The sequence below is a fragment of the Bradyrhizobium sp. USDA 4486 genome, from assembly GCF_054057995.1.
This window is the reverse complement of the sequence record NZ_JBSRZV010000001.1, coordinates 5764778-5822448: the sequence shown is the minus strand read 5'-3', so window position 1 is coordinate 5822448 and position 57671 is coordinate 5764778. Positions and strand designations below refer to the sequence as shown.

The following is a 57671-nucleotide window of genomic DNA, read 5'->3' as shown; positions in this document are numbered from 1 at the left end:
CAGGCCCACCATCTTCAGGAGATCGCGGGCGCGGTCGAACGCCACCTTGGGGTCGATGCCGGCTGCGATCGGTCCGTCGGCGATGATGTGGCCGATCTTGCGCCGCGGGTTGAGCGAGGCGAACGGATCCTGAAAGATCATCTGGATGCGATGGCGCTCGGCGCGCAACGCCTTGCCCGAAAGCTGCGTGAGATCGGTGTCGCCGATCCGCACCGTGCCGCGATCGGCCTCGATCAGCCGCATCACCAGCCGCGCCACCGACGATTTGCCGGAGCCGGATTCGCCGACGAGGCCGAGCGTCTCGCCCTTGAGGATGTTGAAATTGACCGCGCGGGCGGCATCGACGCGGCGGTCCTCGCGAAAACAGCCGCCCGACGTGACGTAGGTCTTGTCCAGCCCGATCACCTCGACGGCCCTGGCCTGATCGTCCAGGGCGCTGCGCGCCGGCGGGTCCATCGACGGCACGGCAGCGAGCAGGGCCTTGGTGTACTCGTGCTGCGGCTCGTTGAAGACCGTCGCGGCGGGGCCTTCCTCGACGACCTTGCCGTGGCGGAGCACCACGACCTGGTCGGCAATGTCGGCGACCACGCCGAAATCATGGGTGATGAACATCACCGCCATGTCGCGGTTGCGCTGCAGGTTGCGGATCAGCTTGAGGATCTGCGCCTGCGTGGTGACGTCGAGCGCGGTGGTCGGCTCGTCTGCGACCAGCACGGCCGGTTCGAGCGCCAGCGCCATCGCGATCATGGCGCGCTGGCGCTGGCCGCCGGAGAGCTGGTGCGGATAGGCACGCACGATACGCTCGGGGTCGGGCAGGCCGACCTCGCGCGCCAGCGCCAGCGCTCTCGCGCGCCGCTCCCTCGGCGTCAGCAGGCCATGGGCTTCGAACATCTCCGCCATCTGGTCGCCGATCCGCATCAACGGATTGAGCGCGGTCATCGGCTCCTGGAAGATCATTGCGAGGCGGCGGCCGCGCAGATCCCGCCAGCCGCTGTCGTCGAGCTTCAGCAGGTCGCGGCCTTCGAACTGGATCTCGCCTGATGTGACGGACACTGTATCAGGCAGAAGTCCCATCAACGCATGCGCGCACATCGACTTGCCGGAGCCGGACTCGCCGACCACGCAGACGATCCTGCCGGGCCGCAGGTCGAGCGAGACGCCGTCGACCGCGAACGGACGCTCGGCGCCCTTGGGCAGCGCGATCCGCAGGTTCTTGATGGAGACGGCGGGCGGGGCGGTCGTCATCAGCGGCCCTCCCGCGACAGGCGCGGATTGAGGGCGTCGTTGAGACCTTCGCCGATCAGGTTGAGGCCGAGCACCGAGATCAGGATCGCGACGCCGGGAAACACGGTGATCCACCAGGCCTGGCGGATCACGGTGCGGCCCGCGCCGACCATGTAGCCCCAGGAGATCAGATTGGGATCGCCAAGACCGAGGAACGCCAGCGAGGATTCCAAGAGGATCGCGGTCGCCACCATCAGCGAGGCCAGCACGATCACCGGCGACAGTGCGTTGGGCAGGATCTCGCGCAGGATGATCCAGCTGTTGCTCTGGCCGCTGACGATTGCGGCCTGGACATATTCGCGCGTTCGCAGCGACAGCACCTCGCCGCGCACGAGGCGGGCGACCGGTGGCCAGCTGACCACCGCGATCGAGGCGACGATCGAATACATAGAGGGCTGCAGGATCGCGACCAGCACGATCGCGAGCGCGAAGCTCGGAATGGTCTGGAAGAACTCGGTGAAGCGCATCAGGGCGTCATCGACCTTGCCGCCAAAATAGCCGGCCATCGCGCCAATGGGCACTCCGACGACCAGTGCGGCCAGCGTCGAGACGAGGCCCACCAGCAGCGAGACGCGGGCGCCAAAGATCATGCCGGCGAACACGTCGCGGCCCAGCGCGTCGGTGCCGAGCGGCACGGTGGAGAGCGTGAAGGGCGGCAGGAACGGCCGCTGCACCATGCGCCAGGGCGAGTTCGGGAACAGCATCGGCCCGATCACCGCGACCGAGATCGCGAAGAGGAGGATGACGAGCCCGATGACGCCGCTGGGGCTCTTCAGCATCGTTGTCCAGAACTGTTTCATGAGGCGAATTCGATGCGCGGGTCGACCAGGCGATAGACGAGGTCGGTAATGAGATTGAAGATGAGAACCATGGCGGAGCAGATCACGAACACGCCGAGCAGGAGGTTGTAGTCGCGCTGCAGAAGCGCGTCGTACATCAGGCGCCCGATGCCGGGCCAGGCGAACACGGTCTCGGTGATGACGGCGCCGCCGATCAGCGTGCCGGAGTGCACGCCGGCCAGCGTCACGACCGGCAGCAGCGCGTTGCGCAGCACATGGCGGCGCTGGATCACGGCATCGGAGAGGCCTTTCGCGCGCGCGGTCTTGACGAAGTCGAGCCGCTTCACCTCGAGCATCGAGGCGCGCGTCATGCGGGTGTAGGTCGCCATGAAGAACAGCCCGAGCGTCATGGCGGGCATGATCAGGTGCTTTGCGACGTCGACCGTATGGGCAAGTCCAGTGTAGTTGGCGCCGACCGTCTCGTAGCCGAAGCTCGGCAGCCAATCCACGGTGACCGAGAACAACAGGATGCCCATCAGCGCCACCCAGAAGATCGGCATGGCGTAGAAGATCAACGCGAACACGGTGATGGCGGTGTCGAGGAACGTTCCGGCGAAGCGTGCGGCGAAGGTGCCGAAGAGAACGCCGAGCGCGAGCGAGATCGCGAATGCCGTCAGCGTCAGCAGCAGCGTCGCCGGCAGCCGCTCGCCGATCAGCTTTGCGACCGGTGCCTGCTGGCGGAAGGAGAAGCCGAGGTCGAGGGCGGCGACGCCCTTGACGTAGATGAAGAGCTGCTCGGGCAGCGGCTTGTCGAGGCCGAACTTCTCCCGGAGCTGTTTGACGAAAACCTGGTCACTGGCCCCCGCTTCGCCCGCCATGACGACCGCGGGATCGCCGGGCGCAAGGCGGATCAGGAAGAAATTGAGCACGACGATCGCGAGCAGGACGATCACGCCCTTGAGGACACGCTGGGCAACGAAGGAGAGCATCTTAGAAAGTCATCTTGGTGAGGTGACCTGGAGCCACTGGGGCAGTGCGCTCCCTCGCCCCGCTCTTGCGGGGAGAGGGTTGGGGTGAGGGGCCTCTCTCCACGGCAGGACGTTGCCGAGGAACCTGCACCCCCTCGCCCGCCGCGCGCGAGACGATGCTTCGCACGCTCGGGGCGCGTCGACCTCTCCCCGCAAGCGGGGATGAGGTAAGAGGCTCACTTGTCGAGCCATGCGTCTTTGAAGCCGTCATTGACGCCGATGCCGGTGGTGATCAGGTTCTTGATCTTGCAGCGCGTGATGGTCGGGAATTGCAGCTCCAGCATCCAGGCTACCGGCACATCCTCTACCAGGATCTTCTGTGCCTTCTCGTAGATTTCCTTGCGCTTGGAATCCGGGGTCGCAGTGGCGCCGTCGGCGAACAGCTTGTCGATCTCGGGGTTGGAGTATCCCTCGACATTGTTGAACACCTGGCCCTTCGCGATGTTGCTGGAGATGTAGTTGCGGCCGACGCCGAGCGCGGGATCGCCATACTGGTAGAGATAGGTGAACGCGATGTCGTAGTCCCAATCGCCGATCTTCTGGTTGCCGCCGGCAACGTCGGTGGCGATCGTCTCGATGTTCATGCCGACGTCCTGGAGGTTCTGCTTCACCGCTTCACCCCAGCGCTGCCAGGTCTCGCCATAGGCGAGCGGCAGCAGGCGGATCTTCTCGCCCTTGTAGCCGGCTTCCTTCAGCAGCGCCTTGGCTTTGGCCGGATCGTAAGGGTATTTCGGCACGTCGTCGGTGTAGAACCTGATGGTCGAGGCCGACGGGCCTGTCGCCACCTTGCCGAGCCCGTTCCAGATCACGTCCTTAGCAAAATCGCGATCGATCGCGTACATGACCGCCTGCCGCACCCGCTTGTCGGCGAGCGGGCCCTGACGGTTGTTCAGCCAGAGCCAGGCGAGCGGCGAGAAGAACTCCCAGCCGGCGCCGGTGACGCAGGTGTCCTTCAGCTTGGAGAGCCGCGGCACGTCGAAATTCTCGACCGAGCCGCCGGGCAGAACGTCGACCTTGCCGGTCTCAAACGCCACCGAGCGCGCGGCCGCATCGGGGATGATCTGCCAGTAGATCTCGTCGAGATAGGGCTTGCCCTTTTCGTGGTAGTTCGGGTTCTTGACCAGGCGGATGAACGAGCCCTTCTGCCACTCCTTGAACATGAAAGGGCCGGTGCCAACAGGTGCGTTGTTGTAGGGGTTGGTCTTCCAGTCGGTGCCTTCGTAGAGATGTTTCGGCACCATCGGCATCGAGCCGACCTCGAAGATGCCGAGGAACGGGCCGAACGGCTGCTTCAGCGTGAAGACCACCGTATAGTCGTCCGGCGTCTCGATCTTGTCGACCTGCACCAAATTGGTGCGGGCACGCGCATGGGTCTGCTTCAGCATCTCTATCGAGAACAGGACGTCGGCGGCGGTGAAGGGCTTGCCGTCGTGCCAGGTCACGCCCTTCTTGAGCTTGAAGGTGTAGGTCTTGGCGTCGTCGCTGACGCTCCAGCTTTCGGCGAGTTCCGGCAGCGGTTCGAGCTTCGGGCTGTAGCGCAGCAGTCCCTCGAAGATGTTGCCGGAGACCATCTGGACCGGGCCGTTCTGGACCATCGCCAGCATCAGGCCGGGCGGCTCGGGCTGGATCACGGCATTGATCACGCCCCCCATTTTTGGCTCTTGCGCCAGCGCCGGGGCCGTGAGGCCGCAAGCGAGGAGGAGACCAAGCAACACTCGTTTTGGCATATCGTATCTTTCTCAAGCGCGGCCGGCCGCAAACGCTTCGCGACGTCCTCGCGCGCGAAGCGACGGCCGGCCCATCTCAGTCCCCATCCGATATCGAAGCTCACACAGTCCCATTCGGCGCCGCAAGATGAAAGTCTCGACAGCGTTCGCACAAAAAATGTACAGCGCGTCCGTTTTTACTTGTCTTGTCAGGGAGACAAGTCGGCCATGGACAACGCCACGAGGGTGTCTCACCGCAACCCCGCCCGCCGGAATCCTTCCAGATAATGCTCGCGGTCGGCCTCGTTGGCCCAGGGCAGCTGCGTCGCGATCCAGTGCAGCGAGATGCCGGGCTGGGTGCGGCGCAGCTCGCCCAGCGCGATCCGTGCCAGCGTGTTGTCGCCGGTCATTCCGGCGGACACCGCGAGCACACGGTAGGCGCCGGTGAGATCGCCGCGGTGGCGGATCGCCTCGCGCGCAAGCGCGATGGCCTCGTCATAGTGTCGCTCGGTGAAGCGGGCATAGCCGGCGATGCCGTGATAGATCGCGAGCGATGGATCGCGCGGCGAGAGCCGGATCGCCCGCTGCGCCGCGTCGAACGAGTCCCGTGAGCGTCCGGCATAGGACAGCGCCAGCGCGTAATACCCCTGCGCCAGCGAGAAGTTCGGATTGAGCGCGAGCGCCTGCTCGAACTCGGACAGCGCATTCGAAAGCCGGCGCGTCGAGAAGAACACGCTGCCGAGTGCGGCATGCGCCCAGGCATCCTCATGGTCGCAGCGCACCGCCGCGAGCGCGGCGGCCTCCGCGGCCGGCGCCACGCTGGCGAGCTCGGCCCAGCCGAGATGCACGCCGAACATGTGGTTCGCCGCCAGCACCGACAATGCCTGTCCGTAGTTCGGATCGATCCCGATCGCGCGCTCGAGCAGCGCCTGCGCAGCCTCGTGATCCTGCCGCGTCACGCGCCAGTAATGCGACAGCGCCCGCATCAGGAGGTCCCAGGCGTCCAGGCTCGCCGGCGGCTTGCGCCGGCTGCGGAAATTCTCCGCCGCGTGGATCTGCGGCTCGATCGCCGCGGCGATCGCGTTGGTGATCTCGTCCTGCACGGCGAAGACGTCGACCAGCTCGCGGTCGTAACGCTCGGCCCAGAGATGGCTGCCTGAGGTGGCGTCGTTGAGCTGCGCGGTGATGCGCACGCGACTGTCGGCTTTGCGCACGCTGCCTTCGACGATGTAGCGGACGCCGAGCTCCTCGGCGATCTGCCGGATATGGACCGCGCGTCCCTTATAGGTGAAGGACGAGTTGCGGGCGATCACCATGAACCAGCGCTGCTTCGACAGCGCGGTGAGGATGTCCTCGCTGATCCCGTCGCCGAAATAGTCCTGCGCGGGATCGCCGCTCATGTTCTCGAAGGCCAGCACCGCGATCGCCGGCCGGTCCGCAGCAGTGCGCGGCCGGGCAGGGGCGGGCTCGGCTGGCGCCAGCGGCGCTGCCGATTCTTCCCGGACCTCGCCGATGAAACGGAAGCCCTTGCGCGGGATGGTCTTGATCAGCCGCTGCGCCGCACCGTCATCGCCGATTGCCTTGCGCGCGGCGTTGATCCGGCTGTTCAGCGCGGAATCCGAGACGATGCGGTCGCTCCAGATCGCGCTGATCAGGTCATCCTTGGTGACGACGCGGGCGCGCTGCGCGACGAGGTACAGCAGCAGATCGAACACCTGCGGCTGCAGCGGCACAGCAGCGCCGTCACAGGTCAGTTCCCGCAGGTCGCCGTCGAGCACGTTGTTTTCAAAGAGAAATCGCACGTTTCCGTCGTCTCAAGCAAAAATCAAAGTCGTCTCAGGCGAAAATCAACCGCCCGCAAAAGCCTGGGGGCCTCCGATCCGGCATGGTGCGAACACCAAATTGCCGATGCCTCGGCGCAACGGAGCGTTCTATGACCCAAATGGATCACCAGGTTCATTCGATCAGCCCGGACATTGCGGGCTCACGCCTTTTCAGGTTCATCGCCTTTCTGTACGGAATTGCGGCATATCTCGTGTTTTTGGTCACCATTCTCTACGCTATCGGCTTCGTGATGGGGCTGGTGGTGCCGAAGACGATCGACACCGGAACCGACACGCCGACGGCTGAAGCCGTCATCATCAATCTGCTGCTGATGACCCTGTTTGCCGTTCAACACAGCGTGATGGCGCGCCAGCGCTTCAAGGCATGGTGGACGCAATTCGTCCCCAAGCCGGTCGAGCGCTCGACCTACGTCCTGTTCGCGAGCCTGTCATTGCTGTTCCTGTTCTGGCAGTGGCGTCCACTGCCGACGGTCGTATGGGATGTCGGCAATCCGGATCTCGCCGTGACGCTGGTCACGCTGTCGTTCGCCGGCTGGGTGCTGGTGTTCATGAGCACCTACATGATCAACCATTTCGAATTGTTCGGCCTCAGTCAGGTCACCAACCATCTCGTCGGCAAGGAGGAGGCACTGGTGCGCTTCAAGACGCCGATGCTGTACAAGTTCGTCCGTCATCCGATCTATCTCGGCTTCATCATCGCGTTCTGGGCGGCGCCGGTCATGACCTTCGGCCACCTGCTGTTCGCGGCCGTGACCACGATCTACATTTTTGTCGGCATCGCGCTTGAGGAGCACGATCTCGTCGGTCTCTTCGGCGACGAATACCGGCAGTACAAACAACGGGTGTCGATGCTTATTCCCTGGCGCCGGTCAGTATAGCCATCGCGTCCGACCGCGCGCGTCCTTCGAAAGGAAGGCGCGCGGCGTCTCTTCGCCCCTTCTTCGACGAACCAGGCGAGCAGGAACAGGCAGCCTGCTCGCCTCACCAATCTCATTCTCAATGGAGACGACCCAATGAAACATGTCGGAAACTGCTTCTGTGGCGCGGTCACGATCGAGGTCACGGGAGAACCGGCGGCGATGGGCTATTGCCATTGCCGATCGTGCCGCTCGTGGTCGGGCGGACCGGTGAACGCCTTCAGCCTGTGGAAGCCCGAAGCGGTGCGCATCACCGAAGGCGCCCAGCACGTCGAGACTTTTGCCAAGACGCCGCTCAGCCAGCGCAAATATTGCAGGAAGTGCGGCGGCCATCTCATGACCAACCATCCGCCGCTCGACCTGATCGACGTCTTCACCGCGACCATCCCGACGCTCGCGTTCACGCCGGGCGTTCACGTCAACTATGCAGAGACGGTGCTGCCGATGCGCGACGGCCTGCCCAAGCTGAAGGACTTTCCCGCCGAGTTCGGCGGAAGCGGCGAGATGATGCAGGAGTAGCGTAGCTGCGCGCACTGCTCTTCGCCTCCCCGCTGTGGACCGCTTGCGTCGAAGATGCAATCCGGATGAGGGGGACTCTCCGCGAGTCTGACTGCTAGCTGCCTTGCGGAAACTCCCCCTCACCCTCTCACCGCAAGCGGGAGAGGGAGAAAGCGTCACCTCATCCCGGCGCGCCGCAATCCTTCCAGATAATGCTCTCGGTCCTCGGCCCGCAGCATCGGCAGCTCGCGCGTGATCCAGGCGAGCGAAATGCCGGGCTGGGCGCGGTTCAGGCCTTGCAGCGCCGAGGCCGCGAGCTCGGGATCGCCCGACATGCCGGCGGCGGCCGTCAGCACGCGATGGGCGCCGACGAAATCGGCGCGCTGCCGCATCGATTCCCGCGCCATCTGCATGGATGCCTCATAGTTGCGGCCGATGAACTGGGCATAGGCGACCACGCCGCAATAGATCGCGGCGAGCGGATCGCGCGGGCTGAGCCGCAGCGCGCGGCGGGCAGCCGCATCGCCGTCCTGCCATCGCCCTGCGTAGCACAGCGTCACGCCATGGAAGGCGTGCGCCATCGCGAAATTCGGATTGAGCTGCAAGGCCAGCTCGAACGCCGCCAGCGCATCGTCGAAGCGGCGGCGGAAGAGATACGTGTAGGCGAGGCCGTGATGGGCCCAGGCATCCTCGCGATCGGCCGCCACCGCCGCGACCGCGGCGCGCTCGGCGACCGGCACGGTCATGGCCATGTCAGCCCAGCCCATATGCGCGCCGAAAATATGGCTGGTTGCGAACAGGCCGAGCGCCTTGCCATAGGCGGGATCGATCGCGACAGCCTTCTCCAGCAGGCCTTGCGCCGCGGCGTTGTCCTCGCGCGTGATGCGCCAGTAATGCGACAGCGCGCGCATCACGAGGTCCCAGGCATCGAGACTGCCCGGCGGCTTCTGCTGGGCGCGAAAGCTCTCGGCGGCATAGAGCTGCGGCTCGATCGCGGCGACGATTGCCTCGGTGATCTCGTCCTGCACGGCGAACACGTCGGCGAGCTCGCGGTCGTAGCGCTCGGCCCAGAGATGGCTGCCGGTCGAGACGTCGTTGAGCTGCGCCGAAATGCGCAGGCGCTCGCCGCTACGCCGCACGCTGCCTTCGAGCACGTAGCGCACGCCGAGCTCACGCGCGACCTCCTGGATGTGCACGGCGCGGCCCTTGTAGACGAAGGAGGAGTTGCGCGCGACGACGAAGAAGCAGCGCAGCTTCGACAGCGCAGTGATGATATCCTCGCTGATGCCGTCGGAGAAATAATCCTGCTCGCGGTCGCCGCTCATGTTGGTGAAGGGCAGCACCGCGATCGCGGGCCGTTCGGGCAGCGCGAGCGTGAGCTGCTGCGCCGGGGCGACACGGCCGGACTCGGCCGCGCCGAACTGGATCTGGACGTCGCCGACGAAGCGGAAGCCCTTGCGCGCGATGGTGCGGATCAGGGCCTGGTTTGCGCCGCTGTCGCCGATCGCCTTCCGTGCCGCGTTGATCCGGCTGGTCAGGGTGGATTCGGACACGCTGCGCCCGTGCCAGATCCTGTCGATCAGCTCGTCCTTGCTCACGACGCGATCGCGGTTTTCCATGAGGTGAACGACGAGATCGAAAACCTGCGGCTCCACGGCCACGGGAACCTGCTCGCGGCTCAGCTCGCGCCGGTCGGTGTCGAGAAGGTGATCCCGGAACAGAAACTGCACGTCGAAAACTCAATCCTCACGGCAACATCTGGCAATGATGAAATCAAAATGGATTTCGACTTGAAGTCTGTGAGTCCGCCGAAGGGTCGACGGGGTTCAGCACGATTGCGTGATGGCTGCCATGCGGATTTCAGGGGGAATACCACTCTCGACGAGACTGCGGCGATTGAGCTGGGCTGCCGCGAGGCACTCTTCCCGTCATGTTGAGGCGACGGAGCGCAGTTGCCGAACAGCGCACCCTGCGTAAGCTGTCCTCCACCCAAAACACCAACCGTGAAGAAACGCCGATGCCCGCATTTCCCGCTTCCACCACCGTGCTCGACTCCATGCTGTTCCGCGACGCCTTCGGCACACCTGAGATGCGCGAGATTTTCTCCGACGTCGCGCTGGTCGGCCGCTACGCCGAGGTTGAGGTGGCGCTGGCGCGGGCGGAGGCGCGATGCGGCGTGATCCCGCGAGAGGCGGCCGACCAGATCGCGGCGCGGACCGACGTCACCGCGCTCGATTTCGATCTGCTGCGGCAGGAGACCGACATCGTCGGCTATCCGATCCTCCCCTTGGTGCATCAGATGGTGAAGCAGTGCGGCGAGGCTGGCCGTTACGTGCATTGGGGCGCGACCACGCAGGACATCATGGACACCGCGGTGGTGCTGCAGCTGCGCGCCGCGCTCGACATCATCGAGCGCGACATTGCCGAGCTCCGAAAAGTCCTTGCGGAGCTCTCAAAGCGCTATCGCGACACGCCGATGGCGGGCCGCACCCATCTCCAGCAGGCGCTGCCGGTGACCTTCGGCTACAAGACCGCGATCTGGCTCGCGATGTTCGACCGCCACGCCGAGCGCCTCAACCAACTGAAGCCGCGCGTCCTGGTCGGCCAGTTCGCCGGCGCTGCAGGCACGCTCGCCTCGCTCGGCGACAAGGGCCTTGAGGTGCAGGAGGCGCTCTGCGCCGAACTCAAGCTCGGCGTGCCCGCCTCGACCTGGCATGTCGCGCGCGACGGCTTTGCGGAAGCCGTGAATTTCCTCGCGCTCGTCACCGGCTCGCTCGGCAAGATCGCGCTTGACATCATGATCATGGCCTCGACCGAGTTCGCCGAGGTCTATGAGCCCTTCGTCAAGGGCCGCGGCGCCTCCTCGACCATGCCGCAGAAACGCAATCCGATCTCTTCGGAACTGATGCTCGCGGCAAGCAAGGCGGTGCGCCAGCATGCCGGCCTGATGCTGGACGCCATGGTGCAGGATTTCGAACGCGCCACCGGTCCCTGGCACGCCGAGTGGATGGCGATCCCCGAAAGCTTCGTGCTGACCGCGGGCGCCCTGCACCAGGCAAAATTTGCGCTCGCCGGCCTCATCGTGGATGAGGCGAGGATGAACGACAATCTCGCCATCAGCCGCGGCCTGATCGTGGCCGAAGCGGTCATGATGGGGCTCGCGCCGCAGATCGGCCGGCAGGAGGCGCATGACGTCGTCTACGACGCCTGCCGGCTTGCCAACGAGAAGGGCCTGACGCTGGCGGACGCGCTCTCGTCCGACACCCGCGTCGCAAGCCGCATCGACCGCGCCACAATCGAGGCGCTCACCTCACCGAAAAATTACCTCGGTCTTGCGCCTGCCATGGTGGACCGGGTGCTGAAATCCGCAACGCGTTGAAAACCAAGATGGGTGAAATTGCGTATCTTTCATGTGTCGCAAGGCGCTCGCGCACTTGTGTCTCGCGATGCTAGGCTTAGATTGAACAACAGACTTTCGGCAGAGGATTACGCATGACTGATCACCGCAATTCCGCCACTCCCATCGATCCCGCGAAGCTCGACCGGCTGGCCGAGGTGGCGGTGAAGGTGGGCCTGGGCTTGCGGCCGGGACAGGATCTGCTCTTGACGGCGCCCGCGATCGCGCTGCCGCTGGTGCGGCGGATCGCCGTGCATGCCTACAAGGCCGGCGCCGGCATCGTGACGCCGATCCTGTCGGACGAGGAGATGACGCTGGCGCGCTACCGCCACGGTCACGACGAGAGTTTCGACCGCGCCGCCGGCTGGCTCTACGAGGGCATGGCCAAGGCGTTCTCAGAGAACACCGCGCGGCTCGCCATCGTCGGCGACAATCCGATGCTGCTGTCGGGCGAGGATCCGTCCAAGGTCGCGCGCGCCAGCAAGGCCAATTCGATGGCCTATCAGCCGGCGCTGGAGAAGATCGTCAATTTCGACACCAACTGGAACATCATCGCCTATCCGAGCCCGTCCTGGGCCAAGCAGGTGTTTCCGAACGATCCGGAAGACGTTGCGATCGGCAAGCTCGCGGATGCGATCTTCGCGGCGTCGCGTGTCGACCGCGAGGACGCGATCGGCAACTGGGCGAGCCACAATGCGGTGCTGCGCGAGCGCACCAACTGGCTCAATGGCCAGCGTTTCCGCGCGTTGCAATATTCGGGACCGGGCACCGACCTCACCATTGGGCTGGCCGACGGCCATGAATGGGAAGGCGGCGCCTCGCTCTCCAAGAACGGCATCAGCTGCAATGCCAACATCCCGACCGAAGAGGTCTTCACCACGCCGCATTGCCGGCGCGTCTACGGGCATGTCGTGAGCTCGAAGCCGCTGTCCTATCAGGGCACGCTGATCGACAACATCGCGGTGCGCTTCGAGGACGGCAAGATCGTCGACGCCAAGGCCTCGCGCGGCGCGGAGGTGCTGAACAAGGTGCTCGACACCGACGAGGGCGCGCGCCGTCTCGGCGAGGTCGCGCTGGTGCCGCATTCCTCGCCGATCTCGCAGAGCGGGCTGTTGTTCTACAACACGCTGTTCGACGAGAACGCGGCCTCGCACATCGCGCTCGGCCAGTGCTACTCGAAGTGCTTCGTCAACGGCGCGCAGCTGACGCCGCAGCAGATCGCAGCGCAAGGCGGCAACCAGAGCCTGATCCACATCGACTGGATGATCGGCTCGGCCGAGACCGACATCGACGGCATCCTGGCCGACGGCAGCAAGGTCCCGGTGTTCCGCAAGGGCGAGTGGGCGAAGTAGCGTCGCTGCTCGTCATGGCCGGGCTTGTCCGGGCTTGTCCCGGGCATCCACGTTCTTTGTGCCGCAAGGCGTGGATGGCCGGAAGCCCGGCCATGACGGTGGTGAGCACCAGAGGCCCACCTGCCGGCGTCGAGCGCGTTCACGCCGCCGCGTCGCGTGTCGAGCCAGTACGGGCGAGCGATCAGGAGCTGGACGATCGCCTCGAAGTTCTCCGCGATGATCCCGGCGCGGCCTTCCGATGAGACGTAAAGCACAGTCCGCGACAGCAGCAGGACAAATGCTCCGCCGGCGCCGTCACTGCCGATCTGCCGGGGGCTCTCGATGCCGTCGATCGTGAACCAACTCTCTTGGTCCGGCGCAAAGGAGACATCGAGGCTGCCGAGCCAGGCGACGACCTCGTCGTTGGCTGTGAGGACCTTGGGCGTCAGCGGCATCGGCATGGGCTCCTTGGCTGCTTCGCGCATTTTGTCGCACCCTGGAAAAGATGGGTTCATGTGCGCGGATTTGCAGAGAAATCGGCGCGCTAGCTGCTTTGCACATGCAACTTGCGGCTGATTTGCGGGGCCTGCGTAAGAAAGAATTAAAAGCCGGCCACTAGCGTCCCAACATCTTTGGAAACGATCCGGGCCGAGACCCGGCACACATATTATTTATTCCCTGGGGAAGCAGATGTCGCGCGCATTGATTGAAGTCGGTAATTGCAATGTGGACCTCGAGCTGCGGCCGATCGAGCCGTCCTGGATCATCGAGGGCAACCCGGTATCGCGCTCGCATATCCTGTCGACCAGCGCCGATGGCACCGCCTCGACCATCATCTGGCACTGCACCGAAGGCCGCTTCAACTGGTACTACGACGTCGACGAGACGATCATGATCATGGAAGGATCGATCGTGCTCGAAAGCGACGGCATGCCGCCGAAGCGCTACGGTCCCGGCGACGTCATCTACTTCCGCGACGGCGCCCATGCCAAATGGCACGTCGAGGGCTACGTCAAGAAGATTGCGTTCTGCCGCAAGACCAATCCGGTGATGATCGGTTTCCTGATCCGCGTCGTCAACAAGCTCAAGAAGATATTCGTCTCCACCGGCGAGCGTCGTCCGGCTTCGCTGATGGGCGCCGGTTAACAGCACGGTTTCAAGGACGCTTCCCAGCGGCCACGACGAAGAGGGGGCGGGATCACATCCCGGCCCCTCTTTTCGTCATGACGGCAGATCGAGCCGGTAGAAATCGGCCGCGGTCTGCGAGAACAGCGCCGTCTTCTCGGCTTACTGACGATGCCGGCGCAGATCGCGGCTTTGCCGTAACCGCCGCGTCGCCCTCACATCGACCACAAGCCGCCACTCGGCTGCCGTGGCAGGCTTGGCCTCGCCGAGCCAATGGAAGGAGTCCTCGGTGATCTCGGTGAAACTCCAGCGCATCAGCTCACCCGCTTCGGTCACGCCTTCCTGCACGATGTCGGCTCCGCGTGCGCGGCCGATCTGCTGGCGGAAAACGCAGCGCGCCGGATCGAACCAGGAAATCCGCCACGCGGAAATGCTGGGGTCGTAGACCCGCAGCGTCGTGCCGTACCAATTGCCCGCGACCGGAAAGGCCGGGCTGCCCGCGGGCCGCGGGATGATCCAGACGTCCTGCACGGCGCGCCCCTCCAGCACCCAGCCGAAATGGATCTCGCCCGGTGCGATATGTTTCGCTCCATCGGTGCCATGGGCCGTGATCTCGGCACGCCAGTCGCCGACGAAGCGGCCATAGAGCTGGAGCGCTGCGGCATGCTCCGGATTTGGTCCGTCGGCGTGCAACAATCTCGCAAATTCGGTCATGTCGATCTCCTGTTGTCGGCAGATCAGCACGACCGGATCGCGGATGACTTGGAGAAAATTGCCGCCCGCGAAGATCAGGTCTTACGCAGGGCAAGATGTTTGATGCCCCGATCGGCCTCATCTATCGTCCGTCCGCTCCCTGAGCGTTCGGCGCGCCAGATCACGATGACAGAGACGATGACGAGGCCCGCGCCGAGCAGCATCATGGGCGAGAACGGCTCGCCCAGCACGACAGTGCCGAGCAGCACCGCGATCACCGGATTGACGAAAGTATAGGTCGACACCAGCGAGGTCGAGACGTTCTCCAGCAGCCAGTTGTAGGCGACGAATCCGATCACGCTGCCCGAGATGATCAGCCATAACGCCGCTGCAAGCGACGTCGACGAGACGTCGCCCGGCCTGAAGCTTTCGATCTCGCCCGTCAGCCAGCTGATCGCGAACAGCACCGCACCGCCAATCGATAGCTGCATGCCTGATAGCAGGATCGCGGACGTCTGGCTGGACATGCGCCGGGACAGCACGGTCCCCGCTGACCACGACAAGGCTGCAGCCAGCAGGAGGACGACGGGAAGAATGCTGATGCCGGCCTGCTCGACGTTCTGCCATGCCACGAGTCCCACGCCCAGGAAGCCCGGCGCGAGTGCGAGCAGGGCCACGGGCCTCGGTCGCTGATCGCCAGGGACCACGAGGTCGATCAGCAGGATCCAGAACGGGATCGTGGCGAGCACGATTGCTGCCACGCCCGACGGAACCGATTGCTGTGCGAAGGCAAGCACACCGTGGCAGCCGACGAAGAACAGCAGTCCGCACAGGCTCGCCAAGGCCCATGCCTGCCACGACACGCTCGCGACCTGTCCCCCGCTCATCGCCAGCAACACAACGCCGCCGCAGAACGAGCGAAGCGCCATCAACAGGAATGGCGGGATGGACTTCAGGCCCAGCGTGATGGCGAAGTAGGTGGAACCCCATAGCAAATAGATGGCTGCGAATGAGCCGATGATCAGGAACCTTCTTCTCATGATTGCTCCGACCGAGGACGATCTCGAGCAACCAAGTCGGAGGCGGTTCATGCGTTCCCGCCTTTGCGGGTCAGACTCCGTCGAGGATGATCACCGTCGGCTTCGACGGCAGCGCATCGCGTGACATTCGGAACGAGCGCGCATCGCGCCGGTCGATCTCGAACTGCTGGCCGATGCGGTCCATGAACTCGTCGAGCGGGGTGGCGAAGCGATGCATCGGCAGCACCACGGACGCGCGCAGGCGTTTGGTGATGTCGGAGATGCCGCTCAACGACATGGTGTAGGTGCCGTCGATCGGCACCATCACGATGTCCAGCCGTCCGATCTGGGCAAAGTGACTGTCGTCGAGCTTGTGATGGAGATGGCCGAGATGGCCGATGCAAAGGCCGGCGACCTCGAAGATGAAGATCGAATTGCCGTCGCGGATCATATCGACGCCGGCATCGTCGCCGAAATAGCGGCGGATGTCGGTCGTGACGTTGCGGATGAAAGTGTCGCCGATGCGTTCCGAGATGATGGCCGGCTTGCCGTCGTCGCCCCAGCCGTGCAGCACATGGGCAATGCGCTTGTCGGGAAAGAGACTATAGTGGGTGCTGTGGGCCCGGTTCATGGTGACGACGTCGGGCAGCCGGCCCACCTGATAGGCGCCGCTATAGTCGGTGGCAATCCGCAAGCCGCCGGGCGTGTCGATGAAATAGGTGGAGTGGCCGGCATAGGTGATCTCGACCTCCGCGGCGGCCGCCGCCGGCCTGAATGCGACCGACACGACCCGAGGCGCGGCATTGGCCATCGCCAGGCACTCGCTGCGCTGTGGTGGCTGCTGGGCGAGGGCAGGCGAGGAGTATGCGCCGAACAGCGCCAGAGCTGCTGAGACCAGTCGCCACATGAAACCGTCCCCGATGACTTCAGTGGAAAGTCTAGCGTGCAATGCAACGCGTGGCCAATAGGGTGCGATCAACAGCGCGTCAGTGCCGCAGATCGACTGCTCACCTGCCCATGACGCAGCCATAAGGCAGAATGCTCCAGCCGCAAAGGAGCGGGTGAGTACTTCCCTGTCACTCCCGCCGCGGGCTGAACTTCCAGGTGATGGCGACGAGGCCGGCAGTGATCAATCCGCTGATCAGCCCTGCGATCGGCAAGGCGAGCAGCAGCGCGGCGCTGGCGGCCCAGCCGATCGACGAGAAGGCTTCGGCGAAGGTCGCAAGGCGCGACGAGGTCTGGCGGCGGCGGAACTGGCTGCGCTTGGCCTGCACCCGGAACCAGAGCTGGATCGCGGTCGCCGAGGCCGCGCTGATGACGATCGCACCGGCGCTGACCGCGGCCTGATACGGCGAGGCGAGGGCGAGCGCGGCGACCAGCGGGCAGAAGATGGCGGCGATGGCGATCAGCACCACCTCGATCTTGGCGCGAATGATGCTGGACGGCGTCAGCGGCGCGGTCGCGACCAGATCGGGCGCATCTTCACCGGAAATGGTCAGCCAGGCGAGTCCACCGGCAAGCTGACCGGCCGCCATGACGATGACGGGCGTGATCAGCGTCACCGCTGCGGAGCTGTCGGCAAAGCTGCGCCAGAGCAAGAGCGCCGGCGGCACCAGATAGAGCAGTTGCATCAGGGTCTGCGAGATCAGCCAGGGATCGCGCCAGAGCAGCATGAATTCCTTGCGCCGCAGCGCCTGCTGCCGCGATCCGCCGCGGAACGGACGCTCCCTCGCGCGCCTGCGGCCGGAGCTGCCGTAAGCCGCGGCATCGATCGCGGTGTCGGCGAAGCGGCCGGAGAAGATCGCCATCACGCCGCCGAGCAGCACGAGCCCGAGCGCCAGAAGCAGCAGCAGCGCCTCGCTGTCGCCCATCGTCGCCCGCGCCGGCCACCACCAGATGCTGTCGACACCGGGGGCGTAGGCGGCAAGGCTCCCAGAGGTCAGGATGGCGAAGCGCGATAGCGTGCCGTAGGACATGATCGCGGCGACCTGGAGCGCGATCACGAAGCCGGCGCCGATGATCGCCGCCAGGATCTGGGCCGCAAAGCGCGTCCGCGCCGGGCCGATCAGGCGGAACAACAGGATGGTGACGGCAATCGCGATCGCCGCTGCCGACAGGCCCATCGCGATGACGACGCCGAACGCCGCGACCCAGCGCGGTCCGCCGCCGATCACCAGCACGTCGATGAACGGCGTCGAGAACAGCAGCGCCAGCACCGTGACGGTGAGCGCGATCGCGGCAATGCGCACCGAGAACAGATTGGCCAGCGTCGCGGGCGAGGACAGGATCAGGTCGAGATCGGCGCGGGCGTAAAACACCCGCGTCACCGATTCGATCGCCTGCGACAGCATCAAGGTCCAGGCGAGGAGGATCGTCGCCGAGATCACGATCAGCGAGGATTTGTCGAGCGGCAATTGCAGGTCGGCGAAGCGGCCGATCACGGCCCAGGCCGGCACGTGCAGCAACGCTGCGAAGAAGAGAAGGCCGATCATTGCGGCGCGCGCCCGCTTGCGCCGTCCGCCGGTCATCATCGCGAACCATTCGCGCCAGGCGAGGCGGAGCTCGTGGCGGGCGAACCAGGACAGTGCGGTCGCCGAGCTCATGCGGCTTCCTGGAGCGTCACAAGCGCGATGAAGAGATCTTCGAGGCTGGTATCGGCGTGGCCGTTCTGCTGGCGTAGCTCGGTCAGCGTGCCCTCGGCGAGGAGCCGGCCCGAGGCGATCACGCCGATGCGGTCGGCCATCCGCTCGGCCACTTCGAGGATGTGCGTCGTCATGATGACGGTGCAGCCGGCGCGGACGCGCTCGCTCAGCAAGCCCTTGACGTGGCGGGCCGAGACGGCATCGAGGCCCGTCAACGGCTCGTCGAGGATGATCAGGCGGGGATCGTGCACCAGCGCGCCGGCCAGCGCTACCTTCTGGCGCATGCCCTTCGAAAAACCCTCGCAGCGTTCGTGCCGGTGCGGCGCGAGGCCGAGCGAGGCGAGCAGCTCCTGCGCGACCGGTCCGGAGACCGATGGTGCGATGCCCCAGAGACCGGCGACGAATTCGAGATATTCCAGGGGCGTCAGCTTGTCATAAATCATCGGCTCGTCGGAGACCCAGGCCATCACCTGCTTGGCCGCCACCGGACTTTGAAGCGCATCGATGCCGAAGATCGAGACCGCGCCGGCATCGGGCCTAAGCAGGCCCGCAACCATGCGCAAAGTGGTGGTCTTGCCGGCGCCGTTGGGGCCGACCAGCGCATAGAATTCGCCGGCATGGATGGTGAGATCGAGGCTGTCGACCGCCAACCGGTCAAAACGCTTCGTTAACCCTTGGACTTCGAGTGCCGACTTGTCCGGCTTCATGACGGCCACACCATCCGGTTTTACATCGCCCGCAACCATGACCCGAAGATGTTTCGGCACCGTGAATCTACGGCCCATAAATTCCACCATCCGGTTTTGACCAAAGGCAAGTCACCGTTTGTTGACAGCGCTTGGTGGTTCAGGCTGAATTGGCCCGGGACGAATGCGCGAACGCGGCGAAACGACTGCGTAGCGACTGGACACAAGATGCGGCGAGGCGGCCAAAAAACCGCCGGTTGCATCGGGAGGAAGCGCGGCGATGCTGGATTTCGTTCAGCAGCTGGTCAGCGGTGTTGCGCTCGGCTGCGTCTACGGCCTGATCGCGCTTGGCTTCGTGCTGGTCTACAAGGCCACCGAGGTCGTCAATTTCGCCCAGGGCGATCTGATGATGCTGGGCGGCTTCTTCGCCTTCACCTTCATCGGCATGATGGGGCTGAACTACTGGGTCGGCTTTGCCGGTGCGGTGGCGGCGATGGCGTTGTTCGGCATGCTGGCCGAGCGCGTGGTGGTGCGGCCGATCCTCGGCTATCCGCAATTTTCCATCATCATGGCCACGATCGGCCTCGGCTATTTCCTGCGCTCGGTGGCCGGCATGGTCTGGGGCACCGATGATTTCAAGATCGACACGCCGTTCAGCCAGGGCGTCCTGCGCATCGGCTCGCTGGTGCTGGCCTATGACAAGCTCTCGGTGATCGCGGCGACGATCATCCTCTGCACGCTGCTCTATTTGTTCTTCAACAAGACCACGCTCGGCACTGCGATGCGTGCCAGCTCCGAGAACATGCTGGCGGCCTATTACATGGGCATTCCGGTCAAGCGGGTGGTATCGGTGGTCTGGGCGATCAGCGCGGCGGTCGCGACCTGCGCCGGCGTGCTGCTGGCACCGATCACCTTCATCCACTCCAATGTCGGCCTCGTGCTTGGCCTCAAGGCGTTTCCGGCCGCCGTGCTCGGCGGCTTCGGCTCGATTCCCGGCGCGGTGGTCGGCGGCGTCCTGATCGGCGTGATCGAGAGCATGGCCGGGTTCTATCTCGCGGAAGGATGGAAGGACGTCGCGCCCTACATCGTGCTGCTCGCGGTGCTCTTGCTCAAGCCCGAAGGCCTGTTCGGCCTTCACGTCCGCAAGAAGGTCTGAACGCATGCGCTTCCTGTTCAAGACCGACTATGAGGACGACATCAGGCTGTTTCCGCATTCGGGCTATGTCGTCTCCTACGGCATCCTGCTCGCGCTGCTGCTGATCGCGCCCTATGTGCTCTCCAGCTATTTGATGAGCCAGCTCGTCTTCGTCTGCATCTATGCGACGGTCGGCGTGGCGCTGATGATCCTGACGGGGTTCACCGGTCAGGCTTCGCTCGGCCACGCGGCGTTCCTCGCGATCGGCGCCTACACGGCGGCTTACCTGCAGAAATACAATGTGCCGTTCCCGGTCTATTTCCTCGCCGCGGGCGTGCTGACCGGCTGCATCGGCGCGCTGGTCGGCTTTCCCGCGCTGCGGCTCCAGGGCATCTATCTCGTCATCGCCACCATCTCCTTCGCCTTCATAGTCGAGGAGATCCTGGCGCGCTGGGAGAGCGTCACCAACGGCAATGAGGGCATGCGGGTCAAGACGCTGTCCCTGCTCGGCGTCACCGTGCCGCGCGACAGCCCGACCTTCTATTTCCTCTGCCTTGCCGTGCTGGTGCTGACCATCATCGGCACGCTCAATCTGTTGCGCTCGCCGACGGGGCGCGCTTTCGTCGCGATCCGGGACTCCGAGACGGCTGCGCGCAGCATGGGCATCAATGTCGCGCTCTACAAGGTCAAGTCCTTTGCGATCTCGGCGGCGATCACCGGCCTTGCCGGTGTGCTGTTCGCGCACAAGCTCTCCTTCATCTCGCCGGAAATGTTTACGCTGCAGCTCTCCATCGAGTTCATCATCGTGATCCTGATCGGCGGCAGCTTCAGCCTGCACGGCGCGGTGTTAGGGGCGATCTTCATCGTGATGATCGATCCGTTCCTGACTTATCTCAAAGACGACATGCCCGGCATCATCGCCGGCATCGCCGCGACGTTCGGGGCTGGCCCCGCGACCGCGGCCAATATCCAGTCGAAAGCCGCGGCCTTCGCCTCGCTCAACGGCCTGAAGGGCGCGATCTACGGCATCATCATCGTGTTGTTCGTGCTGTTCGAGCCGCTCGGGCTCTACGGCCGTTGGCTGAAGGTCAAACTCTTCTTCCAGCTGTTCCCGCTCTACAAGCGCGCCACCTTCAAGCGGCAGAAGATCTATGTGAAATCGGAGCGGAACCGATGAGCTATTTCCGCGCCGAGAACCTGTCGCTGCATTTCGGAGGTCTCAAGGCGGTCGATGCGGTGTCGTTCGCGGTGGAGAAGGGCGAGATTCTCTCGATCATCGGTCCCAACGGCGCCGGCAAGAGCTCGATCTTCAATTTGATCTCGCGGATTTACCGGCCGACCTCGGGCCGCATCTTCTTCGAGGACCAGGACATCACCGAGCAGCCGCCCTACGACATCGCAAGGCTCGGCATCGCCCGCACGTTTCAGAACATCGAGCTGTTCGAGAACGCGACGGTGCTGTCGAATTTGCTGGTCGGCCGTCACCGCCATTCGACCACGCAGCTCTGGCAGGAGCTGCTGTTCCTGCCGAGCGTGCGCGCCAACGAGAAGGTGCATCGGCGCCGGGTCGAGCAGGTGATCGAGTTCCTCGATCTCGAGCCCTATCGCGACAAGCTGATCTCGGGGCTGCCTTACGGCGTGCGCAAGGTGATCGAGCTCGCCCGCGCGCTGTGCTCGGAGCCGAAACTGATCCTGCTCGATGAACCGTCATCCGGCCTCAATGTGGAGGAGACCGACGACATGTCGTTCTGGATCCGCGACATGAAGAGCGAACTCGGCATCACCGTGCTGATGGTGGAGCACGACATGTCGCTGGTCAACCGCGTCTCCGACCGCGTCATCGCGCTGAACTACGGCCGCGTGCTCGCGATGGGCTCGCCCGCCGAGGTGCAGCAGCATCCCGACGTGGTCGCCGCGTATCTCGGAGCATGACGTATGGATACGACCGTGGCGGCCGACATCATCCTGAAGCTCTCCAACATCGAGAGCTATTACGGGCCGATCATGGCGATCCGCGGCATCTCGCTGGAGGTGCCGCGTGGCCGCATCGTTACGCTGCTCGGCGCCAACGGCGCCGGCAAGACCACGGTGCTGAAGACCATCTCCGGCATTCTCGATCCGCAGAAGGGCGCGATCGAGTTCATGGGCACGCCGATCCAGCGCATGGAGGCCGACCGCATCGTGCGGCTCGGCCTCAGCCATGTGCCTGAGGGGCGCGAGGTGTTTCCGTTCCTGTCGGTGCGCGAGAACCTGATGATGGGCGCCTATCCGCGCCGGGATCGCGACGGCGTCGCGGAGGATCTGGAGCGCGTCTACGGTTACTTCCCGCGGCTGAAGGAGCGCATCAACCAGCCGGCCGGCCAGCTCTCCGGCGGTGAGCAGCAGATGCTCGCGATCGGGCGCGCGCTGATGAACCGGCCGACGCTGCTGCTGCTCGACGAGCCTTCGCTCGGCCTCTCGCCACTGCTGGTGAAGGAGATCTTCACGATCATCCGCCGCGTCAACGAGGAGCAGGGCATGTCGATCCTGCTGGTCGAGCAGAATGCCAAGGTGGCGCTGGAGACCGCGCATTACGGCTATGTGCTGGAGATTGGCCGCATCGTCATGAACGACACCTGCGACCGCTTGATGCATTCCCGGGACATCCAGGAATTCTACCTTGGCGCCAAGGAACAGGGCGCGCGGGGCGAGCGGCGCTGGAAAAAGAAGAAGACTTGGCGCTAGAAGACTTGGCGCTAAAGGAAGAGACTTGGCGCTAAAGGAAGATTCGGCGTTAAATGGAATGGCCCATCCGCCAACATAGACCGCCGGCAAGGCAGGCAGCGGAGGGCAAGGCGACGAGGAGGAGACGTGCATGGCCCGACCGGCGGTGCTGACGGTCGCTGATACGATCGCGAAGAGCTTCCAGCTCGCCGCCGAGACGCGCGGCGAGCGGCCGGCGATCCGTGAGAAGAAGTTCGGCATCTGGCAGCCGACGAGCTGGCGCGAATGGCTCGCGATCTCCAGGGAGATCGCCTACGCGCTCCGTGCCACCGGCTTCATGCCCGGCGACGTCGCCTCCATCATCGCCAATGCCGTGCCGGAATGGGTCCATGCCGATATGGGCATATTGTGCGCCGGCGGCGTCTCCTCCGGAATCTATCCCACCGATTCGTCGTCTCAGGTCGAGTATCTCCTCAACGATTCCGCCACCCGGGTCATCTTCGCCGAGGACGAGGAGCAGCTCGACAAGATTCTCGCCTGTCGCGCGCGCTGCCCTAGCCTGCAACGCATCATCGTGTTCGACATGGAGGGCCTCAGCGGATTCTCCGACGACATGGTGATGTCGCTCGACGAGTTTCGCGCGCTCGGCCGCAACCACATGGTCGGACGCGAGGCGCTGTGGCAGGAGATGATCGACAGCCGCAGCGCCGGCGATCTCGCCGTGCTCGTCTACACCTCCGGCACCACGGGGCCGCCCAAGGGCGCGATGCACGCCAACCGCAGCGTCACGCATCAGATGCGGCACGCCAACGATTTCATCCCGGCACGGGAGGACGAGGACCGACTGATCTTCCTGCCGCTCTGCCACGTCGCCGAGCGCGTCGGCGGCTACTACATCTCGGTCGCGCTCGGCTCGGTGATCAATTTTGCCGAGAGCCCGGAGACCGTGCCGGACAACTTGCGCGAGGTGCAGCCGACCGTCTTCCTGGCGGTGCCGCGGATCTGGGAAAAGTTCTATTCCGCGATCACGATCGCGCTGAAGGACGCGACGCCGCTGCAGCAATGGGTCTATCGCCGCGCGATCGATGTCGGCTACCGCATGGTCGATTGCCGGCTCGAGGGCAGGGCGCCGCCGCTGTCGCTGCGCCTCGCCAACCGCCTCGCCTATCAGGTCGTGTTCCGCAACATCCGCCGCATGATCGGCCTCGACCGCTGCCGCATCGCCTTCACGGGCGCAGCGCCGATCGCGCCGGAATTGATCCGCTGGTATCTCGCGCTCGGCATCGACATGCACGAGGTCTATGGCCAAACCGAGAATTGCGGCGTCGCGACCATGATGCCGGCGGAGCGCATCAAACTCGGCTCGGTCGGCAAGGCGGTGTCGTGGGGCGAGGTCGCGCTGTCTCCTGATGGCGAGATCCTGATCAAGGGCGACTTCCTGTTCATGGGCTATCTGAACCAGCCGGAGAAGACCGCGGAAACCATCGATGCGCACGGCTGGCTGCACACCGGCGACGTCGGCACCATCGATAACGAAGGTTTCGTCCGCATCACCGACCGGATGAAGGACATCATCATTACCTCCGGCGGCAAGAACATCACGCCATCCGAGATCGAGAACCAGCTCAAATTCTCGCCCTACATTTCCGATGCGGTGGTGATCGGCGACAAGCGGCCGTATCTGACCTGCCTCGTGATGATCGATCAGGAGAACGTCGAAAAGTTCGCCCAGGATCACGACATCCCCTTCACCAATTATGCCAGCCTGTGCCGGGCGACGGAAATTCAAGACCTGATCTGGCGCGAGATCGAACGGGTCAATGCCAATTTCGCCCGCGTCGAGACCATCAAGCGGTTCTACCTGATCGAGCGTCAGCTCTCGCCGGAGGACGAGGAGCTGACGCCGACCATGAAGCTGAAGCGCGGCTTCGTGAACAAGCGCTATGCCGCCGAGATCGACGCAATGTATCGCGAGCGCGCGGTGGCGTGAGACGCATGCTCCGCGCCTTTGGATCGCGGCATGTGCGGACAAGAAGCGAATGGGCGATGGCCCCCGCCCTTCGCGCAACACGGGCCCAAAGGAGAGGAGACGTCCATGTCGAAATCGTTCAGCGCATTCGGCCTTGCTGTGAGCGCCGTGGTGCTCGCCAGTCTGCCGGCCGTGGCGCAAACCAAGGTCACCAATCAAGGCATCTCGGCATCCGAGATCGTCATCGGCACCCATCAGGACCTGTCGGGTCCGATCAAGGGATGGGGCGTGCCGGTCTCCAACGGCATGAAGATGGCGGTCGAGGAGATCAACGCGGCCGGCGGCGTCCAGGGGCGCAAGATCCGCCTGGTGGTCGAGGACAGCGGCTACGACCCCAAGAAGGCCGTGCTGGCCTCGCAGAAGCTGATCGAGCGCGACAAGATCTTCGCGATGGTGGGCGCGATGGGATCGCCGACCGTTCTCGCCGCGCAGGATATCCTGCTCGACGCCGGCGTGCTCCAGCTGTTCCCGCTGACGGCGGCCGAGTTCACCTTCAAGTTCGACCCGGCCAAGCCGCAGGAGCGGCTGAAGTTCAACAATTTGCTGCCCTATGTCGAGAGCACGCGCGCCGCGCTCAAATACATGATGGAGTGGAAGAACTTCCAGAAGCCCTGCATCATGTATCAGGACGACGAGTACGGAAAGAACGTGCTCGACGGTTTCAACCAGCAGCTCACCGCGATGAAGGTGCAGCCGGCCTCGGTCACCAGCTACAAGCGCGGCGCCTCCGATTTCAGCGCGCAGATTGCCAAGATGAAGTCCGACGGCTGCGATCTCGTGGTGCTCGGCGCGGTCCTGCGCGAGCCGATCGGGGCCATGGGCGAGGCCAAGAAGCTGGGCTGGGACGTCACGTTCCTTGGCGCAACACCGACCAACGTGATGGAGGTGCCGATGCTCGGCAAGGACGCGGTCGAAGGGCTCTACGCGGCGAGCGGCTTCGAGATTCCCTATGAGGACACCGCCAAGGGCAAGGTCCACGACTGGCTGATCAACTACAAGAAGATGTTTGGCACCGATGCCAACACGCAGGCGATCATCGGCTACAATGCGGTGATGACGTTTGCGTTCTACGCCGACAAGGCGGGCAAGGATCTGACCGGTCAGAAGATGCTTGATTCGCTCGAGTCCGGCGAAAAATTCCTCGACATCTTCAACTCGCCGCCGACCAAGTTCTCCAAGACCGACCACCTCGCCAACACCATCACCCAGGTGCAGCAGGTCAAGGGCGGCCGCTGGGTGCTGGTGAAGGACAATCTGATGTTTTGATCTCGCTTGCCTTCCCCTGGAAGGGAATCGCGTACGAACATTCACGAGAGGACGTCATGCCCGGCCTTGTCCCGGGCATCCACGTTCTGTGTGCCACTCGGCGCGGCGTGGATGGCCGGGACAAGCCCGGCCATGACGTTGTGGAAGCTTCAGTGCCCCAAGTTCTTGGGCATATGCGATGGCCCTGCCCTCCACGGGAGGGTAAGAGCTACGATCCCCCGCCTGCCGTCCCCGAATTCACCGGGGCCAGCTCGTCTTCCCGGCAACGCCAGCCGTCGGCGGCTTTGACGAACGCAAAGGTCCGCTGGATTCTCAGCCGGCGCGTGACGTTGAAGGCTTCGCCGGAGCGCTCCTTGTTGTCGGCCCCCGCCTGCGGCTGGCCCGTCCTGGGATTCCAGCAAGTGCCGGTGCAGGTCGAGGCGACCTTGCTGCAGGTGGTGAAGGGCGCCAGCACCGCCATCTCGATCTCGCCGGTGATTTGCGCCTCCTGCTCGGTGACCTGGCTGTCGATCGCATAGACGCGGTTGATGCGAAGGAAGTTTCCGCAGGAATTGGCGGCGTGAATCCGCGCGGCGCAGAAATCGACCGCGTCGGTGTCGGGCGAGCGCGCCGCGATCTGCCGGCCGAACACCTTCTTCGGATCGCCTTTCGCCGCGCGGATCTCCTCGCTCTTGTGCTTCAGATAGTCGGCGAGGCAGCCTTCCGCCGTTTCGAGCTCGGCCAGCGGCACGTTCTCCTTGCCGACAAGATTGCACTTGCGATCGCGCTCGCGCGTCCAGCGGCCGTATTCGGCGTAGGCAAAGCGCGCCGCGGTCGGGTCGAGCTTGCCGATCAGGCCGAGCACCTGGCTGTTCAGCTCGGTCTCGGTGAGCGCCAGCGCCGGGTCCGCGCAGATCAGCGCGCCCGCCGCGGTGTTGGCCGCAAGACAGTCGAAATCCGGGTCGCGTACGATCGCGGCGCGCTCCTCGGTCACCTTGAGCAGGCACGCTTTCACCCGGTCGAACTCGTCGGAGCGGATCGCGGTCTGGCCGACGATGCCGCAGCCGAGATTGCGCTGGCGGATCCAGATCGCGTTCTCCTCGATCGCGGGCAGACGATCGGGCAGGCGCGCGAGCCGCGCCTCGATCGCAATGCTCAGCTTCTCGGCGGCGGCAGCGAGCTCGGGATCGCCGCAGAACAATTGGTTGCCGGGATCGCGAATCGACTGGCAGTTGTTTCGGGCAAATAGCGGCAGCCGATCGGCGACGGAGCGGTCGGATGGGCCGGATTGCGCCAAGGCTGGTGCCGCCGGCAACGCCAGCAACGCAAGCACAGACAGCACGATGAACCGCATTCCACTCGCCCCCCGCATAGAAGGCACCATGCTAGCGCCCCCGAACCGGCGACGAAACCGGTTTGTGGCGGGACGAGGTCCGGGCTACAGGGCCAGTAGTCCGTGTGTAACTCATATCCGCGATGTCCGCTTATCCTGAACAGCGGCCCAGAAGCAGACGTTGCACGAGGTCCAAGAAGGGCGAGCAGCTGACACGCAGCGCGAACGGATGAGATGGCCGCTGTACGAATTAAGTAATCCCGAGACGCGTCGCTGCTCCGCTAGGAGACATGCGAGGGCTCACAACCGTCCTGCGCGGCGTATTCTATCACCTCGTTCGCGCGGGCATATATCATCGGGGGAATTTCCAAGCCGACTTGCTTGGCTGTCTTCGCATTGATCACAAGCTCATATCGAGTCGGCTGTTCGACCGGTAAATCTCGCGGATCGGCCCCTTGAGAATTTTGGACACGAAGTCAGCACCGCGCGCGTAGTGATCCAGATAAGGAAGTCCATACGAGACCAGTCCGCCAGCAGCCACGTAGTCCTTTGTCTCAAACGACGTGAGAAGTCTCCGTTCAGCGGCTAGCTTTCCAATTAGCGCGCGGTTTGCAAGCGAAAACGAGTCGACTAGCACCATGATAGCCTGCGGCCGCTCTTCGCCAAGCGCTTCGAATGCTTTTTCGATGTCTCCCCGGCGGCTGATTGGCACTCCCTTTCACGGTAATGGCCAATGAAGCTCCGATAGTCTTAATTGTTTCTAAGATTTGTGCCTGAACGGGCGCATCTGGATTCCATAAGACAGCTATACTGTTCAACGTCGGAAGGATTCTTTGAGAATCTCGTATTGCTTTGCGACGACTTCGCCGGTCGGTGCCAGCGTAACGCCAGTTGCATTTCCGAACCATCACGGCAGCGCGCCGGCAATGTGCCAGTCACAGGGAGCGGCACTGGGACAGCGTGACTGTCGGATTACATCGCTTGCGCCAATGGAAGTTTGAGCATTCAATTCAGCGATGACGCGTCACTACCGCAAGTAGTTTTTTAGCGATGGAGAGACCGTGAGGCAAGTGTGATGGCTTCATACGTAGCTGAAAAGGGAGGGTACGACTAGTCGGTGCAACTAAGTGATCGGGAGTGGCCAACCGCGCAGCCTCATGCGCGCGCTGACCAGCACTGTCGATGGCCAAAAGGGAGGAGAACAATGGGTACCTGGCTCAGTGAGCGAGAACAGCGTCTCGTCGCGGGCGCGGAGGCGGCATCGGCGGCAACGCCGATTCCCACTCAGATTGTTTCTAACGGCGAGTATCTGCCGCCCCCGCAAAGCGCTACGCAAAGGAAGGTCGAGGCGCGGATCAACGAGCTTGCCGACGTGAACGGCAAGCACCTCGGCTTGAGCCGCAGGCAGTTCCTGCATACGAGCTGCGGCATGGCGGCGGCATTCCTCGCCATGAACGACATCTATGGCAATGTCTTCCAGGTCGCGCCCGCAGAGGCCCGCGAGCCCGAGCTGATGCTGGCGCGCGCGCAAGCCCTCGCCGGCCAGTTCATCTTCGACGTCCAGACCCATTTCGTGCGCGACGACTTCGATCACAAGGAGCTCTTGGGGCTGGCGGACTTTGCGAGCCAGCACTGGAATCCGAAGATGAAGGAGGAAGGCGTCTCCTCGCTCGCCCGCTACAAGTTTCAGAACTACGTGAAAGAGATCTACTACGACAGCGACACCAACATGGCACTCTTGAGCGGCGCGCCGTTCGACGATCCAAGCTGGTGGCTTCTGTCCAACGAGCAGATCGTCAAGGCGCGCGAACTCATCAACGACTTCGCCGGATCGCGCCGCCTGCTGGCGCACAGTGTCATCACCCCCAAGCAGCCCGGCTGGATGGAGGAGGTCGACAAGGCGATCGACGTCTACAAGCCGGACTCCTGGAAGTCCTACACAATCGGCGATCCGCTGGCGCCCTCCAAGTTCCCATGGCGGCTCGACGACGAGCTGCTGATGTATCCATTCTACGAAAAAGCGGTGAAGGCCGGCATCAATACGCTCTGTATCCACAAGGGGCTGCTGCCGCCCGATTACGAGAAGTCGTTCGCCGGCGTGTGGGAATACGCAACCGCGTGGGACATCGGAAAGGCTGCCAAGGATTGGCCGCAGATGAACTTCGTGATTTATCACTCGGCGCTACGGCCATTCCTCGAGCTGCCGGACAAGGCGTGGGCGGAGTTCGAGCAGACCGGCCGCATCCAGTGGGCCTCGGATCTCGCGGAAATTCCGCAGAAATTCGGCGTCACCAACGTCTATGCCGAGCTCGGCACGTCCTTTGCCAACTCGGCCGTGGCGCATCCGAAATTCTGTGCGGCCCTGGTCGGAACGCTGATCAAGGGCATGGGGGTCGACCACGTCATGTGGGGCACAGACTCGGTCTGGTACGGCTCGCCGCAGTGGCAGATCGAGGCGCTGCGCCGGCTCGAAATCCCTGAGGACATGCAGAAGAAGTACGGCTTTGCGCCACTCGGCGACGCTAACAGCGGCACCAAGCAGCTGATCTTCGCGGGCAACGCGACCAGGTTTTACAAGATTAAACTGAAGGCGGCCGATAACACCAGGATGCCGGCCTTTTCCGAGGACCGCCTCGCAGCGCTCAAGATTGAGTACACCCAAGCTGCGAAGCAACCCTCGAACCTTCGCTACGGCTACGTTCGCGCCGGCTAAGTGCCAATGGTTGCGGCGGCGGAGCGGGCATGCTTCGCCGGCGCAACGAACGCCCGGCTGCCGGGACAGGGATATCGATCGACAAAATCCAACTTCGGCTCGGGTTAAGCTGCGACTTCGTCCCCGCCTAGGACTATTTCCGGCCTAACCTACTAACCAGACACGAGGGTCGCTCATACGAGGGTCAGCAGCGGGCCAAAAGGCGACATAAGTGCATGGGCAATCCTTGCAACCCGTTGTAGGATAGGAATGGGTTGGATTGCGAGTGATGGTGCAGGAGCGGCCAGTCCGGGTTGAGCGCAGGTTAGCGGCTATATTGGCCGCCGACGTGGCGGGTTATTCGAAGCTCATGCATCATGACGAAGAGGCGACACACATCAGACTGACAGCACTCTTGGCTAAGGCTGTTGATCCAGCAATCACCGGACACAGCGGCCGGATCGTCAAGAACACTGGCGACGGGTTCTTGGCAGAGTTTCCGAGCGCCGTCGAAGCGGTTCGAGCAGCGGTGCAGTTCCAGAGCCGCGTCAACGAGCTGACCGCTCATGAAGTTGACGAATGGCGCATTGCCTTTCGGGTCGGCATCAACATTAGTGATGTGATCGTTGAGCCGCATGACATCTTCGGAGATGGCGTCAACATCGCAGCACGGCTTGAGAGCTTGGCGCAGCCTGGCGGTATCTGTATTTCGTCTTCGGCGTATGATCATGTCCGCGGCAAGGCTGAGGTTGAGTTCATCGATCTCGGCGAGCAAATTCTCAAGAACATTGATCGCGCCGTGCGATCTTACGCTATAATCTGGGACGGTCTGAGCACATCGCAGCGGGCGCCGCTGCCGTCATGCTCTCCACCTCGTCTCTCCATCGTTGTGCTGCCTTTTGCCAATCTCGGTGGCGGCCCAGAGCAAGAGTATTTCGTGGACGGCGTCACGGAGGCCCTGACCACCGACATGTCGCGCATATCGGGTGCACTTGTAATCGGTCGGCATACCGCATTCACATACAAAGGTGCAGCGATCGACTTAAAGAGGATTGGGCGCGAATTGAACGTGCGCTACGTGCTTGAAGGATCTGTTCAGCGAAGTGGCGATCGCCTTCGGGTGAACGCTCAGCTTGTCGACAGCGAAAGCGGCAGTCACCTTTGGGCCGAACGGTTCGACAAGCCTCTCGCTGATCTGTTCGATATGCAGGACGAGATCGTCGCTCGGCTGGCTAGTGCCCTAAATGCCGAGCTCATTGCGGCAGAGGCGCGGCGAGCCCAACGCTCGGTAGATCCGGATGCGATGGATCTTTATTTCCAGGGCGTCGCTATCGCGAACAGAGGGACTACGCCAGAGCACCTAACGCAGGCGCGGGGCTTTTTCGAACGAGCCCTGGTGCTAGACCCGGGCTGCATCGACGCGCTGGTCGGTCGCGCAGGCCTGGATGAAGCAGCGGTAGCCGCATTGTTAACCGACGAGCCATCTCCTCTCCTTCGGACCGCTGAGGCGACCGTAAATAAGGTTTTGTCGTTGGCTCCTCAGCATGCGTTGGCGCACTTGCGATTGGGCGTCGTCTATGTTCTTACGAACCGCGTGCCTGAGGGTATTGCTGAATGCGAACGGGCTCTGGCGTTGGATCGCAATCTGGCCCATGCCCACGCTTGGATCGGTCTCGCCAAGGTGTACATTGGCCGCGCGGGCGAGGCCGAAGCCGATGTGCAGGAGGCTCTTCGATTGTCTCCTCGCGATACCCGTTCTTATATTTGGCTGATGATCGTCGGAATGGCCAAGTTTCACCTTGGCGCATATGGAGAGGCGGTCGTTTGCTTACGCCGGAGCATTGAGGCCAATCGAAATCACCCGCTCGCGCACTTTTGGCTGGCCGCTGCGTTAGCGAAGATGGGTGCGATCGAGGAGGCCAAGCGTGCCGCGCGGGCAGCACTTGCCCTTAATCCAAGTTTCACCATCCGCCGCGTGCGCTCCCACCTGCCAAGCGACAATCCGATCTACCTCGCCGGACGCGCGCAATTGTATGAGGGGCTGAGCTTGGCCGGGGTGCCGGAGCATTGATGTCGTCTTCGGGTCAATCGCGACGGTTTGGCCCGGCTTACGTTAGGTCCGGTCTACCCCTGACGGCCGACATATCCTTGGCCGTGGGACGTGGTAGCGATGGGCCAAGGCACAAAGTCGCTGCGCTCCAGCCCGCTGCGCGGGAGCAAGAGCCGAGAGGCCGGTAGCCAGTTGAGAGGATAGTGGTAGCACTGGAGAGCCCCCGTCCTGAGAATCGAGGTGTTGCAACCCTCACTCAGGAAGGAGCTCTCCATGAGCGATACCAACACAGTCAGTCCGCTGCGTCAGCGTATGATCGAAGACATGGCTGCGCGCAAGCTCAACCCGCACACGCGGCGTGGCCACATTTACAGTTGCAAGCGGTTCGCCGCCTGGCTCAAACGTTCGCCCGATACGGCAACCCCCGACGAGGTGCGCCAATTTCAGCTGCACCTGATCGAGAGCGGGATGAGCATCTGCAACCGCAATCGGATCATGACCGGGGTGCGGTTCCTGTTCCGCGTCACGCTACGTCGTCACGATCTGGCGGCCGAGGTCTGGCACATCAAGGAGCCCGAGAGGTTGCCGCCGGTGCTAAGCCCTGAGGAGATCAAGCGTGTCCTGACCATGGCGACGAGCCTGAAAGCGCGAGCGATGCTAACGCTGGCCTATGGTTGCGGATTGCGCGCCGGCGAGGTGGTGCGGCTGCGGGCGGGCGACATCGATAGCGAGCAGAAGATCATCCGCGTTGTGCAGTCGAAGGGCCGCAAGGACCGGCACGTGATGCTGCCGCCGGAGGTCCTGAAGCTGTTACGGCAATGGTGGAAGGCGGGGCCGACCGCGTCCAACAACGGCGTCGCGCCCGAACAGCGCTGGCTGTTTCCCGGTCGCAATCAACGTCAGCCACTGACCACGCGTCAGTTCAGCCGGTTGTTCAAGGAGGCCGCCAAAGCCGCGGGGCTGCGCAAGACGGTCCCGCTGCATTCGCTTCGCCACAGCTTCGCGACCCACCTGCTCGAGCGCGGCAGGGACATTCGCGTGATCCAGGCGTTGCTCGGACATTCCAAGCTTGAGACGACAGCCCGCTACAGTCGCGTCGCGATCGGACTGATTGCCAAGATCGAGAGCCCGCTCGAGGGCCTAAGCGCCTCGCGCCGCCGCCGGCGACAGCGAGACAGTGAGGAGCCGCCAGCGCCCTAGCGCCGCCGGCGGTGGCTCGGCCAGTTCTGGAGGTCGCGGACATCCTCCGCGATCACGGCTCTGCTTGGCGTGACGCCAATCAGGGGCATGTGAGCCTCGGGCAATTGAAGGTGATGAGTGCGATCGAGCGCTGTCGTACGGCAGCACTCGGCGGCCACGTCGCACGCTGCGAGAACACAGCGTGCGGCTATACCGAGATCGCGTACAACTCCTGCGGCAACCGGCATTGTCCGAAGTGCCAGGGTGCGGCGTCACGCCGATGGCTGGCCGACCGCGAAGCGGAGCTATTGCCGGTGCCGTATTTTCACGTCGTCTACACGCTGCCGAGCGAGTTGCGTGACATCGCCTACCAGAACAAACGCGTGATCTATAACCTGCTGATGAAGGCAGCGGCCGAGACGACGCTCGCCATCGCAAGCGATCCCAAGCGCCTCGGTGCGCGGATCGGTATCACGGCCGTGCTGCACACCTGGGGCTCGGCGCTCACCCACCATCCGCACGTGCATATGATCGTGCCGGGTGGAGGGCTCTCGCTCGATACCACGCGATGGATCGCCGCGCGCTCCAACTTCCTCGTCCATGTCAACGTGCTGGCGCGCCTGTTCCGGGGCAAGATACTGGCGATGCTCATGGATGCGCATGACGCCGGCGAGTTGAAGTTCTTCAACACCCATGCCGGACTTGCCGACAAGACAACGTTCAAGCGCTTCATCGCCCCGCTGCGCAGCATCAAGTGGGTGGTCTACTGCAAGGCCCCGTTCGCGGGGCCCGCGCAGGTGCTGCGCTATCTCTCCCGTTACACCCATCGTGTCGCCATCTCCAACCGCCGCCTCGTTGCAGCCGACGAGGAGGCGATTGCGTTCCGCTGGAAGGACTATCGCGTCAGCGGCCCCGACCGTTGGAAGACCATGCGGCTTCACCCGCACGAGTTCATCAGGCGCTTCCTGCTGCACGTGCTGCCCAAGGGTTTCCACCGCATCCGCCACTACGGGCTCTTTGCCTCAACCAACCGTGCCGAGAGCATCGCAACCGCCCGCGCACTCCTCAATGTCGTCCCGTCTGCCGCCGATCCCCAACAAGAGCCGGATGGTGCGCCGGATCCACCGCGGGTGCTGCCGTGCCCATGTCCCCGCTGTGGCGCGCGCATGATCGTCATCGAGACCTTCGCACCCGGCTGCGCGCCGAGCTGGCGACCAACACCGATCAGGATCGACACGTCATGACCAACACCGCGTGTAAGCCTTGCAGTTTTCCTGGCCCGATATGCCGGCTCCACGCCGGTAGCGCTCTCGCTCAACCCAATGGCATCCAGCAGTGCCCGGATCCTGCGTTGATGCACTCCGAGCAGCCGCCGAGATGCCCATTGCATGCTCCCAATCTCGCCCGCGACCCTATCCGCAGGTCACATCCTGCCTCCGTCGCGTCCACCATCGAGGTCGGCGCCGCCGTCAAATCCGCATAGCACTCGCTGCCCGGCCAGTGCCCAACTTCCCGCGACTTCGTGCCTTGGCGCTTTTTGGACGCCGGCTAGTTGAGCGTGCGGAGCGTCTCTCGTTGCCGGCGTCCAAAAACCTGCACAAAAACGGCAATACTCCGCTTAAGCAGAACATTTCTGCTTAGACCCCAAGAGACGACATCTGCGCCTCTATGAGTATACACTCTGGATCACCGCGCCTCGGCGGCGACCATCGAGAACCGCACCGGCTCGTCGACATATTTCATCACCGCCGCCTGGTAGAGCACGAACAGCGGCTGGTAGCTCCGTGCGGCGTCGTCCTCGACCATCGCCATGCGGCGGTTGTCGAGCATCAGCCAGTGGCCGTCGAGCTTTGCGGCGACCACCGCGTGCTCCTCGCCGGCCCTGACGTCGCGCACCACGACGATGCGGAGATCGTCGGCGGCAACGCCGGCAAGGCGCAGCGCGGCGAGCTTGGCGATGGCATAGTCTTCGCAATCCCCGGCGCCGCGCGCGAAGGTCGCAAGCGGCGAGCTCCAGACGTCGTCAGCGCCATCATCGGCGGGATGGATGGCAAGATTGATGGCGCGGTTGGTCTCACCTAGCCGGGCGCGGCCGTCGCGGGCACGGGCCTGGTCGACGATGGCGAGCAGCTTCAGCGCCGCGGGCGAAGCACAATTGTCACGGTCGCCGTCGCACAGCGCGAGCTGCACCATGTCGTCGTCGAGCCTGGCCTTCAGCGCAGACCATTTCTCCCGTAGGGCGCCGCCGGAGATCGCGAAGGCGAACACGCCGAACGGCTCGGCGGATTTGCGCACGAGGACGCCCGCTCCGGGCGACAGCAGCGAGCCCGCGCGAAGCTCGGCCGCCGATCCGAGCAGGATCAAGCCGCACATGACAAGGATTGCGCGCCAGGCGCGCGAGCGAGCAGCGGTCTCCATCTGACATCCCCTTCCGGCTTCGCCGGGTCCCCTCGACCTCGACGCACCGGCCTTTGTTGCTTTCGCGGAGATAGTGCGAGGCGGGCCGTTTTGTTCTGCTTAACGCGGACGGCCAGGGCCCCAAAACCGGAGGACAGGCTGAAACGCGCCTGTCCAAATTGCGTAAAACTTTACGATTCGCCGGCTAGGAAGCGCTCGCTGCCGCGAAACGGGGCCAATTGCAGGCAAAAGTTGTAAGGCGGGCGATTCTGAATGCCATGGCTAACAGTCCGCTATTTCACGGCTTCTGTTAGTTAGGTCACAGATTCAGACCCGTATTTGCCGCAGGATGCTGCGGGGCACCACGAAGGAAAGATGACACAAGTATCTGTCGTTGTGACACCTATGACAGATTACTTTGGATGACTGGAAATGTGCGCGGATAAGCCAAATTCGACCTTGGGATGTTTCCAAAACTACTTCAGTTTTACTGTGGCGGCGTCGCTCGGCGCCGCTTGTGCGGCCAAGTGACACGAAATCACACAAGCAATAGATGGTTTCGCTAACGACTCGGTAATGCTAAGCAAGCTTAGTCGGTCGATACTTACATAAATATTAACCCTTTTTACGGTGCCTGGTTGAATTACGCTGGTAAATTTGACGCCGCGATCTCTATGGACGGTCAGGGTTCCCACTCGCCCGTCGACCTCCATGTCGATTCTTTTACCGGCAAGCCGTTCATCGCCAAGGCGCAGGGGCACGTACCCGACGGCGCGGTTGTCGTCCCCGATGCCAACCTGATCTTCAACGGCGAGTTCAAGCGCGCCGGCCTCGATCTCGTGCTGTCCCATGACGGGTACGAGTTCGTCGTTCAAGATTATTTCAGAGGCGACAAGCGCGCGGCGGTCGCCTCGCGCGACGGCGCCCATCTCACCGGCGACGTCGTCAGCGCGCTGACGGGCAATGTGCAATATGCGCAGGCCGCCTCCGGCGTTGCCGCGGCCCAGGTCATCGGCCATGTCACCAAGCTGTCGGGCAGCGCGACCGCGATCCGCAACGGCGTCTCGGTCACCCTCAACAACGGTGACAACGTCGAGAAAGGTGACGTGGTCTCGACCGGCGCCGATTCGACGATCGGCATCACCTTCATCGACGGCACCGTGTTCGGCCTGTCCTCGAATGCGCGGATGGTGCTGAACGAGATGGTCTACGACCCCAACGGGTCCAGCAACTCCTCGCTGCTGAGCCTTGTCGCAGGCACCATCACCTTCGTCGCCGGCGAGACCGCCAAGCACGGCGACATGAAGATCGACACGCCGGTCGCCACCATGGGCATCCGCGGCACGGCGGTGCTGACCCAGATCAACTTCGTCGTTCCTGCCGGCGGCGGCGATCCGCAGCCGCAGGCGAGCTTCCAGGTGCTGGTCGAGCCGAACGGCACGACCGGCTCCTACATCCTGTTCGACAAGGTCACGCTGCTGCCGATCGCGACGGTCAACCAGGCCGGCCAGATGATCCAGATCAGCGGCGGCAACGTCTCGATCACCAATGGGCTGCTGTCGCCGGACGTGCAGAAGCTGATCACGGATGTGTTCACGCTGAAGTTCACCGACAACAACACCAATACCAAGCTCACCACGAACTTCACCGACACGATCACGCAAACCCCCGACGGCATCCTGATCAAGACGCCCTCCGGCGCCACCGCGATCCCGATCTTCACGAACCTCAATCCGCAGACGTCCGCGGGGCCAGGCCACTCACCGGCGACCAGCACCCGCATTCCCGGTCCGCCGGATGCGCGCAGCCTCGATGCCAACGGCAATGTGAAGACGGCCTTCACGCTGACCGAGCGCGCGAACGCGACCGGCGACCGCGCGGACGGGACCGGCGACACCGTCGGTGTCGACACGATCTCAGGCCGGATCACCTTCGTCGACCAAAATCTCGGCGACCAGCCGACGGTATCGATCAGTCTCGCCGCCGCGCCGAACTACGTCTACAAGAATGCCGGCCAGCAGGACGTCACCGGCACGCTCTCCGCGCTTCAGAAGCAGGACATCGCGGCGACCCAGATCGCTATCCAGATCGTCCCCGACGCCGCCAACAACAACAACGGCTCGGCGGTCTGGACCTACACGATCCCCGATCACGTCTTCGACTTTCTTGCGGCCGGTGAAACGCTGACGCTGACCTACATGGTCCGCATCAACAACAATTTCGCCGTCAATCCTGAATCCGCCCTCATTCCCATCACCATCACGATCACCGGCACCAACGACAAGCCGGTGATCACCACGAGCGTGCCGACCATCACCTTCGAGGGCGGCACCAGCGTGCCCGGTGGTCCGCTCGCCAGCGACGTTCCGACCTCGGGCACACTCAGCTTCAACGATGTCGACCTCACCGACACGCACACGGTGTCGGTGAAGCTCACCAGCGCGACCCTTCCCGACGGCACCGTGCCGCCGGGCCCGCTCGCGGCGTTTGCGAAGGCGATGTCGGTCTCGATCGCGTCGGGCGCCGACAGCACCGGCGACGGCACCGGCACCATCAACTGGTCGCTGGCCGATCTACCGGTCTATCTCGCCGACTTCATCCCGAAGGGCGAGGTGCTGACGCTGGTCTACACCGTGACGCTCACGGATTCGCAAGGAGCGATCTCGCAGCAGACCATCACCGTCACCATCACGGGCACCGACGCGCCCGCCGTGGTATGGATCGCGACCGACAAGGCGGGCGCTCCCTCGGGCGGGTTCTGGAAAGACGCGGCCAACTGGGAAACCGGTACCGTTCCGACCATCAATGACGATGTCATCGTCATCACCGATCAACTGCACGGCCTGACCCCGTCCTATCCGGTGACGATCGACACCGCCGCCTATGCCAAGTCGGTGACGATGAACGATTTCGGCGGCCCGCCGCCGGAGCTGATCAACCAGAGCTCGCTGACGATCGCAGGCGCGCTCAACATGAGCGCGGACTCGATCCTCACCAACGCCGCGACGGGCACGATGTCGGTCGGCGGCAAGGCCGAGATCCTCGGCACCAGCGTGCTCACCAATGCCGGCCACCTGACGCTTGCGGGCGGCGGCGATTTCGCTGCCGGTACCAAGATCACCAATTCCGGCACGATCGAGCTGTCCGGCGGCACGCTGAAGACGCTGGCTGCGATCCACAATGCCGGCGGCACGTTGAAGGCCGACGGCGGTACGACGCTGATCGTCGACGGCGCGACCGTCGATGGCGGCACCGTCGCCATTCTCGGCACGCTGGAGCTCGACGGCACCAGCCTGATCGAGAACGGCACGCTGAACAATTCCGGGAACGTCAACGTCAAGGGCACGGCCGAGTTCGCTCAAGAGACCGTCTCCAACGCCGCGACCGGCACAATCAAGGTGCTGGCGAATGGCTGGCTGAGCATCGACCAGGGCACCAGTGTCACCAACGCCGGCCATGTCACGGTCGATGCCACCGGCAAGCTGACGGTCAACGGCGCGAGCATCAATGGCGGCACGGTCACGATCGCCGGCACGCTGGAATCGACCGGCGTAAGCGCCATCGACGATGCCGATATCACCAATACGGGTACGATCACCGTCACCAGTGGCACGCTGACGATCGATCCTGCCACGATCCACGCCATCACCAATCACGGTCTCGTTCAGGCGAACGGCGGTGTGCTCGACATCTCCGGCGAAGATATCTCCAACACCGCCTCTCTCGATGCGATCAACTATGGCGTGCTGAAGCTGACAAATCTCACTGTCAGCAACAGCAGCACCGGAACGATCACCGTCGACGGCCACTCGAAGCTCTTTCTCACCGACGTCTCGATCAACGGCGGCAGCCTCGGCAATGCCGGCAATCTCTGCGGCGTTTCCGGGTTCAACACGGTCTCGGCTGCCGTCGACAACACCGGCAGCATCGAAGTGCAGGCCGGCACGCTCGACCTGTCCGGCGGTCTCAGCGGCGTGGGCAGGGTGATCATCGACGACGGCGCAACGCTCGAGCTCGCGGGAGCGACGGCGCAGACCGTCACCTTCGCCGGCGGCATCGACACGCTCCAGCTCGACAAGGTCGCGGGCCAGAGCTTTACCGGTACCATCACCGGCCAATCGTCGACCGGCGGCACCTTCACCGTCACGGGTACGGCCGACATCACGACGTCGAACGGAAATGCGCTCACTTTCATGGCGTCGGGCGGCACGCTGGCCAGGCCTGCCGACATCGTCGTTACGCCCGCGGGAACTCTGACAGGTGCCGCCAATGGCGTCGTCGTCACGCAGAGCGGCACCGGCGACGTCTCGCTGACGGCGACCGGGGACGTCAAAGGCCTCGCCGGCAACGGCATCACGCTGCGCGACAGCGCCAGCGGCGTCGGCGACATCACCGTCGACAACGTCACCGGCAAGGCGACCGGCACCGGCGCGAATTCGGTCGGCGTTCTCGTCCAGAATCTGAACAGCGCCAATGGCGGCGACATCTCGATCACCCAGCGCGGTGGCGCCGAGGGCGGCGCCTACGGCATCGACGCGGTCACGCAGGGTGGCGGCGATATCACCATCGATGCCGGCGGCGCGATCACGGGCAGCTCGGTCTACGGCATCCGGTCGCGCAGCTATGGCAGCGGCAGCCAGAGCGTCACGACCGAGGCCGGCAGCGTCATCACCTCCGGCAGCTCGGGCATCGTCGTCGTCAATCGCGCGGTCTCGCTCGACGCGGCGGACGGCAGCACGATCACCATCAACGCCTACGGCACGATCAACTCCGGCAGCAGCCCGAACCTCGCCGGCAATTCGCCTGGTGGCATCGAGGTCGGCTACACCGGCGCCACGATCGGCACCCACGACAACACCGGCGTCAACGGCGCGGTCGTCGTCAACAACCACGCCAATATCACCGCCGCTGCCGGTTATGGCATCGACGCCTACAATTACGGCAATGGCAATGTCACCGTGACCAGCTTTGCCGGCACGACGATCTCCGTTGCCGGCACCCAGAGCATCGGCATCAACGCCGCGGGCTTGAGCGGCGGCACCGGCGACGTGGCGGTCACGCTCGGCGAGAACGTCACGATCTCGGGCGCGACGAGCTACGGCATCAGGGCCTTCAGCGTCGACCAGGGCGACATCAGCGTCACGCTGGCGAAGGGCGACAGCATCACTTCAGGCAGCTCCGGCATCGTCGCCGTCAGTTTCGCGGACGCGATCGCGCAAGGCGTGGGCAGCACGATCTCGGTCGAGGCGCACGGCACCATCCATTCCGGCACGACGCTGAACAACGACAACGCCACGCCGGGCGGAATCATCGCCGGCTACAAGCCTGGCGGGACCGGCGCCTTCTCGAACGCGGTCCACGGCGACGTCGTCGTCGACAGCGATGCGAGGATCACCGCAGATGCCGGCTACGGCATCGAGGCGTTCACCTGGGGCGTTGGCGACATCACGGTCAAGACTGGCCAGAATTCCGAGATCACCGCCGCAGGCACGGCGATCGGCGCGTTCGATCATGGCGGCGGCGACGTCAGCGTCACCAATGAAGGCTCCGCCACGGGCGCGATTGGTCTCGCCGCCATCGCCAGCGGCGCGGGCGACGTCAGCATCGTCAACGGTGGCGACATCACCAGCACCAGGCCTCGCCGGCATCAGCGTCACCCAGAACGAAGCCGGCGCGACCGGCTCAACCCACATCACCAATTCCGGCTCGATCGTGGCTCCGACCGGCCATACGGCGATCTTCATCCAGGAAAACACCACGGGCTTGGCGACGATCGACAATTCCGGCACGATCGGACCAGGCGCCGGCACCGTGACCTCGACGACCTATGCGATCGTCGAGACCGGCGGCGCCATCACCATCAACAACTTCCACGCGATCAACGGCAACATCTCGGTCGCACATGCGACCTTCGACAACGCGGCGGCCGGCACCTGGACCGTCTCCGGCACCAGCGTGTTCGGCAACCTGTCCTCGATCGTCAACGACGGCGTCATCGATCTGCTCAACGGCGCCTCGATTTTCGGGGCCGGCCTGCACATCACCAACACTCACGAGATCGACAGCTGGGGCACCGCATCGATTTCGGGGACCATCGCCAATACCGGCACCATCGAGGTCCATGACGGCACCTTGACCCTGTTCGGCTCGCTGTGCGGCACCGGCTCGGTCACCGTCGATGCGGGCGCGCTGCTCAAGCTCGATGGCTCGGTCTCGCAGACGATCAAGCTCGCGGGCGACGGCGCCGAGCTTCAGATCGACACCGCGAGCTTCGGCGGATCGATCGCGGAACTGTCCGCGACCGACACGATCGACCTGTCGACCATCAAATACGGACCCGGCACCAGCGCGGTCTATGTCGCCAATGCCGATCCTTCGACCGGCGGCGTGCTGACGGTTACCGGCAATGATGGTCAGACCATGAGCTTGACCCTGACCGGCGCCGATTACAGCCACACGCACTTCGCCGGCAGCGATGACGGCACCGGCCACACGCGGATCACGATCCACACGGACGACGATACGCCGGCGCCCGCAGACAGCGGCCCGGTCATCAACACCGAGCACTTCTACGTCGAGCATATCGGCGAGAACAGCACCGACATCATCCACGATCTCGTGGTCACCGACACCGATTCAGGCGCTTCGACCGACGACTTCACCGTCGCGGTGTCGACCGCGCATCCGACTCGCAGCCACGTCGATTTCTATCCCGCGTCCGGCTCGCGCGACGATATCAATCTCGGCTTCGAGACCGGAGTCACCTACAGCACCGATCCCGAAGCCTCACCGCCTCCGACCGACCAGATCACGCTCACCGTGACGGACAAGACCAGCGGTCTGTCCGACACCGTCAATTTCATCTTCAACGAGGCCGGCGAGACCGGCCAGGGCGTCACCCTGCGAGGCACCGACGGCAAGGACGTCATCTTCGCGACCACGACCGGCGACACGCTGACCGGCGGCGGCGCCAAGGATCAGTTCGTGTTCGCGCCGGGCTGGAGCGGGGGAACTGCCTCGCACACCATCACCGATTTCACGGAAGGGCTGGACAAGATCGATCTGCGCCAGTTCTCGGACGTCAGCTCCATCGGCAATCTCACGGTTGTCCAGCAGGGCGGCACCAGCGACACCTTGGTCACGTGGCATCAGCAGGTCACGCAGCGCGAGGGCGCGCCGGTGATGGAGACTGAGTCGCTGCTGCTCAAGAACGTGATCGCCGCGAACCTCAAGACCAGCGATTTCATCTTCCACTAATGTGCACCGGGGTCGGGTGCGCGGCCAGCTTGCGGCGACGAACACGCAGCTCGCCCCCGGCAAAAAAATCCCTGATCCTTCCCATCCGGGGAATAGCCAATCGCGCGCCGGCGCGCCATGATCGGCGCGCACGGCATGATGCACGGCAGGAAGTCCTAGTGAAATGAAGCGTCTCAAGATCCTGCGGCGGTGGTTTGCGCGCAAGCTCGGCCTTGCGCGAGTGATGTGCCTCGTGCTGCTGGTCGTGTTTGCGGGACTGCGCCTGTGGGATCCGCCGCCGGTCCAGGAATTGCGGCTGCGCACCTTCGACATGTTCCAGCTGCTCGACCCGCGCCACAAGGCGGCGCGGCCGGTTACCATCGTCGACATCGACGACAAGAGCCTCGCCAAGCTCGGGCAGTGGCCGTGGCCGCGGACGCGGATCGCGGACATGATCCAGACCCTCACCAGCAACGGCGCGGTCGCGATCGGTTTCGACGTGGTGTTCTCGGAAGCCGACCGGCTCAATCCGGACATCGTCGCGGGCCAGATGCGGTATCTGGACGATGCCACCCGCGCCAAGCTGCGCGAGCTGCCGACCAACGACCAGATCCTGTCCGAAGCAATCAAGCGCTCGCGCGTCGTGCTGGGCGAGACCGGGCTTCCCGACGCCCTCACCGAGCTCGACAAGTCGCTTCCCTTTACGGGCGTGGCGACGGTCGGCGAGGAGAACGCCGAGCGTTTCCTGTTCGAATTTCCCGGCCTCTTGCGCAACGTGCCGGTCATCGAGGAGGTCGCGGCCGGCCGCGGCCTGTTCACTATCAGGACCGAGCGCGATGGACTGATCCGGCGCGTGCCGATGATCATGCGCGCCCAGGGCAACATCATGCCCTCGCTCAGCCTCGAGATCCTGCGCGTCGTCACGGGAACGCCGACGCTGCTGGTCAGGGCCGACAAGACCGGCGTGCGCTCCGTCCGCCTCAAGGGCCTGGAGGTCCCGACCGACAAGAACGGCCAGCTCTGGGTGCATTATGCGCGGCGGGATCCCTCGATCTACGTCTCGGCCGCCGATGTGCTCGACAACATGGTGTCGCCGAGCAAGGTCAATGGCAAGCTGGTGCTGATCGGCACCTCCGCGGTCGGTCTGAACGACATCAAGACCACGCCGGTGTCCTCGACTATGCCCGGTGTCGAGATCCACGCCCAAGTGCTGGAGAGCGTGCTGAGCGGCGCGGTGATCTCGCAGCCCAACTACGCGCTCGGCGTCGAGTTGCTGGCCGCGCTGATCATCGGCCTGCTCGTCATTATCTTCACGCCGAATCTCGGACCGGTTCGCCTCGTGCTCGCGGGCGCGATGTTCGCCGCGAGCCTCGTCGGCACGTCCTGGTTCTTCTACGCGCAGTACCGCTACCTCATCGACTTCACCTATCCGCTGCTCTCGACGACCGCGATCTACATCACGTTCATCTTCTCCAGCTTCGTTCGCGAGCAGCGCCAGCGCGTGCAGATCCGCGGGCAGTTCGCGCAGTACATGTCGCCCGTGCTGGTCGAGCAGCTCGCGCAGTCGCCGGAGAAGCTGAAGCTCGGCGGCGAGGAGCGCGAGATGACGATTATGTTCTCCGACGTGCGCGGCTTCACCTCGATCTCGGAGAGCTACAAGCACGATCCGCAAGGCCTGACGGCGCTGATGAACCGCTTCCTGACGCCGCTGACCAACGTGATCATCGAGCAGAAGGGCTATATCGACAAATACATGGGTGACGCCATCATGGCGTTCTGGAATGCGCCGCTCGATGATCCCCAGCACGAGATCAACGCCTGCGAGGCTGCGATCCAGATGCTCGAGAAGATCGACGTGGTCAACAAGGAGCGCGAGGAGGAGGCGGCCCATGGCGGCCACGTCTACATCCCGCTCAATGTCGGCATCGGTCTCAACACCGGCATCGGCGTTGTCGGCAACATGGGATCGGACCGCAAGTTCAATTATTCGGTGCTGGGCGACAGTGTGAATCTGGCCTCGCGCCTGGAAGGACAGTCCAAGGAATACGGTTTTCCCATCATCGTGGGATCCCGGACCGCGCTCGCCGCCAAGGACAAGTTCGCGATCCTCGAGCTCGACTTCATCATGGTCAAGGGCAAGACCGAGCCGGAGGTGATCTACGCCATCGCGGGCCGCGAGGACGTGATGCATTCGGCCGCCTTCCAGCGCCTGCGCAACATCACCATCGAGATGCTCGGCTGCTACCGCAGCCGCGACTGGCAGGGCGCGCTGGACGCGATCGCGCGCGGCCGCAAGAGCGAGGATGCTGACACGCTGGAGAAGCTGTTCAAGCTGTACGAGACGCGGATCAAGGATTTCCAGGTCAATCCGCCGGCGGAAGGCTGGACCGGGGCCTATGCGCTGCTGACGAAGTAGGGCGGAGTATTGTTGGGGTTGCCGGCGCCACGTACTCGCGGTCGTCCCCGCCTAAAGCGCGATGAGATCAGGATGAATCGTCATCGCGTTTTAGCTTGTTGTTTGCGCATGATCTTTTCGGAAAACCGCTGCGCACTTTTCCGGGATCATGCTTTAGTGAGGCGCGAGCACCAACCATCGCTCCCGTAGGGTGGGCAAAGGCGCGTTAGCGCCGTGCCCACGTCTTTCTCACCGTATCATTTGGTGGGCACGCTTGCGCTTTGCCTACCCTACGGCAGTACGACACCGGCGCCAGCCCTCACTCCACCCCGAGCGTCGTCAGGTCCTGGAACCAGTGCTGCGCCTGCACGAAGTGCTTGATCTTGGGCGACAGCGCGTGCGGGTTGGTGTCGTGGACGACCCAGACCAGCACGGCATCGTCCACGATCAAGGCATGCGCCTGCGCTATCAGGTCGTCCTGCTTGGCGGTGTCGAAGGTCTGCTTGGCCTCCTTGATCAGTGCGTCCACCTTCGGGTTCTTGTAGCCGCCCCAGTTGACGCCGACAGGCGCGATCTGGTCGGAAGCGAAGAAGCGGACGATGGCGTAGAGCGGGTCGGAGGTGACATAGGCAATGTTGTTGGCGGTGATGCCGGCATTCATCTCGTCGGCCGCGCCCTTGCGCCAATGCGTGTAGAGGGTCTCGAGCTCGACCACCTTGAAGTCGATCTCGATGCCGATCTCCTTGAAGCTTTGCTGCAAAAATTCGTTCATCGGCAGCGACAGCATTTGTCCCGTGCCGCCCTGCGCGATGATGAAGGTGGTCTTCAGCGGCTTGGCCTTGGAGTAGCCGGCTTCCTCGACCAGCTTCTTGGCCGCGGCGAGATCATATGTCAGCTCGAAGCTGGGCTTGCCGAACCACGGGCTCGACGGGTCGACCTGGCCCTTGGCGGGCTTGGCGAGGCCGTTCATCAGGCCGACGACTTCGTCGCGGTTGATTGCGAGGTTCAGCGCCTTGCGCAGGCGGATGTCGGTCCAGGGCGAGCCCGGCAGCATGCTGAGATGATAATTCCAGACATGCGGTGTGACGTTGTCGACGATCTTCATGCCGGCCGCCTTCAGCTGCGGCACGGCATCGGGCGCCGGCGTCTCGATCAGGTCCACCTGGCCGGCAAGCAGCGCGTTGGTACGCGTCAGCGCTTCGGGCATGGGCACCAGCACGATCTTGTCGGCCTTGGGAATGCGCCTCTTGTTCCAGTAGTCCGGGTTCTTGCTGAGTTCGGCGAGTTCGCGTGGCACCAGCTTCGTCAATTTGAACGGGCCGGTGCCCGAGGGCTGGCTGGCGAACTTGTCCCAGTCCTTGCCGAGCTTGTCGTATTGCGCCGGGCTCGACACCAGGAACCACAGCATCTGATAGGGGAAGAACGAATCAATCGTCTTGGTCGTGATCTCCACCGTGAAATCGTCGATCTTGGCGTAGCTCGCGACCGAGGGCAGGCGGGTCTTCACCTGCGCGCTCTGCCGCTTGTCGAATTGCGGCGCCTTGTCATTGAGCACCTTGTCCAGATTCCAGATCACCGCGTCGGCGTTGAACTCGCTGCCGTCGTGAAACTTCACGTCCTTGCGCAAGCTGAAGCGCCACTTGGTCTTGTCGGCATCGTCCACCTTCCACTCGGTGGCGAGGCCCGGCACCAGCTTGCCGGGACGGTCGGCGACGTCCATCTCCCACGCCACCAGCGGATCGTAGATCGTGTAGGCCGTGAACTGATAGGCGCCGGCGCCGCGATCCGGCTGGCCGGTGGTCAGCGGAATGTCCGCCATCGAGATGCCATAGCGCACCACCGTCTCGGCGCGTGCGGTGAGTGCGGAAAGCGCCAGCGCGAGCACGGCGAGGCTGGTCGATAGACGAATACGCATGGCCCAAAGCTCCAGGGAGGATTCTGGACCAAACTTGCAATCTTGATGCCAGAATAGGCAGCGCGTCGCTTTTGCCTATGCGTCATCACAAGGACTTGTCGTCGCAGGGGCAATTTGCAGAATAAGTTTCTCCTTGGCATAGCCATTGCATACGATTGCATCAAAATTAATCATCGAAAGCCGAAGAAGGATCGAGGCGATGCTTATCAAGAACAAGAAGACACCGGCGGCGCTGATCGCGCTCTTGGCGCTTGGCAGCGCGGCCGCGTGGCCGCGCATGGCCGCTGCGGAAACGGTGCTGCGCATCGGCATGACGGCTGCCGATATTCCGCGCACGCTGGGTCAGCCTGACCAGGGCTTTGAAGGCAACCGCTTCACCGGCCTCACCATGTACGACGCGCTCACCGGCTGGGACCTGTCCTCCGCCGACAAGCCGAGCGTGGTGATCCGCGGCCTTGCCACCGAGTGGAAGGTGGACGACGCCGACAAGACCAAATGGATCTTCAAGCTGCGCCCCGGCGTCACCTTCCATGACGGCTCGCCATTCAACGCCGATGCCGTGGTGTGGAACGTCGAGAAGGTGCTGAAGCAGGACGCGCCGCAATTCGATGCCAGCCAGGTCGGCGTCACCGCCTCGCGCATGCCGACGCTGGCCTCGGCCAAGAAGATCGACGACATGACCGTCGAGCTCACCACCAAGGAGCCCGACAGCTTTCTGCCGATCAACCTCACCAATCTCTTCATGGCGAGCCCGTCGAAGTGGCAGGCCTTCTATGACAAGGCTGAAGGCGCGGACGCCAAGGCGAAGTCGCAGGCCGCCTGGACCGCGTTTGCCAAGGATGCCTCCGGCACCGGCCCGTGGAAGATGGCGAGCTTCACCCCGCGCGAGCGGCTCGAGCTGGTGAAGAACGCGAATTATTGGGACAAGGCCCGCGTGCCCAAGGTCGACAAGATGGTGCTCCTGCCCATGCCGGAGGCCAACGCGCGCACTGCGGCGCTGCTCTCGGGTCAGGTCGATTGGGTCGAGGCGCCCGCGCCCGACGCATTGCCCGAGCTCAAGCAGCGCGGCTTCAAGCTCTACGCCAACGAGCAGCCGCATGTCTGGCCGTGGCAGTTCTCGCGCATCGAAGGCTCGCCCTGGAATGACATCCGCGTGCGCAAGGCCGCAAACCTCTGCGTCGACCGCGAAGGCCTCAAGGACGGCCTGCTCGCCGGCCTGATGGTGCCCGCCACCGGCACCTTCGAGCCCGGCCATCCCTGGCGGGGAAAACCGACTTTCGAGATCAAGTACGACAAGGCGGCTGCGCAAAAGCTGATGCAGGAGGCCGGCTTCGGTCCGAACAAGAAGCTGACGGTGAAGATCCAGACCTCGGCTTCCGGCTCCGGCCAGATGCAGCCGCTGCCGATGAACGAATATCTCCAGCAGGCTTTGGCCGATTGCTATTTCGACGTGAAGCTCGACGTCATCGAGTGGAACACGCTGTTCACCAACTGGCGCCGCGGCGCCAAGGACCCCAGCGCCAACGGCTCGAATGCGACCAACGTCACCTATGCGGCGATGGACCCGTTCTTCGCGCTGGTGCGCTTCCTGCAATCGGGCATGGCGCCGCCGGTCTCGAACAATTGGGGTTTCATTAACGAGCCCAAGTTCGACGAGCTGGTGAAGAAGGCCCGCCAGACCTTCGATCCCGCTGCGCGCGACGCCGCGCTTGCCGAGCTGCATGCGGCCTCCGTCGACGATGCCGCCTTCCTCTACGTCGCCCACGACGTCGGCCCGCGCGCCATGAGCCCGAAGGTGACCGGCGTCGTGCAGCCGAAGAGCTGGTTCATCGACTTCTCCCTGGTGTCGATGAACTAGTGAGGCGGCTCTCGCTCCAACAACGCGTCATGCCCGCGCAAAAGCGCGAAGCGCGTCTTCGCGCAGATGACCCGGGCATCCACGTCTTTCCAATTGCTCGGTCATTCCGGGGCGCCCGAAGGGCGAACCCGGAATCTCGAGATTCCGGGTTCGATGCTGCGCATCGCCCCGGAATGACAGCGCAACGTGGATGGCCGGGACAAGCCCGGCCATGACAGCTGAGATATTCTCGCTCCAGACTGAGTAACCTAAGTGCTCGCCTATACCGCCAGACGCATCGTCTACGTCATCCCGATCGTCATCAGCGTCGCGCTGGTGTGCTTCCTGCTCGTGCACATCACGCCGGGCGATCCGCTCGTCGCGGTGCTGCCCGCCGATGCCTCGCAGGAGCTCGCGGCGCAGCTGCGCGCCGCCTACGGTTTCGACCGCCCGCTGCCGGTGCAGTTCGGCCTCTGGCTGATGCGCGCGCTGCATGGCGATCTCGGCAATTCCATCGCCACCGGGCGTCCCGTGCTCGCCGAGGTCATGCGCGCAGTCGGCAACACCGTAACGCTGGCGATTGCCGCCGCCATCATCGGCTTCACCATGGGCATCCTGCTCGGCCTGATCGCCGGCTATTTCCGCGAGACCTGGATCGACAAGGTCGCCACTTCCTTTGCCATCGCCGGCGTTTCCGTGCCGCACTACTGGCTCGGCATGCTGCTCGTCATCATCTTCTCGGTGCAGCTGAACTGGCTGCCCGCGATCGGCGCAGGTCCCAACGGCTCCAACTCCTGGGCCTGGGACTGGGCGCATCTGCAATATCTCGTGCTGCCGGCGATCACGACCTCGGTGATCCCGATGGGCATCGTCACCCGCACCGTGCGTGCGCTGACCGGCGACATCCTCTCGCAGGATTTCGTCGAGGCCCTGCGCGCCAAAGGCCTGCACGAGCGCGGTGTGTTCCGCCACGTCATCAAGAACGCCGCGCCGACCGCGCTCGCGGTGATGGGTCTTCAGCTGGGTTATATGCTCGGCGGCTCGATCCTGATCGAGACCGTGTTCTCCTGGCCGGGCTCGGGCTTCCTGCTCAACTCCGCGATCTTCCAGCGCGACCTGCCGCTGCTGCAAGGCACGATCCTGATCCTGGCGCTGTTCTTCGTCGTCCTCAATCTCCTGGTCGACATCGCGCAAGCCGCGATCGATCCGCGCATCAAGCGGGGCTAGCAATGAGCGAGCTTCCGTTGTCCGCCACTGCCGACGCCGCGCTGCAGGCCGCGCCCGCGAGCAAGGCGCGCGGCTATTGGGCGACGGTCGGCCGCCGCATCACGCGCGACAAGGTCAGCATGGGCTGCGCGCTGGTGCTGCTGCTGATCTTTCTCTCGGCGATCCTCGCTCCATGGCTCGGTCTCGAAGACCCCTATAAGGGCTCGATGATCCGCCGCCTGCGCCACATCGGCACGGTCGGCTACCCGCTCGGCACCGACGAGCTCGGCCGCGACATGCTCGCGCGGCTGATCTATGGCGGGCGGCTATCGCTGGTGATCGGCATCCTGCCGGTGATCCTCGCGTTCTGCTTCGGCACCTCGCTCGGCATCATTGCCGGCTATGTCGGCGGCAAGCTCAACACCGCGATCATGCGCACGGTCGACGTGTTCTACGCCTTCCCCTCGGTGCTGCTGGCGATCGCGATCTCGGGCGCGCTGGGGGCCGGCATCCTCAACTCCATCGTCGCGCTCACCATCGTGTTCGTGCCGCAGATCACCCGCGTCGCCGAAAGCGTCACGACAGGCGTGCGCAACATGGATTTCGTCGAGGCCGCGCGGGCCTCCGGCGCCGGCGCCTTCACCATCATGCGCGTGCACATCCTCGGCAACGTGCTCGGCGCGATCTTCGTCTACGCCACGAGCCTCATCTCGGTCTCGATGATTTTGGCGGCCGGCCTCTCCTTCCTCGGCCTCGGCACAAAACCGCCGGAGCCGGAATGGGGCCTGATGCTGAACACGCTGCGCACCGCGATCTATGTCAATCCCTGGGTCGCAGCATTGCCCGGCGCGATGATCTTCGCGGTCTCGATCTGCTTCAACCTGCTCTCGGACGGCCTGCGCAGCGCCATGGACATCAGGAATTGAGATGGTGACGCAGATGGACAATGGCGCGGCACGGAAGGTCGTCATGCCCGGGCTTGTCCCGGGCATCCACGTTCTTCTTTCCGCGTGGCAAGGCGTGGATGGCCGGGACAAGCCCGGCCATGACGGCGTGCAGGCTTTGGCGCAGAGCACGTGCGATTGCCCTGTTTCGATGGGGAGAGGTGGGAGACCGCAGCCATGACCGACGCCACAACCTCCGTTGAAATGCTCGAGCCGGTCGAGGATCGCGGCGGCGTCGCGCAGCCATTGCTCCAGGTCAATGGCCTCACAAAACACTTCCCCGTGCGCGGCGGGCTGTTCGCAGCAAAGCGCACCGTGCGCGCCGTCGACAACGTCTCCTTCGCCGTTGCCAAGGGAGAGACCGTCGGCATCGTCGGCGAATCCGGTTGCGGCAAGTCCACCACGGCGCGGCTCCTGATGCATCTGATGCCGCGCGATACCGGCGACATCATCTATGACGGCATGACCGTCGGCCAGTCGCTGAGCTTGCGCGAGCTGCGCCGCGGCATGCAGATGGTGTTCCAGGATTCCTACGCCTCGCTCAATCCGCGCCTGACGATCGAGGAATCCATCGCCTTCGGCCCCAAGGTGCACGGCATGGCCGACGGCGCGGCGCGCACCCTCGCGCGTGAGCTGCTCGGCAAGGTCGGCCTGCGCCCGGAAAACTTCGCCAGCCGCTATCCGCACGAGATCTCCGGCGGCCAGCGCCAGCGCGTCAACATCGCCCGTGCTCTGGCGCTCTCGCCGCGACTTGTCATTCTGGACGAAGCCGTCTCCGCGCTCGACAAATCGGTCGAGGCGCAGGTGCTCAATCTGCTCGCCGATCTCAAGCGCGAGTTCGGACTGACCTATCTCTTCATCAGTCACGACCTCAACGTCGTCCGCTACATCTCGGATCGCGTGCTGGTGATGTATCTCGGCGAGGTCGTCGAGCTCGGCCCGGTCGACCAGGTCTGGGACAATCCGGCGCATCCCTATACGCGCGCGCTGCTCGCGGCGATGCCGTCGTCTGATCCGGATCGCCGCACCGAGAGGCCGCCGATCACGGGCGATCCACCCAATCCGATCGATCCGCCCCCCGGCTGCCGCTTCCACACCCGTTGTCCGTTTGCGGAGCCGCTCTGCGCAAATGCGACACCAAAGCTCTCCGCGCTCGATAAGATGGGCCATGAGGCCGCGTGCTACATGGCGATTCCGGGTTCAGGCCATAGCCGCGCGCCAAGAGGGGAAACGACATGACAAGACCGACACCGAAAGAGATCAAGCCGATCGCGCAGATCGCCGGCATCCCCGTGGATGACGAAATCGCGGTTCGCATCTCAAATTCCATCGGGCCTGCCTTCGAGGGCTTTGAGGCCATCGCCGGCACGCTGCCCTTCGACCTCGAGCCCGCGCTCTATCCGATCGCGCAGACGCAGAAGGTGTCGAAATGAGCACTGAGCCTGCCTTGATGACGCTCACCGAGGTCGCGCGCGCGATCGCGATGAAGCAGCTATCCTCGCACGAGGTGACGCGCGCGTTGCTGCACCGCATCGCGCAGTGGCAGCCGCATCTCAATGCCTTCATGTCGATTGACGCCGAAGCCGCGCTGAAGGCGGCTGAGGCCGCCGACGCCGAGCTCGCCAAGGGCGATGTCCGCGGTCCGCTGCATGGCGTTCCGCTCGCGCACAAGGACATGTACTACGACGCCGGCCATGTCGCGACCTGCGGCTCGCTGATCCGCCGCGATTTCGTGCCGACCGTGACCTCCACCGCCTTGCAGCGGCTGAAGGATGCCGGCCAGGTTCGCCTCGGCACGCTGCACCTTGCCGAGTTCGCCTATGGCCCGACCGGCCACAACGCCCATTACGGCCCGGTGCGTAATCCCTGGAACGTCGCCCATATCACCGGCGGCTCGTCCTCGGGATCCGGATCGGCGGTCGCGGCGCGTTTGACCTATGCGGCGCTGGGCTCGGACACCGGCGGCTCGATCCGCATGCCCGCGCATTTCTGCGGCGTCACCGGCCTCAAGACCACCGTCGGCCGCGTCAGCCGCGCCGGCGCGATGCCGCTGTCGCAATCGCTCGACACGGTCGGCCCGCTCGCCCGCACTGCGGAGGATTGCGCGCTGCTGCTGGCGCTCATGGCCGGCGCGGATCCCGCGGATTCCACCTGCAGCCACGAGCCGCTGTCCGACTATGTCGGCGCGACCAAGGGCTCGCTGAAAGGTCTCAAGATCGGTGTCCCTTCGTCGTTCTATGTCGACGATCTCGACGCCGAGGTCGCGCGCGCGCTGGACGAGACCATCGCGGTGCTCAAGCGCGAGGGCGCCGACATCGTCAAGGTCGAGCTGCCGGACCAGCGGCAATTGTCCGCGGCGAGCCAGCTCGTGCTCGCAGCGGAAGCGGCCGCCTTCCACAAGCGCTGGATGATCGAGCGTCCCCAGGATTACGGCGCGCAGGTGTTGATGCGGCTTCAGAACGGTCTCGCCGTTCCCGCCATCACCTATCTCGAAGCGATGCGCTGGCGCGGCCCGGCGCTGGCGGCGCACAACGCAGCGACAGCGGGTGTCGATGCGATCATCGCACCGGCTTCCCCGATCCCGGCGCCGACGATCGAAGAGAGCGATGTCGGCGGCGGCCCGGATGCGCCGGCGCTGCTGCAGCGGCTGACGCTGTTCACCCGCCCGGTGAACTTCTTGGGCCTGCCGTCGCTCACTGTGCCGTCGGGCTTCACCAAAACCGGCCTGCCGGTCGGCATGCAGCTGATCGGCCGCTCTTTCGATGAAGCCACCCTGCTCACCATCGGCGCCGCGTTCCAGCGCGTCACCGATTATCATGATCGATTGCCGAAATTGCCGTCATGACAAACCTCGTCGAGATCTCGGGCCTCAACATCCGCTTCACCGGCGAGCGCACGGTCTATGCCGTGAACGATCTCAATCTCTCGCTCGGCAACAGTGAGGTGCTGGGCCTGCTCGGCGAGTCCGGTTCGGGCAAGAGCGTGACGCTGCGTGCGCTGATGCGGCTGTTGCCGAGGAAGCGCACGCAGATCATGGGCACCGTGAACGTCATGGGGCGCGACGTGCTCGCCATGAACGATGAGGAGCTGTCGTCGTTCCGCGGCCAGACGGTGTCGATGATCTTTCAGGAGCCGGCACTGGCGCTCGATCCGGTCTACACCATCGGCGCGCAGATCGCCGAAAGCGTGGTGCGCCACGAGGGCAAGAGCTTTGCGGAAGGGCGCGCGCGTGCGCTCGAAATGCTCGATGTCGTCCGCATTCCCTCGGCAAGACGCCGGCTCGATGCCTATCCGCACGAGATGTCCGGCGGCATGCGCCAGCGCGCCATGATCGCGCTCGCGCTGGCCTGCCGGCCCAGGATTCTGTTGGCGGACGAGCCGACCACCGCGCTCGATGCCACCGTGCAGATCCAGATTCTCTTGCTGCTGCGCGAGCTGCAGCGCGAGTTCGGCATGTCCGTCATCTTCGTCACCCACGATATCGGCGTCGCCATCGAAATCTGCGACCGCGTCGCGGTGATGTATGCCGGCCAGATCGTGGAGCAGGGGACGCTTCGCGATATCGTCCGCAGCCCCGTGCACCCTTATGCCAAGGGCCTGCTCGCCTCCACCATCCACGGCGCCAAACGTGGCCAGAGGCTCGAAACCATCCCCGGCACCCCGCCGTCACTGGCCGAAAAGCCCCACAACTGCTCCTTCGCCCCCCGCTGCAAGCTCGCCGAGCCGCGCTGCCTGGAGCAACTGCCCGCGAATGTGGAGGTCGGGCCGGGCCGGGCGGCGAGGTGCGTGCTGGCGGAGCCGGTTTCTTAGCTGTTGGCCAGTTCTGGCCCGGCTGTCGGCCGCACTCCCTCGCCCGCTTATTCAAAATTCCTCCACGACAACACCGGCTTGTCACACTCCACCCCGCACCGAGTGCCAGCGCGGCTCCTACTGTGCATGGGGTTGTTTTCGACATTTTGTTTTCGCAGCCGCAACCGGGACTTGGGGAACAGCATTCAGACCACATTCATCCCGGTTCCCGTTCCATGCGGGCATCCACGGAGAGGGACTTAACCGATGTACATTTCCAACGAAGGCCTGCTTGTCATCCTGTTCGTCGGTCTGATGGCGGGCTGGCTCGCCGGCAAGGTGGTGCGCGGAACCGGGTTCGGCATCGTCGGCGACATCGTGGTCGGCATCGCCGGTGCGCTGGTGGCGAGCTTCCTGTTTCCCAAGCTAGGCATTCGCCTCGGGACCGGCCTCGTATCCGAGATCGTCTATTCCGCCATCGGAGCGGTGATCCTGCTGCTGGTCGTCCGCCTGGTACGTGGCGGCGGCAGATTGTAGCCGCCCCCAGTTTGGAACTTTCCGCCTCTCGCAGCGCTGGGGAGGGACGGAAACATCTGCTATAAAAAGCCGCAAAGCCTGTGAAATACCGGACTTGCACGCGGGGCCGTCAGGGGTAGATGTGGCCCATCGGGGCCCTGGATTAACTCGGCCGCCCTGGTTGCAGAGAGAACACGATGTTAATCCCGGTCGAGTACCCCTGAACCTGTGAAATGAGGGGCTTCGCCCTCTTACCCGGAAAGAGATCAGACTGATGGCAGCCGTACCTGGCGTCCGCCCGTTCAGAACTCGGTGACGCCTTGCGCGCGTGTCGCACGGCGTTCGTCGGCGTCGGCTTGATGAGCTGCATGATCAACCTGCTCTATCTGACCGGGTCGATCTTCATGCTGGAGGTCTACGACCGGGTGCTGCCGAGCCGCAGCATCCCGACCCTGGTCGGCCTGATCATCCTCGCCAGCTTCCTCTACATGGCGCAGGGCGTGCTCGACATGATCCGCAACCGCATCCTAGGGCGGATCGGCACCGCGCTGGACGAGGCCCTGAACAAGCGCGTGTTCGACACCATCGTGCGCCTGCCGCTGCTGGTCGGCAGCCGCAACGAGGGCCTGCAGCCGCTGCGCGACCTCGACAATGTCCGCTCCTTCCTCGGCGGCATGGGCCCGAGCGCGTTCTTCGATCTGCCCTGGCTGCCGCTCTATCTCGCCATCTGCTTCGCCTTCCATGTCATGATCGGCGTCACCGCCCTGGTCGGCGCCATCATCCTGGTCGGGTTGACGCTGGTCACCGAGTTCCTGTCCCGTCAGCCGGCGAAGGAGGCGATGGGCCTCGCCGCCCAGCGCAACGATCTCGCCGCCGCCAGCCGCCGCAATGCCGAAGTCATGGTGTCGATGGGCATGGCCGGCCGCATGAACCAGCGCTGGAGCGAGACCAACCAAAAATATCTCGCCGGCAATCAGCGCGCGAGCGACGTCGCCGGCGGGCTCGGCGCGGTCGCCAAGGTGCTGCGCATGATGCTGCAATCGGCCGTGCTCGCGGTCGGCGCCTATCTCGTCATCCACCAGGAGGCGACCGCCGGCATCATCATCGCCGGCTCGATCCTATCGGCCCGCGCGCTCGCGCCGGTCGATCTCGCCATCGCACACTGGAAATCCTTCGTTGCGGCCCGCCAGAGCTGGCAGCGCCTCACGCGCCTGCTCGAGCAGATGCCGGCCCAGGCGATGCCGACCCAGCTGCAGGCGCCCACCAGCCGCCTCTCGGTCGAAGGCGTTGCCATGGTGCCGCCAGGCGACCAGCGCCTGATCGTGCAGGACGTCACCTTCGCCCTCCAGGCCGGTAACGGCCTCGGCGTGATCGGGCCGAGCGGCTCCGGCAAATCCTCGCTGATCCGTGCCCTGGTCGGCGTCTGGCAGCCGGTGCGTGGGAAGGTGCGGCTCGATGGCGCGGCGCTCGACCAATGGTCGTCCGACGCGCTCGGCCGTCACATCGGCTATCTGCCGCAGGACGTCGAGCTGTTCGGTGGCACCATCGCGCAGAACATCTGCCGGTTCGATCCCGAGGCGACGTCCGACGCCATCATCGCCGCGGCCAAGGAGGCCGGCGTGCACGAGATGATCATCAAGATGCGCGAGGGCTACAACACGCAAGTCGGCGAGCAGGGCGCTGCGCTGTCCGCTGGCCAGGCGCAGCGCGTTGCGCTGGCGCGCGCGCTCTATGGCAATCCATTCCTGGTCGTGCTCGACGAGCCCAACTCCAATCTCGACACCGAAGGCGACGAGGCGCTGACCCGCGCCATCCGTGCCGCTCGCGAGCGCGGTGCCATCGTCATCGTGGTGGCGCACCGCCCGATCGGCGTCGAGGCGGTCGACCAGATCCTGGTGCTGCGCGACGGCCGCATGCAGGCTTTCGGCCCGAAGGAGCAGGTGCTCGCCCAAGTGCTCCAGCCGCGCGCGGTGCCGTCGGCACCGATCAAGGTCGTCAGCGAAGGTGGGGCCAAAGCATGAGCACGATGGCCATTGGCGGGACAAAGTCCGCTGCGACGAACACCGTGCGGCAGTCGATCAGATTCCACCTGATCCTCGGGCTCAGCATCGTGCTGGTGCT

42 protein-coding genes and 1 pseudogene (2 of these 43 running past the window's edge) are annotated in these 57671 nt (G+C 64.2%); 28 read left to right on the top strand and 15 right to left on the bottom strand.

From position 1 onward, the window contains the following. From ACVWY3_RS27525 to ACVWY3_RS27505, 5 genes are all read right to left on the bottom strand, one after another. Positions 1-1245 carry the 5' portion of an ABC transporter ATP-binding protein gene (locus tag ACVWY3_RS27525; RefSeq protein WP_456841262.1) on the bottom strand. Its footprint begins 378 nt before the window's first position, so 1245 of the gene's 1623 nt are visible here — the first part of the coding sequence; it begins with the start codon at positions 1243-1245; its stop codon lies beyond the left edge, outside the window. Beyond that, positions 1245-2084, bottom strand: coding sequence for an ABC transporter permease (locus tag ACVWY3_RS27520; protein ID WP_456841261.1), 840 nt, complete (start codon positions 2082-2084; stop codon positions 1245-1247). The genes ACVWY3_RS27525 and ACVWY3_RS27520 overlap by 1 nt, the downstream gene beginning before the upstream one ends. Beyond that, positions 2081-3052 (bottom strand): ABC transporter permease, encoded by a 972-nt coding sequence (locus tag ACVWY3_RS27515; protein ID WP_456841260.1) that lies wholly within the window; start codon positions 3050-3052, stop codon positions 2081-2083. Before ACVWY3_RS27515 ends, ACVWY3_RS27520 begins: the two co-directional genes overlap by 4 nt. Positions 3053-3267: 215 nt before the next feature. Continuing rightward, positions 3268-4818 carry an ABC transporter substrate-binding protein gene (locus ACVWY3_RS27510; RefSeq protein WP_456841259.1) on the bottom strand — a complete coding sequence of 517 codons (1551 nt, stop codon included), beginning with the start codon at positions 4816-4818 and terminating at the stop codon, positions 3268-3270. A 230-nt stretch (positions 4819-5048) separates the two neighbouring features. Beyond that, positions 5049-6599, bottom strand: a complete 1551-nt coding sequence (locus tag ACVWY3_RS27505) for a winged helix-turn-helix domain-containing protein (protein WP_456841258.1) — start codon at positions 6597-6599, stop codon at positions 5049-5051. A gap of 131 nt (positions 6600-6730) precedes the next feature. On the opposite strand from ACVWY3_RS27505, the gene mddA reads away from it, so the two are divergent. Both mddA and ACVWY3_RS27495 read left to right on the top strand, forming a co-directional pair. After that, on the top strand, positions 6731-7519 hold the full coding sequence (mddA, locus tag ACVWY3_RS27500) for a methanethiol S-methyltransferase (RefSeq protein ID WP_456841257.1): 789 nt from the start codon (positions 6731-6733) through the stop codon (positions 7517-7519). 135 nt (positions 7520-7654) lie between these two features. Next, positions 7655-8077, top strand: coding sequence for a GFA family protein (locus tag ACVWY3_RS27495; RefSeq protein WP_456841256.1), 423 nt, complete (start codon positions 7655-7657; stop codon positions 8075-8077). A 155-nt stretch (positions 8078-8232) separates the two neighbouring features. On the opposite strand, the gene ACVWY3_RS27490 is transcribed toward ACVWY3_RS27495, so the two are convergent. Beyond that, on the bottom strand, positions 8233-9786 hold the full coding sequence (locus tag ACVWY3_RS27490; protein ID WP_456841255.1) for a winged helix-turn-helix domain-containing protein: 1554 nt from the start codon (positions 9784-9786) through the stop codon (positions 8233-8235). 287 nt (positions 9787-10073) lie between these two features. Here ACVWY3_RS27490 and pcaB point away from each other — a divergent pair, with 287 nt between their 5' ends. The 3 genes from pcaB to ACVWY3_RS27475 all read left to right on the top strand — a co-directional run bounded on the left by pcaB (position 10074) and on the right by ACVWY3_RS27475 (position 13930). Continuing rightward, positions 10074-11435, top strand: coding sequence for a 3-carboxy-cis,cis-muconate cycloisomerase (gene pcaB / locus ACVWY3_RS27485; RefSeq protein ID WP_456841254.1), 1362 nt, complete (start codon positions 10074-10076; stop codon positions 11433-11435). A gap of 113 nt (positions 11436-11548) precedes the next feature. Then, on the top strand, positions 11549-12805 hold the full coding sequence (locus tag ACVWY3_RS27480) for an aminopeptidase (protein ID WP_456841253.1): 1257 nt from the start codon (positions 11549-11551) through the stop codon (positions 12803-12805). A gap of 669 nt (positions 12806-13474) precedes the next feature. Continuing rightward, positions 13475-13930 (top strand): cupin domain-containing protein, encoded by a 456-nt coding sequence (locus ACVWY3_RS27475; RefSeq protein WP_456841252.1) that lies wholly within the window; start codon positions 13475-13477, stop codon positions 13928-13930. A 141-nt stretch (positions 13931-14071) separates the two neighbouring features. Here ACVWY3_RS27475 and ACVWY3_RS27470 read toward each other — a convergent pair whose 3' ends face one another. The 5 genes from ACVWY3_RS27470 to ACVWY3_RS27450 all read right to left on the bottom strand — a co-directional run bounded on the left by ACVWY3_RS27470 (position 14072) and on the right by ACVWY3_RS27450 (position 18970). Further along, the gene (locus tag ACVWY3_RS27470) at positions 14072-14623 is read right to left on the bottom strand and encodes a hypothetical protein (protein WP_456841251.1); all 552 of its coding nucleotides are present in this window, start codon (positions 14621-14623) and stop codon (positions 14072-14074) included. 74 nt (positions 14624-14697) lie between these two features. After that, the gene (locus ACVWY3_RS27465) at positions 14698-15642 is read right to left on the bottom strand and encodes an EamA family transporter (protein WP_456841250.1); all 945 of its coding nucleotides are present in this window, start codon (positions 15640-15642) and stop codon (positions 14698-14700) included. A gap of 70 nt (positions 15643-15712) precedes the next feature. Beyond that, complete coding sequence (locus ACVWY3_RS27460) at positions 15713-16528, bottom strand: MBL fold metallo-hydrolase (RefSeq protein WP_456841249.1); 816 nt, start codon at positions 16526-16528, stop codon at positions 15713-15715. A gap of 169 nt (positions 16529-16697) precedes the next feature. Further along, a complete protein-coding gene (locus ACVWY3_RS27455) occupies positions 16698-18224 on the bottom strand; it encodes a permease (RefSeq protein ID WP_456841248.1) in 1527 nt (508 codons plus the stop codon). Next, a complete protein-coding gene (locus ACVWY3_RS27450; protein ID WP_456843473.1) occupies positions 18221-18970 on the bottom strand; it encodes an ABC transporter ATP-binding protein in 750 nt (249 codons plus the stop codon). Before ACVWY3_RS27450 ends, ACVWY3_RS27455 begins: the two co-directional genes overlap by 4 nt. A 259-nt stretch (positions 18971-19229) precedes the next feature. Between ACVWY3_RS27450 and ACVWY3_RS27445 the strand changes: the two genes are divergently transcribed. The 6 genes from ACVWY3_RS27445 to ACVWY3_RS27420 all read left to right on the top strand — a co-directional run bounded on the left by ACVWY3_RS27445 (position 19230) and on the right by ACVWY3_RS27420 (position 26082). Continuing rightward, positions 19230-20105 carry a branched-chain amino acid ABC transporter permease gene (locus tag ACVWY3_RS27445; protein WP_456841247.1) on the top strand — a complete coding sequence of 292 codons (876 nt, stop codon included), beginning with the start codon at positions 19230-19232 and terminating at the stop codon, positions 20103-20105. Between the two features lie 4 nt (positions 20106-20109). After that, positions 20110-21261, top strand: a complete 1152-nt coding sequence (locus ACVWY3_RS27440; RefSeq protein WP_456841246.1) for a branched-chain amino acid ABC transporter permease — start codon at positions 20110-20112, stop codon at positions 21259-21261. Next, the gene (locus ACVWY3_RS27435; RefSeq protein WP_027562020.1) at positions 21258-22016 is read left to right on the top strand and encodes an ABC transporter ATP-binding protein; all 759 of its coding nucleotides are present in this window, start codon (positions 21258-21260) and stop codon (positions 22014-22016) included. The genes ACVWY3_RS27440 and ACVWY3_RS27435 overlap by 4 nt, the downstream gene beginning before the upstream one ends. A 3-nt stretch (positions 22017-22019) precedes the next feature. Beyond that, positions 22020-22808, top strand: a complete 789-nt coding sequence (locus tag ACVWY3_RS27430) for an ABC transporter ATP-binding protein (protein WP_456841245.1) — start codon at positions 22020-22022, stop codon at positions 22806-22808. A gap of 130 nt (positions 22809-22938) precedes the next feature. Beyond that, positions 22939-24777: an AMP-dependent synthetase/ligase gene (locus ACVWY3_RS27425; RefSeq protein WP_456841244.1), complete on the top strand. Its 1839-nt coding sequence runs from the start codon at positions 22939-22941 to the stop codon at positions 24775-24777. A 105-nt stretch (positions 24778-24882) separates the two neighbouring features. Next, positions 24883-26082, top strand: coding sequence for an ABC transporter substrate-binding protein (locus ACVWY3_RS27420; protein ID WP_456841243.1), 1200 nt, complete (start codon positions 24883-24885; stop codon positions 26080-26082). 208 nt (positions 26083-26290) lie between these two features. On the opposite strand, the gene ACVWY3_RS27415 is transcribed toward ACVWY3_RS27420, so the two are convergent. Together ACVWY3_RS27415 and ACVWY3_RS27410 are read right to left on the bottom strand one after the other, a co-directional pair. Beyond that, positions 26291-27415 (bottom strand): lysozyme inhibitor LprI family protein, encoded by a 1125-nt coding sequence (locus ACVWY3_RS27415; RefSeq protein ID WP_456841242.1) that lies wholly within the window; start codon positions 27413-27415, stop codon positions 26291-26293. Between the two features lie 379 nt (positions 27416-27794). Continuing rightward, positions 27795-28106: a hypothetical protein gene (locus ACVWY3_RS27410; RefSeq protein ID WP_456841241.1), complete on the bottom strand. Its 312-nt coding sequence runs from the start codon at positions 28104-28106 to the stop codon at positions 27795-27797. 492 nt (positions 28107-28598) lie between these two features. Here ACVWY3_RS27410 and ACVWY3_RS27405 point away from each other — a divergent pair, with 492 nt between their 5' ends. The 4 genes from ACVWY3_RS27405 to ACVWY3_RS27390 all read left to right on the top strand — a co-directional run bounded on the left by ACVWY3_RS27405 (position 28599) and on the right by ACVWY3_RS27390 (position 34559). Beyond that, positions 28599-30107: an amidohydrolase family protein gene (locus tag ACVWY3_RS27405; protein ID WP_456841240.1), complete on the top strand. Its 1509-nt coding sequence runs from the start codon at positions 28599-28601 to the stop codon at positions 30105-30107. Positions 30108-30375: 268 nt separating this feature from the next. Next, entirely contained in the window at positions 30376-32157 is a 1782-nt protein-coding gene (locus ACVWY3_RS27400; RefSeq protein WP_456841239.1) for an adenylate/guanylate cyclase domain-containing protein, read from the top strand. Positions 32158-32409: 252 nt separating this feature from the next. Continuing rightward, the gene (locus ACVWY3_RS27395; RefSeq protein WP_456837439.1) at positions 32410-33336 is read left to right on the top strand and encodes a tyrosine-type recombinase/integrase; all 927 of its coding nucleotides are present in this window, start codon (positions 32410-32412) and stop codon (positions 33334-33336) included. An 11-nt stretch (positions 33337-33347) separates the two neighbouring features. Beyond that, entirely contained in the window at positions 33348-34559 is a 1212-nt protein-coding gene (locus tag ACVWY3_RS27390; protein ID WP_456837762.1) for an IS91 family transposase, read from the top strand. A gap of 442 nt (positions 34560-35001) precedes the next feature. On the opposite strand, the gene ACVWY3_RS27385 is transcribed toward ACVWY3_RS27390, so the two are convergent. Further along, the gene (locus tag ACVWY3_RS27385) at positions 35002-35733 is read right to left on the bottom strand and encodes a transglutaminase-like cysteine peptidase (RefSeq protein ID WP_456841238.1); all 732 of its coding nucleotides are present in this window, start codon (positions 35731-35733) and stop codon (positions 35002-35004) included. Positions 35734-36350: 617 nt separating this feature from the next. Here ACVWY3_RS27385 and ACVWY3_RS27380 point away from each other — a divergent pair. The 3 genes from ACVWY3_RS27380 to ACVWY3_RS27370 all read left to right on the top strand — a co-directional run bounded on the left by ACVWY3_RS27380 (position 36351) and on the right by ACVWY3_RS27370 (position 45364). Next, a complete protein-coding gene (locus tag ACVWY3_RS27380) occupies positions 36351-41837 on the top strand; it encodes a beta strand repeat-containing protein (RefSeq protein WP_456841237.1) in 5487 nt (1828 codons plus the stop codon). A gap of 295 nt (positions 41838-42132) precedes the next feature. Continuing rightward, positions 42133-42969 (top strand): M10 family metallopeptidase C-terminal domain-containing protein, encoded by an 837-nt coding sequence (locus ACVWY3_RS27375; RefSeq protein WP_456843472.1) that lies wholly within the window; start codon positions 42133-42135, stop codon positions 42967-42969. 163 nt (positions 42970-43132) lie between these two features. Then, positions 43133-45364, top strand: a complete 2232-nt coding sequence (locus ACVWY3_RS27370; protein ID WP_456841236.1) for a CHASE2 domain-containing protein — start codon at positions 43133-43135, stop codon at positions 45362-45364. A 298-nt stretch (positions 45365-45662) separates the two neighbouring features. Here ACVWY3_RS27370 and ACVWY3_RS27365 read toward each other — a convergent pair whose 3' ends face one another. Next, entirely contained in the window at positions 45663-47258 is a 1596-nt protein-coding gene (locus ACVWY3_RS27365; protein WP_456841235.1) for an ABC transporter substrate-binding protein, read from the bottom strand. A 199-nt stretch (positions 47259-47457) separates the two neighbouring features. Here ACVWY3_RS27365 and ACVWY3_RS27360 point away from each other — a divergent pair, with 199 nt between their 5' ends. The 10 genes and pseudogenes from ACVWY3_RS27360 to ACVWY3_RS27315 all read left to right on the top strand — a co-directional run. Beyond that, positions 47458-49116 carry an ABC transporter substrate-binding protein gene (locus tag ACVWY3_RS27360; protein ID WP_456841234.1) on the top strand — a complete coding sequence of 553 codons (1659 nt, stop codon included), beginning with the start codon at positions 47458-47460 and terminating at the stop codon, positions 49114-49116. A gap of 252 nt (positions 49117-49368) precedes the next feature. Next, entirely contained in the window at positions 49369-50322 is a 954-nt protein-coding gene (locus ACVWY3_RS27355) for an ABC transporter permease (RefSeq protein ID WP_456841233.1), read from the top strand. Positions 50323-50324: 2 nt separating this feature from the next. Continuing rightward, positions 50325-51227, top strand: a complete 903-nt coding sequence (locus ACVWY3_RS27350) for an ABC transporter permease (protein WP_456841232.1) — start codon at positions 50325-50327, stop codon at positions 51225-51227. A 195-nt stretch (positions 51228-51422) separates the two neighbouring features. Beyond that, positions 51423-52484 carry an ABC transporter ATP-binding protein gene (locus tag ACVWY3_RS27345; protein ID WP_456841231.1) on the top strand — a complete coding sequence of 354 codons (1062 nt, stop codon included), beginning with the start codon at positions 51423-51425 and terminating at the stop codon, positions 52482-52484. Beyond that, the gene (locus ACVWY3_RS27340) at positions 52481-52678 is read left to right on the top strand and encodes a hypothetical protein (RefSeq protein WP_456841230.1); all 198 of its coding nucleotides are present in this window, start codon (positions 52481-52483) and stop codon (positions 52676-52678) included. Before ACVWY3_RS27345 ends, ACVWY3_RS27340 begins: the two co-directional genes overlap by 4 nt. Next, complete coding sequence (locus tag ACVWY3_RS27335; RefSeq protein WP_456841229.1) at positions 52675-54090, top strand: amidase; 1416 nt, start codon at positions 52675-52677, stop codon at positions 54088-54090. The genes ACVWY3_RS27340 and ACVWY3_RS27335 overlap by 4 nt, the downstream gene beginning before the upstream one ends. Continuing rightward, positions 54087-55055 carry an ABC transporter ATP-binding protein gene (locus tag ACVWY3_RS27330; RefSeq protein ID WP_456841228.1) on the top strand — a complete coding sequence of 323 codons (969 nt, stop codon included), beginning with the start codon at positions 54087-54089 and terminating at the stop codon, positions 55053-55055. Before ACVWY3_RS27335 ends, ACVWY3_RS27330 begins: the two co-directional genes overlap by 4 nt. Before the next feature lie 246 nt (positions 55056-55301). Further along, positions 55302-55571 carry a GlsB/YeaQ/YmgE family stress response membrane protein gene (locus ACVWY3_RS27325; protein ID WP_456841227.1) on the top strand — a complete coding sequence of 90 codons (270 nt, stop codon included), beginning with the start codon at positions 55302-55304 and terminating at the stop codon, positions 55569-55571. A gap of 253 nt (positions 55572-55824) precedes the next feature. After that, positions 55825-57571: pseudogene (locus ACVWY3_RS27320) on the top strand (type I secretion system permease/ATPase). Continuing rightward, positions 57568-57671: the 5' end (the start) of an HlyD family type I secretion periplasmic adaptor subunit gene (locus ACVWY3_RS27315; RefSeq protein WP_456841226.1), read on the top strand. Its footprint extends 1231 nt past the window's final position; the window shows 104 of its 1335 coding nt (coding positions 1-104); the start codon lies at positions 57568-57570; its stop codon lies off the right edge, out of view. Before ACVWY3_RS27320 ends, ACVWY3_RS27315 begins: the two are co-directional and overlap by 4 nt.

Excerpts from the sequence above, each read along its gene's own strand:
- ACVWY3_RS27520 (WP_456841261.1), bottom strand. The coding sequence starts at position 2,084 with ATGAAACAGTTCTGGACAACGATGCTGAAGAGCCCCAGCGGCGTCATC.
- ACVWY3_RS27515 (WP_456841260.1), bottom strand. The coding sequence starts at position 3,052 with ATGCTCTCCTTCGTTGCCCAGCGTGTCCTCAAGGGCGTGATCGTCCTG.
- ACVWY3_RS27510 (WP_456841259.1), bottom strand. The coding sequence starts at position 4,818 with ATGCCAAAACGAGTGTTGCTTGGTCTCCTCCTCGCTTGCGGCCTCACG.
- mddA (WP_456841257.1), top strand. The coding sequence starts at position 6,731 with ATGACCCAAATGGATCACCAGGTTCATTCGATCAGCCCGGACATTGCG.
- ACVWY3_RS27495 (WP_456841256.1), top strand. The coding sequence starts at position 7,655 with ATGAAACATGTCGGAAACTGCTTCTGTGGCGCGGTCACGATCGAGGTC.
- pcaB (WP_456841254.1), top strand. The coding sequence starts at position 10,074 with ATGCCCGCATTTCCCGCTTCCACCACCGTGCTCGACTCCATGCTGTTC.
- ACVWY3_RS27480 (WP_456841253.1), top strand. The coding sequence starts at position 11,549 with ATGACTGATCACCGCAATTCCGCCACTCCCATCGATCCCGCGAAGCTC.
- ACVWY3_RS27475 (WP_456841252.1), top strand. The coding sequence starts at position 13,475 with ATGTCGCGCGCATTGATTGAAGTCGGTAATTGCAATGTGGACCTCGAG.
- ACVWY3_RS27470 (WP_456841251.1), bottom strand. The coding sequence starts at position 14,623 with ATGACCGAATTTGCGAGATTGTTGCACGCCGACGGACCAAATCCGGAG.
- ACVWY3_RS27465 (WP_456841250.1), bottom strand. The coding sequence starts at position 15,642 with ATGAGAAGAAGGTTCCTGATCATCGGCTCATTCGCAGCCATCTATTTG.
- ACVWY3_RS27460 (WP_456841249.1), bottom strand. The coding sequence starts at position 16,528 with ATGTGGCGACTGGTCTCAGCAGCTCTGGCGCTGTTCGGCGCATACTCC.
- ACVWY3_RS27455 (WP_456841248.1), bottom strand. The coding sequence starts at position 18,224 with ATGAGCTCGGCGACCGCACTGTCCTGGTTCGCCCGCCACGAGCTCCGC.
- ACVWY3_RS27450 (WP_456843473.1), bottom strand. The coding sequence starts at position 18,970 with ATGAAGCCGGACAAGTCGGCACTCGAAGTCCAAGGGTTAACGAAGCGT.
- ACVWY3_RS27445 (WP_456841247.1), top strand. The coding sequence starts at position 19,230 with ATGCTGGATTTCGTTCAGCAGCTGGTCAGCGGTGTTGCGCTCGGCTGC.
- ACVWY3_RS27440 (WP_456841246.1), top strand. The coding sequence starts at position 20,110 with ATGCGCTTCCTGTTCAAGACCGACTATGAGGACGACATCAGGCTGTTT.
- ACVWY3_RS27435 (WP_027562020.1), top strand. The coding sequence starts at position 21,258 with ATGAGCTATTTCCGCGCCGAGAACCTGTCGCTGCATTTCGGAGGTCTC.
- ACVWY3_RS27430 (WP_456841245.1), top strand. The coding sequence starts at position 22,020 with ATGGATACGACCGTGGCGGCCGACATCATCCTGAAGCTCTCCAACATC.
- ACVWY3_RS27425 (WP_456841244.1), top strand. The coding sequence starts at position 22,939 with ATGGCCCGACCGGCGGTGCTGACGGTCGCTGATACGATCGCGAAGAGC.
- ACVWY3_RS27420 (WP_456841243.1), top strand. The coding sequence starts at position 24,883 with ATGTCGAAATCGTTCAGCGCATTCGGCCTTGCTGTGAGCGCCGTGGTG.
- ACVWY3_RS27415 (WP_456841242.1), bottom strand. The coding sequence starts at position 27,415 with ATGCGGTTCATCGTGCTGTCTGTGCTTGCGTTGCTGGCGTTGCCGGCG.
- ACVWY3_RS27405 (WP_456841240.1), top strand. The coding sequence starts at position 28,599 with ATGGGTACCTGGCTCAGTGAGCGAGAACAGCGTCTCGTCGCGGGCGCG.
- ACVWY3_RS27400 (WP_456841239.1), top strand. The coding sequence starts at position 30,376 with ATGGTGCAGGAGCGGCCAGTCCGGGTTGAGCGCAGGTTAGCGGCTATA.
- ACVWY3_RS27395 (WP_456837439.1), top strand. The coding sequence starts at position 32,410 with ATGAGCGATACCAACACAGTCAGTCCGCTGCGTCAGCGTATGATCGAA.
- ACVWY3_RS27385 (WP_456841238.1), bottom strand. The coding sequence starts at position 35,733 with ATGGAGACCGCTGCTCGCTCGCGCGCCTGGCGCGCAATCCTTGTCATG.
- ACVWY3_RS27375 (WP_456843472.1), top strand. The coding sequence starts at position 42,133 with ATGAGCTTGACCCTGACCGGCGCCGATTACAGCCACACGCACTTCGCC.
- ACVWY3_RS27370 (WP_456841236.1), top strand. The coding sequence starts at position 43,133 with ATGAAGCGTCTCAAGATCCTGCGGCGGTGGTTTGCGCGCAAGCTCGGC.
- ACVWY3_RS27365 (WP_456841235.1), bottom strand. The coding sequence starts at position 47,258 with ATGCGTATTCGTCTATCGACCAGCCTCGCCGTGCTCGCGCTGGCGCTT.
- ACVWY3_RS27360 (WP_456841234.1), top strand. The coding sequence starts at position 47,458 with ATGCTTATCAAGAACAAGAAGACACCGGCGGCGCTGATCGCGCTCTTG.
- ACVWY3_RS27350 (WP_456841232.1), top strand. The coding sequence starts at position 50,325 with ATGAGCGAGCTTCCGTTGTCCGCCACTGCCGACGCCGCGCTGCAGGCC.
- ACVWY3_RS27345 (WP_456841231.1), top strand. The coding sequence starts at position 51,423 with ATGACCGACGCCACAACCTCCGTTGAAATGCTCGAGCCGGTCGAGGAT.
- ACVWY3_RS27340 (WP_456841230.1), top strand. The coding sequence starts at position 52,481 with ATGACAAGACCGACACCGAAAGAGATCAAGCCGATCGCGCAGATCGCC.
- ACVWY3_RS27335 (WP_456841229.1), top strand. The coding sequence starts at position 52,675 with ATGAGCACTGAGCCTGCCTTGATGACGCTCACCGAGGTCGCGCGCGCG.
- ACVWY3_RS27330 (WP_456841228.1), top strand. The coding sequence starts at position 54,087 with ATGACAAACCTCGTCGAGATCTCGGGCCTCAACATCCGCTTCACCGGC.
- ACVWY3_RS27325 (WP_456841227.1), top strand. The coding sequence starts at position 55,302 with ATGTACATTTCCAACGAAGGCCTGCTTGTCATCCTGTTCGTCGGTCTG.